Origin of the sequence: Barnesiella sp. B2-R-119 (assembly GCF_023656675.1) — a bacterium.
GTDB classification, from domain to species: Bacteria; Bacteroidota; Bacteroidia; order Bacteroidales; family Barnesiellaceae; genus Barnesiella; species Barnesiella intestinihominis.
In genome coordinates this window covers 461374-519044 of sequence record NZ_JAMOKL010000001.1, presented here as the reverse complement: position 1 = coordinate 519044, position 57671 = coordinate 461374, and the positions used below count along the sequence as shown (strand labels likewise).

At 45.6% G+C, this 57671-nt stretch carries 37 protein-coding genes and 1 pseudogene (2 of these 38 only partly in view); 24 read left to right on the top strand and 14 right to left on the bottom strand.

From position 1 onward, the window contains the following. The 4 genes in view from mreC to rodA are tightly spaced (each overlapping or abutting the next) and all read left to right on the top strand, a layout consistent with a single transcriptional unit that may run on beyond the window. Positions 1 to 660, top strand: partial view of a rod shape-determining protein MreC gene (gene mreC, locus NBH06_RS01880; protein ID WP_195632963.1) — the 3' portion only. It extends 186 nt beyond the left edge of the window; only the last 660 of its 846 coding nucleotides appear in the window; its start codon lies off the left edge, out of view; it ends in the stop codon at positions 658 to 660. Beyond that, positions 653 to 1171, top strand: a complete 519-nt coding sequence (gene mreD / locus NBH06_RS01875; protein ID WP_021891042.1) for a rod shape-determining protein MreD — start codon at positions 653 to 655, stop codon at positions 1169 to 1171. Before mreC ends, mreD begins: the two co-directional genes overlap by 8 nt. Beyond that, entirely contained in the window at positions 1155 to 3017 is a 1863-nt protein-coding gene (gene mrdA / locus NBH06_RS01870) for a penicillin-binding protein 2 (RefSeq protein WP_195330410.1), read from the top strand. Before mreD ends, mrdA begins: the two co-directional genes overlap by 17 nt. Beyond that, entirely contained in the window at positions 2998 to 4449 is a 1452-nt protein-coding gene (gene rodA, locus NBH06_RS01865) for a rod shape-determining protein RodA (protein ID WP_250792514.1), read from the top strand. Before mrdA ends, rodA begins: the two co-directional genes overlap by 20 nt. A gap of 597 nt (positions 4450 to 5046) precedes the next feature. On the opposite strand, the gene NBH06_RS01860 is transcribed toward rodA, so the two are convergent. The 9 genes from NBH06_RS01860 to NBH06_RS01820 form a co-directional block, all read right to left on the bottom strand. Beyond that, positions 5047 to 6246 carry a PDZ domain-containing protein gene (locus NBH06_RS01860; protein WP_250792512.1) on the bottom strand — a complete coding sequence of 400 codons (1200 nt, stop codon included), beginning with the start codon at positions 6244 to 6246 and terminating at the stop codon, positions 5047 to 5049. Positions 6247 to 6371: 125 nt separating this feature from the next. Then, positions 6372 to 6845: an energy transducer TonB gene (locus NBH06_RS01855; RefSeq protein ID WP_008861037.1), complete on the bottom strand. Its 474-nt coding sequence runs from the start codon at positions 6843 to 6845 to the stop codon at positions 6372 to 6374. 26 nt (positions 6846 to 6871) lie between these two features. Next, entirely contained in the window at positions 6872 to 8140 is a 1269-nt protein-coding gene (locus NBH06_RS01850) for a M56 family metallopeptidase (RefSeq protein WP_250792510.1), read from the bottom strand. A 20-nt stretch (positions 8141 to 8160) separates the two neighbouring features. Beyond that, positions 8161 to 8523, bottom strand: a complete 363-nt coding sequence (locus NBH06_RS01845; protein ID WP_008861035.1) for a BlaI/MecI/CopY family transcriptional regulator — start codon at positions 8521 to 8523, stop codon at positions 8161 to 8163. 244 nt (positions 8524 to 8767) lie between these two features. After that, a complete protein-coding gene (locus NBH06_RS01840) occupies positions 8768 to 9397 on the bottom strand; it encodes a hypothetical protein (protein WP_250792509.1) in 630 nt (209 codons plus the stop codon). Positions 9398 to 10082: 685 nt separating this feature from the next. After that, positions 10083 to 10430 (bottom strand): hypothetical protein, encoded by a 348-nt coding sequence (locus NBH06_RS01835; RefSeq protein ID WP_008861033.1) that lies wholly within the window; start codon positions 10428 to 10430, stop codon positions 10083 to 10085. Positions 10431 to 10452: 22 nt separating this feature from the next. Further along, positions 10453 to 10764, bottom strand: a complete 312-nt coding sequence (locus NBH06_RS01830) for an FtsB family cell division protein (RefSeq protein ID WP_021891534.1) — start codon at positions 10762 to 10764, stop codon at positions 10453 to 10455. A gap of 177 nt (positions 10765 to 10941) precedes the next feature. Continuing rightward, entirely contained in the window at positions 10942 to 11988 is a 1047-nt protein-coding gene (locus NBH06_RS01825) for a linear amide C-N hydrolase (protein WP_371417644.1), read from the bottom strand. Positions 11989 to 12410: 422 nt separating this feature from the next. Beyond that, positions 12411 to 15305 (bottom strand): M16 family metallopeptidase, encoded by a 2895-nt coding sequence (locus NBH06_RS01820; protein WP_250792507.1) that lies wholly within the window; start codon positions 15303 to 15305, stop codon positions 12411 to 12413. Between the two features lie 127 nt (positions 15306 to 15432). On the opposite strand from NBH06_RS01820, the gene NBH06_RS01815 reads away from it, so the two are divergent. Then, positions 15433 to 16116, top strand: a complete 684-nt coding sequence (locus NBH06_RS01815) for a hypothetical protein (protein ID WP_250792505.1) — start codon at positions 15433 to 15435, stop codon at positions 16114 to 16116. Between the two features lie 1178 nt (positions 16117 to 17294). On the opposite strand, the gene bamG is transcribed toward NBH06_RS01815, so the two are convergent. Then, complete coding sequence (bamG, locus tag NBH06_RS01810; protein WP_118687585.1) at positions 17295 to 18542, bottom strand: BamG family beta-barrel-assembly machinery protein; 1248 nt, start codon at positions 18540 to 18542, stop codon at positions 17295 to 17297. Continuing rightward, a complete protein-coding gene (locus tag NBH06_RS01805) occupies positions 18529 to 19257 on the bottom strand; it encodes a type III pantothenate kinase (protein ID WP_195242216.1) in 729 nt (242 codons plus the stop codon). The genes bamG and NBH06_RS01805 overlap by 14 nt, the downstream gene beginning before the upstream one ends. A 1266-nt stretch (positions 19258 to 20523) precedes the next feature. Between NBH06_RS01805 and NBH06_RS01800 the strand changes: the two genes are divergently transcribed. The 19 genes and pseudogenes from NBH06_RS01800 to recA all read left to right on the top strand — a co-directional run bounded on the left by NBH06_RS01800 (position 20524) and on the right by recA (position 49512). Further along, positions 20524 to 23508, top strand: coding sequence for a SusC/RagA family TonB-linked outer membrane protein (locus tag NBH06_RS01800; protein ID WP_250792502.1), 2985 nt, complete (start codon positions 20524 to 20526; stop codon positions 23506 to 23508). 23 nt (positions 23509 to 23531) lie between these two features. After that, positions 23532 to 25001, top strand: a complete 1470-nt coding sequence (locus tag NBH06_RS01795; RefSeq protein WP_250792499.1) for a RagB/SusD family nutrient uptake outer membrane protein — start codon at positions 23532 to 23534, stop codon at positions 24999 to 25001. 19 nt (positions 25002 to 25020) lie between these two features. After that, complete coding sequence (locus tag NBH06_RS01790) at positions 25021 to 25884, top strand: hypothetical protein (protein ID WP_250792497.1); 864 nt, start codon at positions 25021 to 25023, stop codon at positions 25882 to 25884. A gap of 15 nt (positions 25885 to 25899) precedes the next feature. Next, positions 25900 to 27318, top strand: coding sequence for a hypothetical protein (locus tag NBH06_RS01785; RefSeq protein ID WP_250792495.1), 1419 nt, complete (start codon positions 25900 to 25902; stop codon positions 27316 to 27318). Positions 27319 to 29773: 2455 nt separating this feature from the next. After that, a complete protein-coding gene (locus NBH06_RS01780; protein ID WP_250792493.1) occupies positions 29774 to 31423 on the top strand; it encodes a T9SS type A sorting domain-containing protein in 1650 nt (549 codons plus the stop codon). Between the two features lie 433 nt (positions 31424 to 31856). Beyond that, a complete protein-coding gene (lptC, locus tag NBH06_RS01775) occupies positions 31857 to 32507 on the top strand; it encodes an LPS export ABC transporter periplasmic protein LptC (RefSeq protein ID WP_008861018.1) in 651 nt (216 codons plus the stop codon). After that, positions 32504 to 33763, top strand: coding sequence for a hemolysin family protein (locus NBH06_RS01770; protein ID WP_021892009.1), 1260 nt, complete (start codon positions 32504 to 32506; stop codon positions 33761 to 33763). Before lptC ends, NBH06_RS01770 begins: the two co-directional genes overlap by 4 nt. 117 nt (positions 33764 to 33880) lie before the next feature. Then, complete coding sequence (locus NBH06_RS01765) at positions 33881 to 35977, top strand: SurA N-terminal domain-containing protein (RefSeq protein ID WP_250792491.1); 2097 nt, start codon at positions 33881 to 33883, stop codon at positions 35975 to 35977. A gap of 95 nt (positions 35978 to 36072) precedes the next feature. After that, complete coding sequence (gene rlmN / locus NBH06_RS01760; protein WP_250792489.1) at positions 36073 to 37098, top strand: dual-specificity RNA methyltransferase RlmN; 1026 nt, start codon at positions 36073 to 36075, stop codon at positions 37096 to 37098. A 123-nt stretch (positions 37099 to 37221) separates the two neighbouring features. Continuing rightward, positions 37222 to 38322, top strand: coding sequence for a 4-hydroxythreonine-4-phosphate dehydrogenase PdxA (gene pdxA, locus NBH06_RS01755; protein WP_250792487.1), 1101 nt, complete (start codon positions 37222 to 37224; stop codon positions 38320 to 38322). 92 nt (positions 38323 to 38414) lie between these two features. Then, positions 38415 to 39611: a saccharopine dehydrogenase family protein gene (locus NBH06_RS01750; protein ID WP_021892013.1), complete on the top strand. Its 1197-nt coding sequence runs from the start codon at positions 38415 to 38417 to the stop codon at positions 39609 to 39611. A 1394-nt stretch (positions 39612 to 41005) separates the two neighbouring features. Then, entirely contained in the window at positions 41006 to 41620 is a 615-nt protein-coding gene (locus NBH06_RS01745; RefSeq protein ID WP_155012206.1) for a TetR/AcrR family transcriptional regulator, read from the top strand. A 6-nt stretch (positions 41621 to 41626) separates the two neighbouring features. Further along, positions 41627 to 42907 carry a TolC family protein gene (locus NBH06_RS01740; protein ID WP_195492241.1) on the top strand — a complete coding sequence of 427 codons (1281 nt, stop codon included), beginning with the start codon at positions 41627 to 41629 and terminating at the stop codon, positions 42905 to 42907. A 12-nt stretch (positions 42908 to 42919) separates the two neighbouring features. Then, complete coding sequence (locus NBH06_RS01735; protein WP_008861010.1) at positions 42920 to 43813, top strand: HlyD family secretion protein; 894 nt, start codon at positions 42920 to 42922, stop codon at positions 43811 to 43813. 21 nt (positions 43814 to 43834) lie between these two features. Further along, a pseudogene (locus NBH06_RS13675) lies at positions 43835 to 45485 on the top strand (ATP-binding cassette domain-containing protein). Positions 45486 to 45487: 2 nt separating this feature from the next. Further along, positions 45488 to 46582, top strand: coding sequence for an ABC transporter permease (locus NBH06_RS01720; protein ID WP_195330355.1), 1095 nt, complete (start codon positions 45488 to 45490; stop codon positions 46580 to 46582). A 2-nt stretch (positions 46583 to 46584) separates the two neighbouring features. After that, entirely contained in the window at positions 46585 to 47688 is a 1104-nt protein-coding gene (locus NBH06_RS01715) for an ABC transporter permease (protein WP_008861006.1), read from the top strand. Positions 47689 to 48012: 324 nt separating this feature from the next. Continuing rightward, positions 48013 to 48468 (top strand): thioredoxin-dependent thiol peroxidase, encoded by a 456-nt coding sequence (gene bcp / locus NBH06_RS01710; protein WP_008861004.1) that lies wholly within the window; start codon positions 48013 to 48015, stop codon positions 48466 to 48468. Positions 48469 to 48480: 12 nt separating this feature from the next. Then, positions 48481 to 49512 carry a recombinase RecA gene (gene recA, locus NBH06_RS01705; RefSeq protein ID WP_008861003.1) on the top strand — a complete coding sequence of 344 codons (1032 nt, stop codon included), beginning with the start codon at positions 48481 to 48483 and terminating at the stop codon, positions 49510 to 49512. A gap of 1072 nt (positions 49513 to 50584) precedes the next feature. On the opposite strand, the gene NBH06_RS01700 is transcribed toward recA, so the two are convergent. The 3 genes from NBH06_RS01700 to NBH06_RS01690 form a co-directional block, all read right to left on the bottom strand. After that, entirely contained in the window at positions 50585 to 51973 is a 1389-nt protein-coding gene (locus tag NBH06_RS01700; RefSeq protein WP_008861232.1) for a DUF5723 family protein, read from the bottom strand. Positions 51974 to 51993: 20 nt separating this feature from the next. Further along, positions 51994 to 53745, bottom strand: a complete 1752-nt coding sequence (locus tag NBH06_RS01695; protein ID WP_008861231.1) for a hypothetical protein — start codon at positions 53743 to 53745, stop codon at positions 51994 to 51996. Positions 53746 to 54684: 939 nt separating this feature from the next. Next, positions 54685 to 57671 carry the 3' portion of an alpha-2-macroglobulin family protein gene (locus NBH06_RS01690; protein ID WP_250792485.1) on the bottom strand. Its footprint extends 2839 nt past the window's final position, so only the last 2987 of its 5826 coding nucleotides appear in the window; its start codon lies beyond the right edge, outside the window; its stop codon occupies positions 54685 to 54687.

Here is a 57671-nt window from a genome sequence, read left to right as displayed (position 1 = left end):
TTGAGAGAAGTAAACAGGAATTTGCAATTACGAAACGGGGAGTTGGAGATGGAGGTAATAAATCTGAAAGAACAGTTGAATCGTTATAGGTCTTCTGTGGGAAAAGATACGATTCCTTTCGATTCCGTACTTCATGATTATGATTTTGCAGTGGCTCGTGTCGTGAATAACAGTGTAGCGCAAATAAACAATTATATAACGATTGACAAAGGGCGAGCCGAAGGCATAGAGCCGGAGATGGGAGTGGTCGATCAGAACGGTGTCGTGGGTATTATCAATGTTGTGGGCGAACATCATTCCGTGGCCATATCGGTTCTTAACCCTAAGTTGCGTCTCAGTTGCAAGGTAAAAGGCAGCGACTATTTCGGGTCTTTGGTTTGGGATGCGGTGAGTCCTCGTTACGCCGTATTAGAGGAGATGCCTCGGCATGTGGAGTTTGCTCCGGGAGATACGATTGTCACGAGCGGCTATTCGTCTGTGTTTCCAGAAGGAATTATGGTGGGTATAATCAGCGATTATAAAAAGCAGCGTGACGATAATTTCTATACATTGCGTGTGGAGCTAAGTTCCGATTTTAGTGGCTTAGGGTATGTGCGCATTATATCGAACCGACAAAAGGAAGAACAGGATAAACTTGAAAAGGAGGCTCGATATGAATAGTTGGTTACGATATTTTTTCTTGTTTATTGTAGTCGTATTCTTGCAGGTTACGATAGGGAATAATATACATTTATTGGGAGTTGCCATTCCTTTTCTTTATATTTATTTTATAATCAGGTTACCTCTATCGCTCTCGGTTAATTGGACTTTAACGCTTGCTTTTATTCTTGGGTTGGTAATCGACATATTCAGCAATACGCCGGGTATGAATGCTTTGGCTTGTACCGTCGTTGCCTTTTTGAGAAAACCGATATTGAATCTTTATACGCCGAGGGGTGAGGATTATAGCGAATCGGAGCCCTCTATACGCAATTTCGGAATGTCTTTGTTTGTGCGCTACGTGCTTACATTTTCACTTTGTTTCTGTACCCTCCTTTTCGTAATAGAGTCTTTTAGCTTTTTCGATATAGGAAGATTAATTGTTCGTATTTTAGCCAGTACTATATTGACATTTCTTGTGATATTGGGAATGGATAGTTTAACGAAATCGGGACGTGAGAAAAGACTATAAATTAGAGAGGCGTAAATATGTGATAGGCGGCATCGTGTTGGTGATTGCTTGCATATATGTCGTGCGGTTGTTTTCTTTACAAGTGTTGAACGACGACTATAAGCAACACGCCGATGGAAACGCTTTCTTGAAAAAAACACAATATCCTTCTCGTGGCCTTATTTATGACCGCAATGGAAAGTTATTGGTTTTTAATCAACCGGCATACGATGTAATGATGATTGTACGAGAGGTTCGCCCTTTCGATACACTTGATTTTTGCCGGACTGTGGGGATTACGAAGGAACAATTTGATAAGCGCATGGCGGATATGAAAAATCGGAGGTTGAATCCCGGTTATTCGTCATACACACCTCAGACTTTTATGACTCAGTTGTCTGCGCAAGATTATGGACGGTTACAAGAAAAACTATATCGTTTCCCCGGTTTTTTCATTCAAAACCGTATGCTCAGGGAGTATGCTTACCCTGTGGCTGCGAATGTATTGGGGAATATTCGGGAAGTGTCTCCCGGAGATATAGAGAAAGACAGTTATTATACTCGGGGAGATTACACCGGAGATTTGGGGATAGAGCGCTCTTACGAAAATATTTTACGTGGAGAAAAGGGGGTGGAGATTTTACTGCGCGATGCCCATGGCCGTGTTAAAGGAAGATATGAAGACGGGCGTTATGATGTAGCACCTGTTTCGGGGAAAAATCTGAATTTGTCGTTGGATATCGAGTTGCAGTCCTATGGTGAGAAATTAATGCAGAACAAGATTGGGGCTATCGTTGCTATCGAGCCGTCTACGGGAGAGATATTGGCGATGGTTTCGAGTCCCACTTACGATCCCTCCATGCTGGTTGGCAGGGAGAGAGGTAGAAATTATTTGAAACTGAATAGAGACCGGTACAAACCTTTGTTCGATAGAGCTTTGATGGCCGCATACCCGCCGGGATCGACATTTAAGCCTACACAGGGACTTATTTTCCTGAACGAAGGGATCATCACCGAGCATACACTTTATCCCTGTTATCATGGGTTTGTGTCGGGACGGTTAAAAGTCGGCTGTCATGGGCATGCATCACCCTTATCGTTGCTTCCGGCTTTGCAAACTTCGTGTAATGCGTTTTTCTGTTACGGATTGCGTTCGATGGTCGATAATCGGAAAAAATATCAATCGCCGGCGAAGGCGTTCAATGTTTGGAAAGATTATTTGGTATCGATGGGGTATGGATATCGTTTAGGGGTGGATTTACCGGGTGAGAGTCGAGGCTTTATTCCCAATAGTAATTATTACAACAAGGTATATGGCGAGAATCGATGGAGCGCATTGACGATTATATCTGTCGCGATTGGACAAGGAGAGGTCTTGGCGACCCCGTTGCAGATAGCCAATTTGTCGGCAACGATTGCCAATAGGGGGTATTTTTACACTCCGCATTTGGTTCGGGAGATACAGGATACGGTTATCTCCCCGGAGTTTACTACACCTAAGTATACTATGGTCGATTCTCACTATTACGATTATGTCGTAGAGGGTATGCGCATGGCTGTAACCGGCGGGACTTGCCGTATAGGTGCTATACCGGGTATAGAGGTGTGCGGAAAGACGGGAACGGCACAGAATCCTCATGGAAAAGACCACTCGGCTTTTATGGGATTCGCTCCGATGGACAACCCCAAAATAGCTATTGCCGTTTATGTGGAGAATGCAGGATTCGGAGCTACGTATGGTGTACCTATCGGAAGTCTGATGATGGAGATGTATCTGAACCGGAAGATTGCACCGGAGCGGAAATACTTGGAAGAGCGTATGTTGCAATCTAACACAATCATATACAGTGGGGTCAAAAAGCATTAATATATGGCGGTCTATCGACTGGATGACGGTAATTCTTTATCTGATTCTCGTTCTTTGCGGTTGGATAAGCATTTATGCCGCCAGTTACGATTTCGATAATGCCAGTATATTCGACTTTGCCGAGCGGTCGGGAAAACAGTTGATATGGATAGGTTTGTCGCTCGTATTGGCTTTTATGATTTTAATGGTGGATTTCCGGGTTTATGAAACTTATGCTTATCTATTCTACGGGATTATCATACTTTTGCTTATCGCCACCATATTTTTAGCCCCCGATATAAAAGGGTCCCGTTCGTGGTTGGTGTTGGGGCCTATCAGTTTACAACCGGCCGAGTTCGCTAAGTTTGCCACGGCTCTTGCTTTGGCCCGGTCTTTCGGGACGTATGGGTTTTCTTTGAAAAACAGACGGGATTTATTCCGTGCGGTTTTTATCATATTGTTGCCTATTGTTTTGATTATCGCTCAAAAGGAGACCGGTTCGGCGTTGGTTTTCGCATCGTTGATATTTGTTCTGTATCGGGAAGGATTATCGGGATTGTTCCTTTTCTATGGCCTTTGCGCCGTGGTCTATTTTGTGGTTGCCGTCAAATATTCGAGTGTATTATGGGGGGAGATTCCTGCCGGAGAAGTGTTGGTTTTCGTACTTATTCTTTTGGTGGTGGTCGGAATGTTGTTATTCTATCAGAGAAACAGTCGTGCGGCTCGTTATTTGATGCTTGGTTATTTGGCGGTAGGAGCGGTATGTGGCATTTTGATGTATTTCGATGTACCGGTTAATCTCTTGTATGTTTGTATGGGGACTACGGCCGCCGTCGTCGTTTATCTGGTGCTTCTTTACTTCTCGACTCGTTCGTTGAGGATTCTTACTATTTTGGCAACGGTCGTCGTATCGGTCGTTTTCCTGTTTTCTGTGGATTATGCTTTCAATGAAGTGTTGGAGTCTCATCAGCAGAAACGGATTAAAGTGACACTGGGTATGGAGGAGGACTTGCGCGGTGCGGGATATAATGTGAACCAGTCGAAAATCGCTATCGGTTCGGGGGGCTTTTGGGGAAAAGGTTTTCTGAATGGGACTCAAACGAAATTGAAATATGTGCCGGAGCAAGATACCGACTTTATCTTTTGTACCATTGGAGAGGAGGAGGGCTTTTGGGGAGCCGTGGGTGTGATTGTCCTTTTCGTCACGCTCATATTCAGACTTCTAGCTATCGGAGAACGGCAGCATTCTGCTTTTGGAAGGGTATATGCTTATTGTGTGGTCTCGATATTGTTTTTTCATTTGGCTGTGAATATCGGTATGGTCATAGGATTGTGTCCTGTTATCGGTATACCTTTGCCTTTTTTCAGTTATGGGGGGTCGTCGCTGTGGGGATTTACCATTTTGTTGTTCGTTTTGTTGCGGATAGATGCTTCGCGAGCCGAAAGGCATTAAACCTGCTCCCTCTATATCGCAGTGTGATACCCCGCCATGCTACGGGACAGGTAGGGGGAGAGGGTGATACTTGATTTTGTTACTGTCACTGTCGATATTTTTCTAACCCCTCCGTCCTTCGGACACCTCCCCTATATTTTGCAGTGCAAAACACAGAGGAGGAGTTTAAGAGTAACCCTCCGTTCATTGCAGATTCAATAATCTCGTTCTACTGTTTCTGTTTTAACCCCCTCGCCCTACGGGCACTCCCCCTATATTCCCTTACGGAAACACAGGGGGAGAGGGTGAGATGTATTCCGCTTTCGCCCTTGCTCCGATTTTATGAGCCTTGCTTCACCATGCTACGGGGCACGGCAGGGGGAGAGGGTGATACTTGATTTTGTTATTGCCACTGTCGATATTTTTCTAACCCCTCCGTCCTTCGGACACCTCCCCTATATTTTGCAGTGCAAAACACAGAGGAGGAGTTTAAGAGTAACCCTCCGTTCATTGCAGATTTAATAATTTTGTTCTACAGTTCCTCGTTTTGTTCTTGTGCCGTGCGTTTGAATTTCTATATCGAATGAAAAAATAGGCTGTTTTCCGCAACCTTACAGGTCAGATGATTTGATTACGAATGTATAGGACGCAAGTGACTATTTCACCGTTTCTTTTCTTTATCGTGTATTCTGTCTTGCCGTTGAGACCTAACCCTTTTCGCTGTTCCTCCCAAGTTATTTCTTTAACGGGCCGGTCGTTTATAGCTATAATTATGTCTCCGATTTCAATACCGACCTGTTCCGCAATTCCACCTTTATAAAGTCCGTTGATAATCCAACCTTCGCAAATGTCCGTACGGTCGATAACGGCCATATGCGTGACGGAAGATCGGGAATAGGAGCCTTCATTATCGTTTCGTTTTACCCATACGGAGGAATGAACGGGATCTAAGATAATGTCGTAGAGCGACCAAATTTCATTGCCGATGATGCCCACATAGGGCCTGCCCGATGATAATGCTCCTTTCTTATTGAGGGAGCAGTCTATTACAAGATTTTCGAGCGTATCGACCATACAGAATTTTTCGGCTCTTAATTCAAATTCCTCGGAACTTCCTCCTATTCCCCCGGCCTGTGTTTCGAAGTAGGCTTTGCGTACGCCGGCAAGGTTTAACGCAGATGTCGTTTCATTTGAAAGAGTGATCGTGGAGCCACTCCCTAAATCCATTCTAAACCAGCCTTCCACCGTATTTGCGGAATCGATTTGCAGATTGGCTTTCACATCGATGCGGTTGTCTTTGAATCGGGCTTCGAGTTTATGGTAACGGTCAAGCGAGTCGGTCGGGAGCGGTTCTTTTAATTGCTTGATGTAGCTTTCACTGAAATTAATCTCCAAAGGCGTATTTAACAGGTGGGTATTGCCCAGCAAGCCATCGGTGTGCTTTCCAAGAATATCACGCAATTTAATGACCGGGGTTATCTTGTTTTGATAATTTAATTCTCCACAGTGTATTTTAATAGGTTCGATGAAGATGTCGACGGATTGGGGCTCGTTGTTACCTGCACCTCCCATTCTTGCTATTCCTTTTTTCCCGAAAGCATTTTGCAGATTATTCAGTTTCAAATAATCTGCATCGAGGTATAGAAAGTCGGCGCCCGTATCGTAGATAACAGTGACGGGAATGGTGTCGTTCAGCCTTACTTGAAGATATAAATGACTGTCAAAGATAAATGGTATGGTTCCGCCGGGAATACCGGCATGACTTTTCAAGGCGAATAGAGCCAGAAAAAGACCGATAAAGCAAAGTAATTTTTTCATAAGCGGAAAGGGGGTATATTGTGCAAAAGTTATGTACGGTTCGAGGGGAAAACTCGAACGAACGGGGTTTTCCCCTCGAACCGTATCGTATTTTCAGAGATAAATCTATTGTATCGGCATTCTCGTTATTTCAACTTAAAGACTACGGGCAGTGTGTATTTCACATTTACTTTTTGTCCGTCTTGTTCGCCCGGTTTCCAGTCGGGGAGTGCCGAGACGATGTCCAACGCAGCTTGGTCAAGTTCCGAGGTTACGCCTCTAATGACTTCGGGGCTCGATACTTTCCCGGTTTTATCGATAACGAATTGTACGATTACCCGCCCTTCGGTTTGTTCGTCGATAGCTTTTTGCGGGTATTTGAGATTTTCGGCGATAAAAGAGAGTAACGCTTTGGTTCCACCGGGAAATTCGGGCATGACTTCGGCTGCATCGTATGTTTTGCCAAGTGTGTCGGGGACTTCGATTGCGACCGGGGTTGCCGTTTCGTTTTCCGATGCAGATTGTTCCGGCAGACTCGCTTTGTCCGAGGTATTGGAGCTACAAGCTCCGAGCAAACCCATTAAGATGATAATCATCGAGGATAATAATGTCTTTTTCATGTGTCTAAATTTTTTAAGTGAATATATCAGGTTAATTTGAAAACGATGGGAAGGGTGAACCGTACACTTACGGGTTGTCCGTCTTGCTGTCCCGGTTTCCAACGGGGTAGTTTGTTAATAACATCTATGGCGGCTTGGTCGAGATTTTTGTTTATGCCTTTGAGAATTGTGGGATCGGATATTTCTCCATTGCTGTTTATGACAAATCGTATGATTACCCGTCCTTCGGTTTGTCCGTCGATAGCTTTTTGCGGGTATTCGAGGTTGTCTTTGATAAAAGAGAGCAACGCTTCGGTTCCGCCGGGAAATTCGGGCATGATTTCCGCGACTTCGAGGGGAGTTTCCGATGTTTCGGAAGCGGTTGTCGAGCTATCTTTCGTTTGAACTTCCGAGGGTTTGGGGAATACTTTTTCAATTTCGGATTGAAGCGGTTGTTGGTCTGTACAGCATTGGTTGGCAGTTACGATAGCCAAGAAAAGGGGTAGTATCAGCAGATATTTGAATACAGATGTCGTTTGTGATCGCTTCCGGTTAATCATGCGAATGCGGGTTTTCAAAAAAGAGTAATTGAACGGTATTGCGGAAGGGAGTTCGTTATTCGATCGTGAAATGTCGAGTAACAGGTATTGGTATGTCTTTTTTTCTTGTTCGTCGGGAATCGCAGCCTTGTCGGCCATATATTCGAGATTCAGTCTGATTTCTTTCAGCAATAACCAGCTTAACGGATTTATCCAACATAATGCTGCCATACTTTCGCCTAATAGGACATCTATGGTATGTAATTGTCGTATGTGTGTATTTTCGTGTCGGAGTATTCTTGTGAGCGTGTTTTTATTTTGCAAAATGGAATGAGGAAGAAGTATCCATCGGAAGAAGGAACAGGGTTGTATGTTTTCGTCGCAGACGATTATATGGCTCTTCCCGATGATACGGAGCTTTCCATTTGCCCGCAGTTTTATTATCGAAGCTATTCTCAAAAACATGCGTAACAAGAATAGCGAGCATATTCCTCCGTATAGATAAGCTATCAACGGGTATATGTCAAAGGCTTTCTGAGGGACTGTTTCTCCCATGCTGTAAAGTACTTCGGGAAGTGTAATTTGCAGATGGGCCGGAATAATAGGGTCGATGTCGGGAATGTTGTACCACGGGTAGGTCGTGGAGAATAACACGATACTGATGAGTATGAGCCTTCTTAACCCGAAAAATGTATTTTGCGAGAATAGAACTTTATAGCATAAATATAATAGACTTAGTGCTATGTTTATTTGTAGTAGATATAGTAAGAAAGCCATGTTTTCAGTTTTTTTATGGGTTAGCTTTTACCTCGTTCAATCATTTCGATGATTTGCCGCAAATCTTCTTCCGAGAGTTTTTGTTCGTGGGCGAAGAATGTGACCATCTCTTTATAGGAATTTGAAAAATAGCTTTTTACGATTCCCGATAAGAATTTTTTCTTATACTCGGTTTGGGTTATTCGTGGAATATATAAATAGGTATTGCCTATTTTCTCGCTTGACAGAAATCCTTTTTTCTCCAAATTTTTGACAATCGAAGCGACTGTCGTGTAAGGCGGTTGCGGTTCGGGCAGCTGTTCTAGGAAATCTTTGATAATGCCTCTTTTCTTTTTCCAGATGACGAGCATTATTTCTTCTTCTTGATGTGTCAGTTTTTCCATGCGTTATTACGATTGTTTCGCAAATCTACGAAGTTTTCGTAGATTTGAAATAGAGTGTGTCGAATATTTGAAAGTATGTTTTATTTTTTTAACTTATTAGGCTGGTGAGAGAGCCGATCGGATTTTATTGAAGGGGTTTATAAAACTTTTCTCTCCTATTTACATCGGATCGGTGGCGAAAGGTAGTTCCCATTGTTTTACTCATCGGAACGGATTGAGTGGGTTCACCCTCCACCCGTCGGATTTATTCCCGTCTGTTGCAATCGAAGGAGGATCGATGGAATCCGGGGGCAGGTTCGCCAATGGGATTACCGGCGGGAGCGCCGCACCAGATGCTCCCGGATAGGGGCGATAAGGGCTGCGGGGTGTGTGCCGGGATTCCGGACCCGGCTGTCGTGTAGTCTTCTTGCAGGTCCTTATCGGTTTCGTGAGCGGAGGCCGGTTGCACGGATTCTTTTTCTTCGGCTTCGTGCGTTTCGGTTTTCCTTCTGAGAGCTTCCCGACGGCAGGCTTCGAAACGTTCGCGCTCTTCCCGTTCCTCGTGTGTGTCGAAGATTTCTTCGTGGTCGACGAGGTACTGAGTGGACTCGATGTCGTATAGTCCGGCTTTTCGGAAGAGTTGGTTGCGTTTTTGATAGTGCCAAGCGAGAGTTCCTTCGGCCAGCATTTTCTTCTTGTCGTTTCGGGGTCGTTTTCGTTCTTGGGAATGTCTTTCGAGCTTGTCGATACAACGAATGACGGCGAGCATGGTCAGCCTGTCCCGGCGGGGGTCGAGTTCGAGGAGAATCTTGTAGTATTTGATGAGCGCTACTTGTCGGTAGTTCTCGATTTCACCTCTCAGGTCTATGGTTGTTTCGAATCTTGTATCTATCATCGCTCGTTTGATTTTTTTGCGAAGGTAGGATAGGGGGATAGTGGAATTATGGCATGATTATACTTTCTATTCGTTTATTTTTCTCAATAGCGAGAAGAATGAACCCGGAATTATCACCTCTTTTTTATTAACCTCTTTTTTTCAACCCCCTCCGTCCTTTGGACACTCCCTCTATATCGTTGCACGACACAGGGGGAGAGGAGGTTTACCTCTATTACTTTCACTACGGGTGTTTTTAACCCCTCTCCTCGTCGCTACGCTCCTCAGTTCTCCCCTATATTTTCTTGCACCACACCCCGCAATGCTTCGGGGCACGGCAGGGGGAGAAGGTTGAATACTAATGATTTTCTTTCCCCTCCAAAGATAGTCTCGGATGCACGAGATGCACTTCGTTTGTTCATTCTTCTCAGCAGCGAGAAGAACGAACCAAGAAGCGCCGCCGCGGTTATCGGGCTTTTGGCTCGTCGCTACGGTCGCCGTCGGGGTCTGCGGAACTCGCTTCGCTCGGACAGTCCTCGCCCTTTTCCCTCCGTCTCCCTTGCGTCTTCGCCGCCCGATAAAGGCGGAATCAGGGGGTTCTTCCTTGTATTCTAACCCCCTCGCCCTTTGGGCATTCCCCCTATATTCCCTTACGGAAACACCCCGTAAGGCTACGGGGCACGGCAGGGGAGAGGGTGGGAGTAGCTTATTTTTCTTCTTTCTTGGATACTCGCGGAATGAGAATCGATGTATATAATTGTAGGACAGCAGCGACAGTAAGCAACATAATCCAATCGGGGTCTTCTTTGAACATGAAATATGAAGAGGCTACCAAAAAGAGAGAGGAGAATGTTTCGATGTGGTAGAGTCTTTTTAACCGGAAATTTTTCCCTTTGTAACGGAATGTGAGTCTGCAAACGGCCATGCCTGCGGCTCCGAAAGCATAAATGTATGGAACCCACGGCATTTTGAGCATGAACAAGGGCATAGCCGCCCCTATAATGACGGCAATGGAGGATACCATGAATAGTATATTGCGTGTTTGCTGGTTCATATTTATCGTATGTGTTATAGTGTTATTTTTTATTTTCGATGAGATAGATGTCTTCGTTGGGTTTACTCATAAGATATTGTTCGCGCGCGACTTGTTCAATGATATTTTTGTCGGTTTTCAATTCTTCTATTCTACGGTTGTAGTATTCGGTCGTATCGTTTTGTGCCGCTATTTGTTTACGCAGGTCGTTGATTTCGGCATCGTATTTTATGCGTTGTATACAGCTGTTTTCATCGATGAAGATGATGAAAATAATGAATATGGCAAGAAATAATTTCCCGACGGAGATCCGGTTACGAATGAATGAGAATACTTTGTTTTTGTCCAGTTTCATCGGAACAAGATTGAAGTCACAGATTTTCGGGTAAAAGTACGAAAAATTTTTCTTCGGACAAATGGAGCGTCGTGTTTAGTGTTTGATTCGTCCCGTAAATTTCGGAAGTCTGTCTTAAAGTGTTTGTACAATTTATTATGCTGTGTTTCATGTCTATGATGTGGAATGCCCGGTGAATTACATCACCGGGGTTTGAAACAGAAAATCGAAAGGTTTGCTGTCTCGTAAATCTTTTATAGCATCGCCTGCATAAATTTCTCCGTTCGATAGCGGGAGTTTTTTCACTTTTGCCGACGGACTGAAATCTATTTTCTTCAAGTCGAGCCAAAATAAATTGGGGGTGAGTGTCGATTCGAAGTAATATACTTTGTTCTTTTGATCGGAGATTGACCTCCAACGGGTAGAGGAGATGTGCGGTTTGTCGGGTGTATTTATACCTAAGGGAACCGATACATTGCGCATGACACTCAATACACTGGGTACTGCGATTTTGGCATCGGACGTTTGGGGTATTGCTTTTATGTAGAAAGAAGCCCGTACAAAACGGTCGCTCGCCCGGTTTGTTCCCGGTAACATTACCAGTCCTCCGATTTCTTCCCAATAGCGGTTAATGGCTAATTGTTCTTCATACCGAGGCGAGTTTGTCATCACTCTATATTCTTTTCCTTCGTGGATATTCAGTTTCCCGTCGAGATATTCCAAGATTGCCGTATTTCCGGTTTCGTCGGTAATTGCTAAGTGCAGGGTAGATTCGGGCCCATTGTTCGGCATGCGTGGAGCGTCTATGCGGAAGGTTTCTTTTTTCAGTTCTTCGACAGCTTCGTGCACAGTTGCAAAATTGTCGAGTACATATTGGGTCCATATACTGATTCCCATTACCGGACGGGTATCGCCCGGCAGTGAATAGACGGACTCGGGCAAAAATAGCAGGCTTGCCACCAATCCTTTTTCGTTTATTCCGTCACAGGTTCCTATGTCGTATCCTGTCGCAATTACACTTCCGTATTTAGAGGTCCAATTCACGGTTTCGCCCTTGTTGTATCCGGCTCGTTTCATTCCACGAGGAAAAACGTAGATGTTCGACATAATGTCTTCTTTCCAGTCCATCGTACGGCCTGTTATTACCATTTGTTCGGGGCCGATATACACGGCGCGTGTACAGGCTTCCATAGGCTCTATGTTCCCGGTTGAAACGGCTGCCAACGCTAAAAATGCTCCTGTCATACTTTTTTTCATTATGTTCATATTTACTTTCATTATAGAGGTTGTTTTTTTAAGAACAATCGATGGGCGATTATTATCGGTTTAAAAGGAACATTAAACAGATTTTTAGGTTTATTTAAGAAGCTGTTTTAAATTTATTGGGAAATAATATTATCATTTCAAGCAGGTATGTTCCAGCCATGTTGAGCTCCGGTCTGGCATCTTGAATCCCTTGATTTTTGTCAATAGCCCGCTATTGACAAAAATCTCGGACTCCAATCTGCTTCAACATAGGGCTCAATCTGTCTCGGAATAAATTTAAAACAGTTTCTAAGAATAGCGAGTGGGATTGGCGGGTGCGTTATGGCTAAAAAGCGAGGGTCTCGAATGGCATTTCGAGACCCTCGCTTTTTAAGATTTTATTTTCTTTACTCGTTGGCTTATCAGAAGCTATCGGAGAATAGTTTCGATTCGGAAACTTTGACTACTTTTCCGTATTTTTCGAGAGCCTTAGTATCGAAATCTTTCGGATTTCCTACGATGGCGATAACAACCGGTTTTCCCTTGATGTTTTCGTTGTAGAAATCGATGATGTCCTCGAATTTGAGCGTTTCGATCTTTTTCATTTTGTCGATGGCCGGATCTTGTGTATAGCCCATTCGTTTCCATGCCTCATATACGGCACTTGCAGAACGGAATCCCGGTTTCGCACTGAGGATAGATTCTTTGATATTGGTTTTTACTACGTCGAAACGTTCGGGTGTGGACGGCATATCTTTCAACAAATTCATGTAAATTTCGATAGCGTCGAGCGTTTTGTCTCCCTGAGTACCGACAAATCCTTGAAATAGCGTGTTTCGACCGGCAACGGAGGGAGTCCCCACGATACCGTAGGAGGTATATGCCATAGCTCGTTTTTCGCGAATTTCATCTACGACGAGGCTTCCGAATCCGGCTCCAAAGTAGCTTGAAAAGGCTTCGATGAATATATCGTCTTTTACATCGAATGGTTTTCCTTCTATAAAGAAGTATATTTTACTTTGAGTCGCTTTGCTGTTGGGCAGGAAGAAAATCGTATTTTCGGTATATTGTTGTCGAGGACGTAACTCGGGAGAGGTAGAGGGCATTTCTTGCGCTTTCAACGGCAAGTTTTGGCTCAATACTTGATATACATCGTCGAACGGCGCTGTGCCTACGTAATAGATTTCACATTCGTAATTCGTGGCGGCTTGGAATTGGGTCGTCAGATCTGTAATCGAAAGGTCTATTAAATCACGAGTGGGGATGCGTTGCAGATAGTCTGAACTATCCTTGTATAGTACATAAGACGTGAGGGCACTTTCCAATGTCCCGATACTGCTTTTTTCCATCTGGCGAGAACCGAACGCGCTACCGATGAGGCTTTGCAACTGCTTGTCGTCGAGTTTGGGGAAAAGGATTTGTTTGGAAAGAAGCTGGCAGGCTTTTACCAAATCTTTTTCGTATCCGCTCATCATGACATACATGTAGTTGTCGTCCACAGCGTATGTGCAATTTGCATTTAATTCGCCCATAGCCCGTTTGAATGCCAACGGTTCGATATCGGGCAGCATACCTGCGTTGTTCATCAGGGCGACGGCATATTCGAGTTTAGGCATCTTTTTCGTTCCGATGCCGTATTTCAAAGTCATCGTGAATACGTCGTTCTCGGGGTTGAGATTGTAGAACAGTTTGCTGCGAGTGTTGATTTGCTTTTGTTGGATAGAGTTGAAGTCGCAGTATTTTACTTCGGGCATGTTGACCGGTATACTTTCTACCCATTTAGCATATTCCGATTTGGCTCCTTTTTTCGTCTCGATGGGTTTGTAATCGGGCTTTTTCAGTTTTTGTCCTTTGCTGTCGAGGTTTTTCGCTTCTTGAATGTTCAAAGCGAGGTAATTGTCGTTAAAGTATTTCTTTGCTACGGCTTTCACCTCGTCGATGGTGACGGCTTTGACTTTTTCTTTGAAGTTGACGATGTCCGACGGATCGGCTCCCGTATTGAAAAGAGAGGCTAAGATATAAGCCTTCATTTCGTTCGATTCCATTTGCAGGTCGTATTCGCGTATCAGGTTTTGTTTGATAGCTTCGAGGGTCGCTTCGTCGAACTCCCCGTTTTGCAGTTGGCGCAAAGAGGATAATACGATTTTTTCTACCGATTTGTGACTGTCCCAACGATTTTGGTTCGCATCGAAAGAGGGAATGGCATTGATCATGAGAATCCCAGCATCTCGCATGGCATTTTGAGATGCGCCTACGCTCATGATGTCGCCGTCGAGTTGCAGTTTGTCGAGGATACCGGTTTTTTGTGAATTGGAGAGAAGTTGGCAACAGATTTCCAATGCGATTTCTTCTTTGTCGTTCGAAGGAACTCCATTGTAAATGAGGGCCAGCATAGGATAATAGAAAATTTTCGCGCTCTTTTCCGTGCGACCTTTGAATTGGCGGACGGGTTTCTTTTCCCGATGTATCTCGGCTCGGCGGGGAACTCTTTCGAATTTATCGCGAATCATCGGTATAGCCTCTTTGGCGTCGATGTTACCTACCAGAATGATAGACATATTCTGAGGGCCATACCATGTATTATAGAAATCGATCAGTTTACTTAATTGGGGATTTTTCAAGTGTTCGGGGAGACCGATAATGGGACGGGCGTATGGGTGATCTCCGAATGCTTGTTCATAGATGAACTCTCTCATTCTCGATCCGCGGTCGTCGTTATACATGTTGTACTCTTCGTATACGGCTTCCAATTCGGTCTGGAAGCCCCGGAATACGGGGTCTATAAGACGTTCGGAATAGATTTCGAGCCATTTTTCGAGTTGCGAAGGCGGGAAAGAATTGTGGTATTCCGTTTGGTCGTAGCCTGTGCTGGCGTTTAGTCCTTGTCCTCCCATGTGGTCTACCAAAAGGGAAAATTCATTTCCTGCGGCATATTGGGCTGCTTCACGGGTCAGGTCGTTAATTTCCTTGTCTACGGCTTCGCGGGCAGCGGGGTCGCTTAATGCTGCTCGTTCGTCATACTTGGCGATAATTTTTTCATAGATGGGTTTCTCTTTTTCCCAATCCAGTGCATCGATGGTTTGGGTCCCTTTGAACATGACATGCTCCAAGTAATGAGCCAGTCCGGTGTATTGTTCGGGATCGTCGACCGAGCCTACTTTGAAAGCGATCATACCGAATACATCGGGTTTACTTTTGTCTTCCCAAATGTAAACCGTTGCTCCATTACGTAGAGTCATTACGCTAAGTTGTTGGGCTTTACCCGGAGTAAAAGACAGACATAGCGCGATAAAGCACAATAGATGTTTGATTTTCATATTGTTAAGTATTTGTGTGATTGTGTTTGCAAAATATTCTTATTCTTAGGAGCAAAAATAACATAAAATTACTAACTTGTAGTCGTTTTTGACAAATTTAATTTTGAATGTTTATAAATTTATTCTTATGAAAAGATTGTTATTTGCCGGATTGCTGGGGGTGATTACCTCTCTTGGGCTTCGGGCGGGAGAGCCTACAACTATGTGGCCGTATTTATTCGATGATTTTATGGAGGCTTCTATTTATTCCAAATCGGGGAATAAAGGGGAGGCGAAAGTAAACATTCATTTATTGCGTAACGATTTGCATTATTTGAATGGTTCGCAGATATACTGTCCCGATAATCAAAACGATATCGGTCGGGTTGTTTTTGCCGACAGTACCGAATTCGTACGTTGCGAGAGTTTTTTTATCGAGGTATTGGGCGAGACACCGCAAGCGATTCTCGGTCGTAGGACGACGGGCGATTTCGACCGTTTGCTACAAGGGACGGGGGCTTATGGTACATCGTCGTCTACTTCGGCAGTCGATAATTTGTCGAGTTTGCAACTCGGCGGCATCTCCAATCTCAATTACGATATGATTCGCGTGGAGCGTGAAAACGGGCAGACATTACCAGTGTCTACTCGGTTCTGTTTCATTGTCGGTGGTGAAATTGTCAATGCCAATAAAAAATCTGTTTCGAAGCTCTTGCCCGAATCAAGCAGAAAAGAGTTCAATGTATTTCTTAAAGCGAATAAGATCAAGTGGAGTAAGGTCGATCATTTGCAAAAGGTTCTTGGATATATTTCTCCTCTTTTAGGGAAATAGTTGTAAGATTCCATAAGAGTTTTTGATTGTAGGGTTTAACCCCCTCGCCCTGCGGGCACTCCCCCTATATTCCCTAACGGAAACACCCCGTAATGCCACGGGACACGGCAGGGGAGAGGGTGATACCTGATTTGTTACTGCCGATGTTTTCTAACCCCTCCGTCCTACGGACACCTCCCCTATATTTTGCTGCGCAAAACACAGAGGAGGAGTTTTAAAATATCTTTCCGATAGTGAAACGTGAATCCTTGCTGTTTTAAGAGCCGACTTTCTTATTTTTCAGAATATAGGGAGGAGGGGATTCTTTTTCTTTTGTGGTCTAGTATTTTTATGTGGCGAGCAGGAGCTATTTAACCTTCTCCCCTGTGTTTCCGTAGGGAAATATAGGGGAGAGACCGAAGGAACGGCAGTTTCTGAGGAGAGGGGTTGAAAAAGATCGTTTATTTGTTCATTCTTCTCAACAGCGAGAAGAACGAACCAAGAAGCGCCGCCGCAGTTATCGGGCCTTTTGGCTTGTCGCTACGGTCGCCGTCGGGGGCTGCGGAACTCGCTCCGCTCAAACAGTCCTCGCCCTTTTCCCTCCGTCTCCCTTGCGTCTTCGCCGCCCGATAAAGGCGGAATCGGGGATTGTTACTGTCGCTGTTTTTTTTAACCCCTCCGTCCTTCGGACACCTCCCCTATATTTTGCGATGCAAAACACCCCGCAATGCTACGGGACACGGCAGGGGAGGAGGATAATAGTTTTTTGTATTTCAGTTTTTGGGGTAGTCCAGATGAACAGGGGGAGAGATTAGATGAAAATTCGGGCAGCCTAAAAAGGTGAGAAGGAGGTGAAAACAATTTTACGAAGGAAGAGCCGTATCATTACTCTATAAGAGTTTTGATACGGCTCTTTGGGGTTTAGCGGTTACGATCTGTGACTTTTCAGAACGGTCATTTAGAAGCTGTTTTAAATTTATTGAGAAATAATGTTATCATTGCAAGCAGGTATGTTCCGGCCATGTTGAGCCCCTGTCTGGCATCTTGAATTCCTTGATTTTTGTCAATAGCCCGCTATTGACTGCATATCTCAGACTCCAATCTGCTTCAACATAGGTCTCAATCTGTCTCGGAATAAATTTAAAACAGCTTCTTAGTTTTGACGCAATCGCTTCGTCGTTTTTATGGGTAATAGAATTTTATTCGAACTTGCGTTGCCAGAACCACATCTCGTTAAAAGTGAGGCTTACCGATATTCTGAAATGGTCTTCGGTAATGAGTTTAACGGGGGTGCATTGGCGATTGATGTACTCGAACGATACGTTGACTACCGATTTGTCTGTGGCAAGGGGAAAACCGAAACCGCAAGTGGCTCCGATTTCGTCCATATCGTTCCCGTTTATTTTCAGATAAGAGCGATTGTAGAAGATACCTGCCCGGTAGTTGACGTGTTCGAAATAGTTTCCTCCCATGTTTTTCGGACGGAATTCGGCTCCTAACGCTATTTTTAATCGGTTATTGAATTGTCCTTTGGAAGATTGTAATTGTCCGGCGGTGAGATTCGTAAATTTGGCGTCGGCCCAATTCTGGTAGGTTACGTCGGCCGCTATGGTAAGGCGTTTGTCGTAGTTGTAACTGATACCGCCGCCGTATGTCGAGGCCAATGAATAATTATTTTTCATTTTCAGGGTATCGGCGGTGGTCGCCGTGTTGGAGCTTACATCGTAGGTACTGCGGTATGCTCTACCCAATAGGGCTTTCCCGGGGGAATAAACCGCACCGAGCGTGATGGTATGCTTTTTGTTCCATTCTATGGCGTATTGGGCGCCGAACGATAAATGGTAGTCGCGTACTTTGAGCATGGTTTCGAAAACGACGCTGCTGCCGCCGTTACCCGGTATTCCGGTGTTGGTATTGGAGAGGTTCCCGAAGAGGTAGCTGATGTTGGCTCCTATCGAGAATCCTTTGAAGGGTCTACCGCTTACTCCCACATAGGCTTGTGAGATGTTGCCATCGCCCGACCGGCTATCCGAGCCGTTGTCTATGCCGGTTATGAAAGAGTAGCCTACATTGGAATAGGGCAGGAGCCCCACGCTACCGGCCATGTATCGTCCCAATGGAAACTGCATGACGATGTAGTCGAGCGACCCGCTTTGGCTGTTTTCTTTTAGCGAGCCTTCTCTGGTGATCGTATTTTGATAGGTGAGTCCTATATCGAAAAGAAAAGTGAGCGAATCCATGCTTGCATAGGAAGCCGGGTTCATTACATTGATTTGCCGATTGTTGTGCAAGGCATATCCTACGCCACCCATAGCTCGTTGAGCGCCTATGGCGTTGTCACCCAAAATACCATATCCGAATCTGGAATAGGGTGAGCTTGTCCCGTTTTGGGCAAAGGCGACGAGCCCTATCGACAAGCAGATAAAGAGAATTTTATATTTTAGCATTTTCTTGTAAGATTCTGTTTAAGCCGGTTAGTACCAAGTTTTCGTCCACAAAGATGCGACTTTTTATTTTTGCAGCCAATTTTAAGGCATCTCCCCCTGTTAAAAAAATGAAAAGGTCGGGATAAACCTTGTTTAACCGGGCTATATATCCTTCTATTTCATAAGCGACGCCGAGCACAGCTCCTGCCCGCATGGCGGTTTCGGTGCTGAATCCTATTTCGGGTGTCTCTCCTGCATCATCGATGAGGGGGAGTTTTCCCGTGTGTTCGTGCATGGCCCGTAATCTCAATCGGATGCCCGGTGCTATGTTTCCGCCGGCAAACGTGCCGTCGGCGGTGAGTAGATCGTAGGTGACGCATGTGCCTGCATCGACGATGAGCACTGCTTTGTCGGGGCATTGCATGGCGGCTCCCACTACTGCGGCGATTCTGTCCAGACCTAATGTTTCGGGGGTGGCATATCCTATTTTAATGGGGAGTTCCGATGAATGGTCGAATTTTAAAAAGTAGGGTAGTCGCTGTCGCAGTATCGCTATGGCTTGGGGATCGTACTCGGTGACTGTCGAGAATATGGCGGCATCGACTTCGTGAACGTTCAAGAAGTCAATAACGGTCGTTGAGTCCCATTTCGGGTAGAAATAGACATTTTGCAATCGTCCTGCCCGAAAGAGTGCCATTTTGGTTATCGAGTTTCCTTGATCGATGATAAGATTCACAGCTTAAAATTTTAGACAAAAGTACAAAAGAGAATGTGTATGCATGCATGAACGGTTCTTTTTTTTCTCAGATTTATACTAATGGGGCGATTTTGTCTATTTTCTTTTATTTTTCAACTCCCTTTTTATACGCTTGTGTTTTCGGAATGGGGCTGTTTTTTTCTGCTCGTGAGGCTGGGTAGGGGGATACAAAGGACTTTCTTTCCCAGCCAAAGAAAGTCCTTGTTACACTAATTTACGTTATTTGTTCATTCTTCTCAGCAGCGAGAAGAACGAACCAAGAAGCGCCGCCGCAGTTATCGGGCTTTTGGCTTGTCGCTACGGTCGCCGTCGGGGTCTGCGGAACTCGCTCCGCTCAAACATTCCTCGCCCTTTTCCCTCCGTCTCGTCTTCCTTGCGGCTTCGCCGCCCGATAAAGGCGGAATCGGGGATTGTTGCTTTTGCTTGTATTCTAACCCCCTCTGTTTTTTTCAACCCCTCCGTCCTTCGGCCACCTCCCCTATATTTTGCTGTGCAAAACACCCCGTAATGCTACGGGGCACGGCAAGGGGAGAGTGTGAGATTTGATTTTGTTGCTGCCGATGTTTTTTCAACCCCCTCCGTTTTTTCAACCCCCTCGCCCTATGGGCACTCCCCCTATATTCCCTACGGAAACACAGGGGGAGAGGATTGAAAAGCAGTCTTTCTCCCATGCTGTTTGTGATACCCTGTAATGTTACGGGGCACGGCAGAGGAGGAGGGGAGAAGTATCGAATGTTAATTGAATAAACGAATTGAGTTAAAATTTTGATAAGATTAGCGCTATTTGGCGATAATACGATTATAGTAGGTTCTGTTTTATATTTTATTAACATAGAATATTCCTTGTTTCTCATATTATTTTATAATTAAATTAAGAATTATCTATTATATTGTTTCTTAATAAGTTAGTCTTGTTGTGAAAAATGTATATTTATGAATCTCCGAAAAAAGAGAATGGGCTTTATCAAAAAGAAAGCCCGAAAGGTATGTTTTCTTTCAATTTGATTTTTATATTGATGTTTTTTTGTTATCTTTGCATGCTGAATACTTCTATGAGAAGTTGATTTGAGCATAGAGATTCGCTATTTTTATTAAGTTTTATATATATAATAAGGTTAAAAAAGGAAAGAAAAGTTTTAGTGTTAGTAGTGTGTAATGAAAAAAAACTCGACAAAGATTGTCGAGAGTGTGTAATGTGAAAAAAGAAGAAGGAATAATCGTTTATTTAAATTTAATTTCAGTCGTATGAGAAAATTAACATTGTTATTGTGCGCTCTGTTGGCTGGCATTTCGTTAGCGGTGGCTCAAACGAGTATCTCCGGTACGGTGTTGTCGGCAGAGAATGACGAGCCGGTTATCGGTGCGTCTATCTTGGTGAAGGGCGCGAATGCTTCTACTATTACCGATACGGACGGTAAGTTTACAATCAAGATCCCTGCCGGGGCATCGAGAACTTTGGTTATTTCCTACATCGGTATGGAAAAACAAGAGGTTTTTGCGCGTAATGGTATGGTCGTTAAATTGAATTCTGCCGATCATACTCTCGACGATGTCGTGGTGGTAGGTTACCAGACGATACGGAAGGAGGCCAAAACCGGTTCTATCGCGACGGTCGATGGCGACGACTTGGCTTCTATCCCAGAGACTTCGGTCGATAAGATGCTTTCCGGTAAAATGGCCGGTGTGTCGGTTTCGTCGAGCAACGGGCAACCGGGATCTGTGGCTACGATTCGGGTGCGCGGAACCAGTTCTATCGGCGCCGGTAACAACCCTTTGTATGTGGTCGACGGTATTCCCGTGGAAAGCGGTGATGTAGGCGGACTTTCCAACAGTATGAACGCTATTGCCTTGATCAACGCCAGCGATATCGCTTCGGTGACGGTGTTGAAGGATGCCGCAGCCGCTTCTATCTATGGTTCTCGTGCTGCCAACGGTGTGATTTTGATTACCACCAAGTCGGGAGAAGCCGGGAAATCCAAGATTACCGCCCGTGCCCGCTACGGTGTGTCCACGCTTGCCAATGACAATGACTTCGGCATGGCCAACCTCGAAGAGTATGTGCAATATCAACGCGATGCCCGTATCAATGCCGGGTATAATCCCGATGATCCCTCGTCGGAGTATTATTTTCCGCAGGCTATGGCCGGCAGACGCGCGACCAACTGGATGAAAGAGTTGACGCGTAACGGCAGCTTGCAAGAGTATGAGCTGATCGCTTCGGGCGGTGCGGGCAAGACTACTTACTATACTTCATTGTCTTATAATAAAACGAACGGTATCGTGCCGACCGTAGGTTTCGAGAAGATGCAGATTCGCGCGAACCTCGATACCGAGTTGAACAAATGGTTGAAAATGGGAACTCGTCTGCATGGCGGTTATATGAAGGTTTCCGATGTGCAAAATAGTTTGTTGGGCGATAGCGGTTTGGCTCCTACGAACCCCTTCTATTCGGGTATGGCTTTGGCGCCGACCATGAATGCTTACAACGAGGACGGAAGCTACAACTTCGATTTGCCTTTCGTGTTCAACGTGAACCCGATCGCCGCTATTCGCGAACAAGACAAATACGACAAGCAGTATAAATTTAACGGAACCGTTTATTTGGAATGGAAACCGATCAAACAACTGACGTTCCGTACCAACAACTCTATCGAGTATGCCACGACTACCAGCCGCGCTTACAGTCCGGCTTTCGTGAACACGGCTTCTTATGGTGCTTCTTTGAACACGGCCGAGAGCCAATATCGCATATTGACTACTTCGAATACGATCGCTTATGACGACCTGTTCAACGACGACCATTCGTTGAATGTGTTGATCGGTCAGGAAGCCAATACGTATGAATCTTCTTTCTTGCAAGGTATATCTTATCATGTGAATCAACAACGTCCTTACCACTCTGTGGGTGTTTCGGTAGAAGACCAACGAGTGGGTGACGGTCTTACCGAAATGGCGATGGTTTCTTTCTTCGGTGTAGCCGAATACAATTACAAAGGCCGTTATTATGTAAAAGGTTCTATTCGTACGGACGGTAGCTCCAAGTTCGGTCCCGACAGACGTTGGGGTACTTTCTGGGCTGCCAGCGCTTCGTGGAATATTCACAACGAAGATTTCATGCAGGATATCAAATCGGTACTTAATCAATTGAAATTGCGTTACAGCTATGGTGTGAACGGTAACGACAATATTGCAGCCTATGCACACTACGGTTTGTACTCCGACATCGTGTACAACGGTATTACCGGTCAGTTGCCTTCTCAGTTGCAGAACCGCAAATTGACTTGGGAGACCAACAAAACTCACAATATCGGTATCGACTTCCGTCTGTTCGACCGTTTGAACGGTTCTATCGACTGGTACACCCGTCGTACCGAAGATATGTTGATCGCGTCTCCTCTGCCCTATACGACCGGTTTTGCTTCGCAGGCCCAGAACGTGGGTAAGATTCGCAACAGCGGTGTGGAGGTTCAGTTGGATGCCGAGATTTTCAATACCAACGACTTCAAATGGACGGCCGGCGTGAACTTTGCGGCCAACCGTTCGAAAGTGCTCGAACTTGCTCCGGGTCAGGATTTTATAGGAACGACTTTGCGTTATGTCAAGGGCGAACAGCTTTATACCTATTGGTTGTATGACTATGCGGGGGTGAATCCTCAGAACGGTAACGCGTTGTGGCGTAACGAAGAGGGACTGTTGACCGAGAATTACGGAGAGGCTCGCCGTATCAATGCCGGTTCTCCCGAACCTCTGTGGACGGGCGGTTTCAATACCGAGCTTTCTTGGAGAGGCATATCGCTGGGCATTCAGCTCGAAGCCCGCTATGGTAACAAGGTGTTGAACCAAGACCGTTCGTTGTTCGAAGCAGACGGCTCTTACGGCGATTCGAACATTTGGAAAGGCGCCATGAATTATTGGAAGAAACCGGGCGACACCAATGTATTGCCGAAACCGGTTTACAACAATTCGAGCAACAGCTCTGCTATTTCTACCCGTTATCTCGAAGATGGCAGCTACTTGCGTATCAAGGATATTACGCTGGCATACAGCTTGCCTTCGAAATGGACCAAAAAGGCATTGATGAGCGGTGTTCGCATCTATGCCAGCGCATTGAACCTCTATACGTTCCACAACATGAACTACTGGGATCCCGAACATGGAACCTCGGGTGCTACCATCATCAGTTACCCGATGACCCGTTCGATGATCGTGGGTGTGGATATTACTTTCTAATCAATTAAAAAAGAATTGTTACAATGAAAAAAATAATTTTATCGATAGCAGTTTTAGCGTTGGCTCTTTCTTCCTGCGAGGACTTCCTGACGAAGGAGCCGCCTATGGATCAGTCAGACGAATTGGCTCTGTCGACCTTCGAAGGGATCGACGGAGCGACGGCGGGTAACTATCGGGCAGTCATCTCGTGGTATGGGGCATCGTTCCCGTTGACATTCGATGTGATGTGCGGCAACGGTATGGTAGGCCCGGTCAATACAGGACGTATGCGTATGGAACCGGCATGGAACTATACTTCGACCAGCACGATGGGTCTTTGGTCGAGCGCATATAGCGCGATACTGGGCTGTAATAAAGCACTCACGGCGATTAACGAAGGAAAATTCTCGCGCAACGGGGTAAGCGACGAGCAAATCAACAACATCAAAGCCGAGAATCTTTTCTTGCGTGCTTTGGCTTACTTCGATTTGGTACGAGTTTACGCCCAACCCTACGGTTATATCAAGGCAAACGGTATTACCGGAGTAGAAGCGATGGGTGTGCCCATCGTCTTGAAGGACGACCTTTCGGCCCGTCCCTCTCGTAACACGGTAGCGGAAGTGTATGAAAACCTCATTATACCCGACTTGGTGGAAGCCGAACGCCTGATGAGCGACAGCTATGTGCGCGCAGGGGTGAAAGATGTCGTGGCTACGGTAACGAAACCGGTTATTCAAGCCTTGATGGCACGGGTATATCTGCACCATGAAGATTGGCAGTTGGCCGCCGATTATGCGACGAAAGTGATCAAGAACGGGCGTTTCCGTCTGCTTTCGGGCGACCGCTTCGTATCGATGTGGGACGGCTCGGTAGACGTAGCCCCCCAATCGGGCAGCGAAATCATATTTGAAGTTTACGTATCTCAGAGCGACGGTAGCCGCAGTGACCTCGGAGACTACTTGACAGCACCCGAAGTTGCAGGCGGAGCCGGTTACGGCGACGTTCGAGTATCGAACGACCTTATCGATTTGTATGACGCAACCGATGTGCGCTTGACCGGATTGACGAAAACCAACAGTAAGTATTCGGGTTATCGCTGGTCGACCAAGTATCCCGGTAAAAACGGACAGTTGGCCTACAATAACGTGCCGGTATTGCGTATCTCGGAAATGTATCTGATACGTTCGGAGGCTATTTACCGTGGAGCTACGGTATCGGGCGTAACCGCTATCGACGATTTGAATCGCGTAGCCACGAACCGTAATGCCGAGGCTTACGCTTCGGTAACGCTCGACAACCTGTTCGAGGAAAGCCGCAAAGAGTTCTTGTTCGAGGGCCATATATTCTTCGATATGAAACGTTTGCAGAAGTCGTTGGTTCGGACCGATTACGACTTGGATCCGCGCACGAAAAATATCGATTTCCCGAGCTATCGTTGGGCATTGCCAATTCCCGAGAACGATATTTTGTATAACGACAATATGGATCAGAATCCCGGTTATCAAAGCAAATAAATTTTAATAGAAGACAATTATGAAAATAAGTAAATTTATATATGCGGCTGTTGTAGGAGGGGTGTTAGCTTCGTGCCAATCGGTGGATACTCCTATGTTCAGCGATAAAGATGCATTCGTGGCTTTTGACAGTAAGTCCACTTCCATAGCCGAGAATGCCGGTAGCGAGGTTAAAATACCCGTTTCGTTGGTCGCTTCCAAAGGGCTCGACGTGTCGGTGGGTTTTGAAATCGATACGACTGCCTATGCCGGTAAAAACGCTGCGAAAGAGGGCGTGAATTACCGTTTGAAAAATACGTCGAATACTTTGTCGTTTACCGATGGCGGCGAGATGGTCGCTTACCTGTCGATCGAACCTATCGATAATGGTACATATGATGGCGATGTGTGTTTCGATATCAAACTTTCTGCCCCCGAAGGCTGTAATTTAGGCGCGAACTACACGACTACCGTCACCATCAGCGATGACGACCACCCGCTGGCTGCTGCCGGAATCTTGGGTAAATATAATGCATCGGGTCTGGATCCGTTCGGTACGTCTCAAATGCAAAATTGGACTTGCGAAGTCGTGAAAGACGCAGACTATGTAGATCGAGTTTGGTTTACGCAGATCGTTCCGTCGGCGAGTGGCGCGACTTATAAATCGGTAATGGGTACGGTAAGTGCCGATTTCAGGTCGATAACGATTAACGCCGGTCAGGATTTGGGTACTGCTGGTTCTTATACTTTGACCCTCGATTTTAATGGCGCAAGCTCGGCAACGGCTCAGGTTTCTAATGGAACCATTTCCATAAATACCTATGTGATCGCGGGGATTGTGGAACAACCGGGCTATGCTGCAAGCGGTGCACAAACCGTCACTATGAAAAAAGTTGAAGAATAATAAAATTATAGAGCAATGAAAAAATATATTATAGGATTATTCTCTGCAATCTGCCTCATGGGGGCAGGTTGCACCGAATTCGAAGACTTTACGCCGGTGGATATGGGCGAAGGTCCTGCCGTAACGGTGACGGCTGAGAAAACAGCCGTGGATGCTTTCAAGGTAACCATTACTCCGGCAGAGGGAACCGTATATTATTCTTATATTGTGACCGACGAGGCGATGACTGTCGATCCCGACCAGTTGTTGCAAGCGAAATACGAAGGTTCTGCATTGGTGAAAGCTGCCGAAAAACCCAGCGTGAGCGGTACGCTTTCTAACCAGAATTTAGGGGCTACGTACTATGTATATGCCGTGGCATCCAATGAAAAAGGCGTTTGCGGGGCTGTGGCTTCGGCATCTGTCGAATTGCCCGACGAAGAGGCTCCTTATTTGGTGAACGTTCCCGACGGTAATTTATATAAAGCTACGAACGGCGGACGCAGTGTCGTTTTGACTTTCAACGAGACCGTTGTTCGAGGAAGCGGTGCTATCACCTACGATGTGACGAAGGGTAACCTTACCTCTTATGCCAACGGTACGATCGAGAGTGTCGCTATCAATAATGAGTCTGTTACGATTACTTTGCCTGAAAGTGTAGTGTTCGACGAGAACGAAGCCGTATCGTATGTATTCCTCGATTTTGCCGAGGGCGCTTTCGCTGATGCCGGCGGAAATGTGTCTGCTGCATTGGTTGGTGGTGTCGATGAAGAAACTCAAACCGTTGCAGCTCCTTATTGGGAGTATACCGCTGCACAAGAAAGTGATTTTACAGGTACATTCGGATTCTTGTTCTATCAATATGATCTTCAAACACAACAACCCGGAAGTACACCTATGGGATTCGATACTGAGTTTTCATTAAAACATGCAAATAATCCTGATACTCTTGTAATAGACCATTTCTATTTTAAGGATGGGTATCCCAATCAACTGGAAGCCGAAGTGACCGATAATGGTTTTAGAATTGCTGATTTACAAATTATGGGAGTTATGCAGGTAGAAACTAAAGTCGGAATGGTTAACGCTATTTTCACTTTCGCAGGACTTCCAGAGAGTGAAACCGATAATTTTGAATATGTAAACTTCGCTGAAAAAGCACAAGGCGACGAGGTTGTGTATGCGCAAGATCGTTGGTGTGGACTTTATTGCTTTAATGCCGATGCCGACCCCAGTGACAGCAATTTTAGCTTAGGGTGGTATGATTTGTGGAATGCATCTCTCTTCTTTAAAGGATCTGTTCAAGCCGCAGCCGCAAATACTAATATCCCGTCGTCGATAAAGTTGTTGAAAAACGAGATGAAATTGTCGGAAATGAAACCGTTGTCTGCAACAGAAAAACTTCATATGCAGTCCCTTATCAGACAAAATCTTAAAATGAAAAGTATTCGTTGATCCTTTTAAGGATAGAGTTATTGAGCAGCCGGTCTTTTAGAGATCGGCTGCTTTGTTATTGTCAGTACCGAGTCTGTCGTTGTGGAGTATATAGTGATAAATGATTTTTATCTGTCTTGTATTTAGGTCGATAGAAGATTGTAAAGATGTAACATAAATTTATCCTTATTTGCTAATTCCTCTTTTACACGTCGATTCCTTTTTTTCTTATTCTTTTCTAACCCCTCCGTCCTTCGGCCACCTCCCCTATATTTTGCTGCGCAAGACTCCCCGTAATGCTACGGGGCACGGCAGAGACGGGATTTTGAGGCACTCTTTTATTATGTGATTTTTGCCAGTAAGATAAGAAGTATTCAACCTTCTCCTCTGTGTCGCGTAGCGGTATAGGGGAGAGACCGAAGGAACGGAAGTTCCAGAGGAGAGGGGCTGAGGAATATTACAAGGTCATTTTTATTGTAGGGGTTAAAAAAGAATACTCAGAATTCTTTTGATTGTCTGGCTTAACCCCTCCGTCACTACGTGCCACCTCCCCTATATTTTGCTGTGCAAAACACAGAGGAGGTGGGTGAGATGTATTTCCCTTTCGCTTCTGCTCCGATTTTATACGTGACACCCCGTAATGCTGCGGGGCACGGCAGAGATGGGATTTTGAGGCACTCTTTTATTATGTGATTTTTGCCAGTAAGATAAGAAGTATTTACCCTTCTCCCCTGTGTCGCGTAGCGGTATAGGGGAGAGACCGAAGGAACGAAGTTCCAGAGGAGAGGGGTTGAAAGATCGTTTATTTATTCATTCTTCTCAGCAGCGAGAAGGACGAACCAAGAAGCGCCGCCGCAGTTGTCGAGCTTATGGGCTTGTCGCTACGGTCTCGCCGTCGGGGACTGCGGAACTCGCTCTGCTCGGACAGTCCTCGCCCTTTTCCCTCCGTCTCCCTTGCGTCTTCGCCGCCCGATAAAGGCGGAATCGGGGATTGTGCTTTTGCTTGTATTAACCCCCTCGCCCTGCGGGCACTCCCCCTATATTTGCTGCGCAAAACACCCCGCAATGCTACGGGGCACGGCAGAGGAGTATTGAAAGCGGCGTTTCAGTTTCGGTATAAGGATAGCATTGTGCACTTCTCCCCTGTGTTTCCGTAGGGAAATATAGGGGAGAGACCGAAAGAACGAAGTTCCAGAGGAGAGGGGTTGAAAAGATAGCATAAGAATTTTTTGATTGTCTGGTTTTAACCCCTCCGTCACTACGTGCCACCTCCCCTATATTTTGCTGCGCAAAACACAGAGGAGGAGGGTGAGATGTATTCCCCTTTCGCTTCTGCTTCGATTTTATATACGACACCTCGTAAGGCTGCTGGGCACGGCAGGGGAGGAGTTTTAAAATATCCTTTCGATAGTGGAACGTGAATCCTTATTTTAAGAGTTGACTTTCCTATTTTTTTTCAGAATATAGGAGGAAGGGAGATTCTTTTTCTTTCATGGTCTAGCATTTTTTATGTGGTGAGCGGGAACTATTCAACCTTCTCCCCTGTGTCGCGTAGCGGTATAGGGGAGAGACCGAAGGAACGAAGTTCCGGAGGAGAGGGGTTGAAAAGATAGCATAAGAATTTTTTGATTGTCTGGTTTAACCCCTCCGTCACTGCGTGCCACCTCCCCTATATTTTGCGTTGCAAAACACCCTGTAATGCTACGGGACACGGCAGGGGAGAGTTTGATACTTGATTTTGTTGCTGTCTCTGTTTATTAACCCCCTCGCCCTTCGGGCACTCCCCCTATCGCTGTGCGACACCCCGCAATGCTGCGGGACACGGCAGGGGAGAGGATTGGTACTTGATTTTGTTGCTGTCGCTGTATTTTAACCCCTCCGTCACTGCGTGCCACCTCCCCTATATTTTGCTGCGCAAAACACAGGGGAGGAGGGTTGAGAAGTAGCCTTTTCTTCCTATTGTTTTGTAGCGTCCCGCAATGCTGCTAGGCACGGCAGGGGGAGAGGATTGGTACTTGATTTTGTTGCTGTCGCTGTATTTTAACCCCCTCGCCCTATGGGCACTCCCCCTATATTCCTTGTAGGAACACAGGGGGAGAGGATTGATACTTGATTTTGTTGCTGCCGATGTTTTATTAACCCCTCCGTCCTTCGGCCACCTCCCCTATATTTTGCGTTGCAAAACACCCCGTAATGCTGCGGGTCACGGCAAGGGGAGAGGATTGAAAATGGGATTTCTCTGTTTTAACTCTCTTGCCCTGTTGGGCGTTTCCCTATATATTGTTAAGGAAATATTGGGGGAGTGGGGGTAATTCTGCTTTTGTTATGAGGGTATTGCCGTGTAAAGAAAATAAATACTTCATTTTGTCGGATAAAAAACATAGAAAATGTTAAATTGTTGCAGAATATATTCGGATTGCCTATTTTTGTCAGTCAATATAAAAATATATTTGTAAAACGAAACCCAAAACCGATTATGAAATATAGATTATTGTTATTAGTGGCAGTGCTTTTCTCATGGATAGGTGGGAATTATGCGGCGGTAGTGCCCGAAAGCACGGCGGTAGAGACGGCCAATATGCTGTTGAGTCAACGGGGCGGCGTTCTGTTTAAAGGCGGTAAAGCCCAAGTGGAAACCATATTTCAAGGAAATGAGCCGATGTATTATGTCATTCGGTTTGAAAAAGGAGGGTGGGCCTTGATTTCGGCCGAAGATACCGTAGATCCCTTATTGGGATATTCGTTCGATAGCGAGTATGTTTCGGAAGGTCAACCGGAATGGATAAAAGGTTGGTTGAAAGAATATACCGACCAAATAAAAATAGCTCGTCAAACCCCGGCTCTCCAACGTCATTATCGTTGGGCGGGTGACTTGGTGACGCGGGCTGCGAGCGATAGAATAGACCCGGTTGTCAAGGTCAATTGGAATCAACCTGCACCGTATAACAAATATTGTCCTATGATGCAGGAAGGACAGGCTTTGGTGGGCTGTGTGGCCGTGGCTATGGGACAGGCTTTGTCGGTGGTGCGTTATCCGCTGCGAGGCCAGGGGACGAAATCATACACAGCTCCGGGGATAGGTCTTTTGTCGGTCAATTTCGACAATGAGCCCGATTATGATTGGGATGCTATTTTGTCGGGAGCCAACAATTATGACGAAGTGGCTAGGCTGCTCTATCATTGCGGTGTTTTGATCGATATGAATTATGGTGTAGATGGTTCCGGAGCCATTACAGAAAATATACCTCAATATTTTCAGCGGTATTATGGATTTCCCGAAACTTGTGTGGCTTATGCCCGAGACCGTTATCCCGGTGGTGACGAGGCATGGCACGAACTTATCCAGAGCGAGTTGAAACGGGGGCGTGCGGTGATTTATGCCGGAAACGAAGGCAATCAGGCCGGGCACTGTTTCAATTTGGCCGGTTGGGACGGATTTACCAACTATTATGTGAATTGGGGTTGGGGTGGAGTCAATAACGGTTGGTTTACCTTGGATAATTTGGGAGATAATATACAAGGTTCTTATCCCGATAATCATCGGGCTGTCGTGGGAGTAGCTCCGAAATCGGAAACCCCGTATGACATACGTCTGAGCACGACTCGCGTGAAAATAGGAACTCCGGCGGGAGTCGCAGTCGCCGATGTCACGGTATTGAGCGACATGCCTGATGCCGAATATGAATTCGAACTGAAAGGAATGATGCAATTCGGCGGTACTTATGCCGAACCGAGTTACGAAGTCCGTGACGGTAAACTTTATACGACAAAGTTGATCGAGGATAAAGCCGTTCACAAAACTGTTTATATCAAGGCGATTCATAAAGAAAGCCGTAATTCTTATGAAAAGAAATTCGATTTGCAGCTTTCGACTTCGGGTATCGACGAAGTGCTTGCCGAAGATGTTAAAATTTATCCGGTTCCTGCCACCGATGTACTTACGATAGAAGTACCTTATGCCGAAGGCAAATATGCTATCTATAACGTGGCGGGTATGGCGTTGCAGAGCGGTGAGATTAACGATAACGTGACGACTGTCGATGTCTCGAATCTTTCGAAAGGCAGCTATATGTTGCAATATTCTACGTCGCAGGGAGTCGTGGTAAAATCGTTTATCGTGAAATAATTTGTATGATTAGCCATAGTGTGGAAACGCCTCGGGGAACCGGGGCGTTTTTTTTATACCTTGCGTCTTCGCCGCCCGATAAAGGCGGGTATTTTCCCGTGCTTTTGATTTCTTTCTCAACTCCTCTATCTTTTTAACCCCCTCGCCCTACGGGCACTCCCCCTATATTTTGCTGCGCAAAACACCCCGCAATGCTACGGGACACGGCAGAGGAGGAGGGTGAGATGTATTTCCCTTTCGCTTCTCTCCGATTCTATATGTGACACCCCGCAATACTACGGGGCACGGCAGGGGAGAGGTTAAAATATCCTTCCGATAGTGGAATGTGAATCCTCTGCTGTTTTAAGGATTGGCTTTGCCAAGAGGATAATTTCGTGGGATTATTTGCAGAGCCGTGTAACTATTTATAATTTTGTGACATAGTTTATCTGGAATGGCAAAAAAAGAAAATACCGATAGGTGGTTTATCAGTATCTCTCGTTTGTGGGTGGTAGCGTTTGTCGCTTTTCCTTTGTTGTGGAGTGCGTGTTCGGGGCCTAAGAACGAAGTGGTGAAGGGATTCGAAGATGCCGCGGAAGTTCCTACGTTGCGTACGCTCGATGTCATGACTCTTATTTCGGATTCGGGTGTGACGAGGTATCGTATCAATGCTCCCGAATGGTTGATGTATGAGAACGCCCAAGAGCCATACTGGTATTTCCCTCGGGGATTGCATGTGGAGAAGTTCGATTCTGTTTTCGCTACCGAGGCACTTATTCAGGGCGATACGGCTATTTATTTTAAGAACAAACAGTTGTGGCGGCTCGACCGGAATGTACGTATAGAGAATACGAAAGAAGAGGTTTTTCTTACGTCTCAAATCTTTTGGGATCAGCGTAAACGGGAGATTTATTCCGATTCGTTCATTCATATAGAAACTCCGGACGAAGTCATCGAGGGGTATGGGTTTACGTCTAACGAACAGATGACCCGGTATAAAATCCGTCGTACCAGCGGTATATTCCCTATCAAGCGGGATTCTGTTCCTCCCGATTCGGCGAAGGTCGATAGTGTTGCCGTTCCTAAACAAGCGATAAAGCCATGAATTGGATTTTGATTATTATCATAGCGTTGCTTTTCTCGGCCTTTTTTTCGGGTATGGAGATTGCTTTCGTGTCGTCGAATAAAGTGCGGGTTGAACTGGATATGAAACAGCAGGGCATGATGTCGAAGATATTGGGGCTGTTTTATGGAAACGAGGAGCAGTTTATCTCGACCATGCTGGTGGGCAATAATATAGCTTTGGTTATTTACGGTATGGGCATGGCGGCTCTTTTGGAGCCGGTCATAGCTTTGGTGTGGAATCAGGAGGCTTTTGTCGTTTTGATGCAGACGTTGTTGTCCACTTTGTTAATTTTGTTCGTGGGTGAATTTTTGCCCAAGACGATTTTCCGTGTTAACCCGAATGCGACAATGCGTTTTTTCTCTCCTTTCGTGTGGTTGCTTTATGTCGTTTTATATCCGATTTCGAAGTTTACGTCTGTCGTTTCCAAATGCGTGATGAGACTGGGGGGAGTGAAGATCGCACATCAACCTTATGGAGCCCTGATGAGCAAGATAGAACTCGACTCGTTTATCCAGAAAAGTATAGAAGAATCTGATTCGGGCGAACCGGTGGAGCCGGAGATGAAAATATTCCAAAATGCTCTCGACTTTTCGAATATTCATTTACGGGATTGCATGATACCCCGTACCGAACTCGTGGCTGTGGATATCGACGAGGTTACGGTGGAGGAGTTGTTACAAACGTTCATCAGTACCGGCATATCCAAAGTGGTGGTTTATCGCGAGAATATCGATAATATTCTGGGATATATCCATGCATCGGAGATGTTTCGTCGGCACGAAGATTGGAAAAAGAGTATTCGCCCGGCTGTTTTCGCTCCCGAGAGCATGTTGGCCAATAAGTTGATGCGCACTTTGATGCAACAGAAGAAAAGTTTGGCTATTGTGGTCGATGAGTTCGGGGGAACTGCCGGACTGGTAACTCTCGAAGATTTGGTCGAGGAAATATTCGGAGACATCGAGGACGAACATGATACTCAAAATCTTGTCGCCCGTAAAGTGAGCGACGACGAATTCGAGTTTTCGGGACGTATGGAAATCGAGCGAATCAACGAGGAGTTCGGATTGGATATTCCCGAATCGGACGATTATCTCACGATCGCCGGGTATATCTTGTATCATTATCAGACATTGCCGAGGCTCGGAGAGACCGTGGAAATAGGGAATTACCGGTTTACTATTTTACAACGAAAAGCTACGAAAATAGAACTTGTACGCATGAAAATAGAGAAATAAGAGATTTTTTTGTACTTTCGCTGCCGATATAAATCCAAATTTTTGTATCTTCGTGCCCTTAGTAAAAGAGGATAAAAAATAATAAAATATAAAACTAAAATTCATTCAAAGTAACAAATGGCTACGTTAAACAAAATCAGAAGTAAAGCCGGCCTGCTCGTGGTGATTATAGGGGTCGCCTTGCTCGCTTTTATCGTAGGGGACTTCCTGAATTCGGGACATACCTTCTACGCCATGAATCAAAACAAAGTCGCTGTCGTGAACGGGACGAATATCGGAGTCGAAGAATTTCAAGAACGTGTAAAGGTACGTACAGATGAATTACAACAAATGTATGGACAACGCGGAATGACTTTGCCCGAAGGGTATGTTTCCCGTATCAATCAAGAGGTTTATGACCAGATGGTGAATGAAATATTGTTGAGCGAGGAACTTGAAGAACTGGGAATCGTTGTCAGCAAAGAAGAACTTGCCGACTTGCTAAGCGGTGACAATATATCTCCGCAAGTGCGCCAGTATTTTACGAATCCTCAAACCGGAGAGTTCGACCGTCAAGGCTTGCTTAATTTTATGCAGGTGGTTCTCGATCCGGAATCTCATGGATACAATACACCGGAGTTGCTCGCGCAAATAGAGCCTCAACGCCAAATGTGGCTCAGACTCGAACAGGAGGTTAAACAAAATCGTGCCGTTCAGAAATTTGCCAATTTATTGAATCGTGCGATTATGCCGAATAAGCTGGATCTTGAAAATTCGTTCGAAGATAATAAAACTTCGGCCAATATAGCTTATGCTTTACAACCGTATACATCGATTGCCGATTCGATGATCGCTGTAAGCGACAGTGAGCTTAAAGCCGAATACAACAAGATGAAGTCGTTTTATAAAACGCCCGAACGTCGTTCGATCAAATACATCACGGTAAATATCGTACCCAGTGAGGCCGATTATGCCAAAGCTAAGGAAAAAGCAGAAATGAACGAATCGGTATTCGCTACGACGGACGATGTGGTAGCTTTTATCGCCAATAATTCCGATGAGTCTTATGACGATTCTTTCGTGGCTATTTCGTCGATGCCCGAAAAAATGAAAAAATTTGCACAAACGGCCAGTGTAAATGAATCGTCTCCGATGGAATTCGAAAACGATACTTATACGATGTATCGTTTGATGGATACGAAGGTCGCCCCGGATTCGATCAAAGTTCGTTTGCTTTCGTTTCAACCCCGTTCGACGGAGATCGATAGCGTTTTGAACGTGTTGAATCATGGAGGAAGTTTCGCCGAACTTGCCCCGAAATACAACGGGAATGATGAAATTTGGTTAATGGAGAATATGGCTTCCAGTGTGGGAAGACCTTTCATCAACAAAGTATTTAGCGAGAATGGAAACGGTTATTTCAAGGCCGAGAGCTTGGGCGGGGAACACATTGTACAAATATTGTCGCGTACGGCTCCGGTGAAAAAAGCCAAAGTAGCGGCTTATGTTTTGGCTGTCAATCCCAGTACAGAAACTCATACCGCTCTTTATAACCAGTTGTCTTCTTATAGTGCAGCCAATAATAATGCAGAGAAATTCAATACGGGGTCAAAAGAGGCCGGATATACGGTTAACAGCTATGAATGCAGTGCCGAAGATTATTCATTACCCGGAATCAATGATGCCCGTCAAGCCATTCGTTGGGCGTTTAATGCCGACAAAGGCGAGGTTTCGGAAATCTTTACGCTCGATAACTCGTTCGTGGTTGCTGCTCTTGACAACATTACAAAAGAAGGATATGCTCCTCTGGAACAAGTGAAAGATATATTGGCTATGCAGATTCGTAACGATAAGAAAGCCGAGAAGATTATCGGTGACTTGAAATCGAAGAATCTCAATTCTTTGGCCGGATATGCCGAGGCTATGAAGGCACAAGTGGATAGCGCCAAGTTCGTGTCTTTCTCTTCCCCGTCTATCGCAGGTGTCGGTTACGAACCGGAGTTGAGCGGTTTGGCTCCCGTTTCGGAGAATGGAAAGCTCGTAGGTCCAGTGAAGGGATCGAGAGGGGTGTATGTGTTTACGGTTACGGACAAAACCGTTTCGGAACAACCGTTCGATGCCCAGACAGAAACTCAGAAGATTCAGCAGAATTACGGCTATCTCATCAATAGTCGCTTGATGGAAGTTCTTCGGGATAAAGCGGAAATAGAAAATACGATGATTCGTTTCTTCTAATAAACGGATTTTTTGATAAACACAGAGTGCGTATATCGTGGCTGTCGGCTCGATACACGCACTTTGCATTTGTGTTGTAGAATCTCTCGATAGTCATGGAAAAGGAACATTTGTTGGGAAAAACGTTAGAGGAGTTACAGACGGTAGCCGAGGAGAACGGACTGCCTCGTTTCGCGGCGAAACAGATAGCTTCGTGGCTTTATGAAAAGCGTATAGATCATATTGCGGGCATGTCGAACCTTTCGTTGAAGCATCGGGAGTTATTGTCGCAGCGCTATGATATAGGCCGGGAGGCTCCGGTTCAGTCTCTTCGTTCTACCGATGGAACGATAAAATATCTTTTTCGGGTAGGAGGCGATGATTTTGTGGAAACGGTTTATATTCCCGATCGCGACAGGTCTACTTTGTGTGTGTCGTCGCAGGTGGGCTGCAAGATGAATTGTAGTTTTTGCATGACCGGAAAACAGGGTTTTAAGCGTAGCTTGTCTTCTGCCGAAATAATTAATCAGATTCTTTCGGTGGAGTATAGCGATAAACTGACGAATCTGGTATTTATGGGTATGGGGGAACCGTTTGATAATCTCGACGAGGTGATGAGGGCTCTGTCTGTTCTTACATCGGAATGGGGTTTTGCATGGAGCCCGAAGAGAATCACCGTGTCTACGATAGGCCATTTGAACGGCATACGTCGTTTTCTCGATGAGAGCCGATGCCATTTGGCCGTGAGTCTTCACTCTCCTTTCCCGGAGGAGCGTTTGCGAATTATGCCTGTGGAGAAAGCATTCCCGATGACCGATGTCTTGGATTTATTGCGTCGGCGCGACTTTTCTCACCAACGTAGGCTTTCTTTCGAATATATTTTGTTTAACGGGTACAATGATAGTTTGGATCATGCCGATGAATTGGCTCGTTTGTTGAAAGGTATGGATTGCCGGGTGAACCTGATACGGTTTCACGCTATCCCGGGGGTAACTCTTAAAAGTACCGATATGCAATCGATGGAGGCTTTTCGGGATCGATTGAATAACCGTGGGGTAGTGGCGACTATACGGGCTTCGAGAGGAGAAGATATATTTGCGGCTTGCGGTATGTTGTCTACGGCCGAGAAAAACAAGAAATAGAATCGGGGTTTTAAATAGTTCTTATATCCGGCAGGGTATATCGTGGATTTTTGTTACCTTAGTGAGCTCAAATTAGGTCGGTGATCGTATGCCGAGAAAATTAAGTTATAAAGATTTGGAGTTATGGAACATAAAATAAAAGTGGGGATTACCCAGGGTGACATCAATGGAGTAGGGTATGAGGTTATACTCAAAACATTGTCCGACCCACATATCGTGGAGCTTTGTACACCTGTCGTCTATGGTTCGGCTAAGGTTGCCGCCTATCACCGGAAGGCTCTCGATATTCCGGCTGTTAATTTTAATATTATTAGCGATGCATCGGCAGCCGATGAAAATAAAGTGAATTTGATTACTTGTGTCGACGACGATGTGAAAGTGGAAATAGGAAAGGCTACGGCAATAGGAGGGGAGGCTGCTTATGCCGCTCTTGAACGAGCTGCTGCCGATATGGAAGCCGGTTCGATAGACGTATTGTTGACGGCTCCCATAAACAAACATGCCATACAGTCCGATAAGTTTGATTTTCCCGGACATACCGAGTTTCTTGAACGTCGCTTGGGGAACGGACAAAAGGCGTTGATGATATTGTTGAACGATACTTTACGGGTCGCTTTGGTTTCGGGGCATGTGCCTGTTTCGAAAGTCTCGTCTGTTGTTACGAAGGAAACCATTCTTGAAAAGTTGCAAATTTTTGAACAGTCGTTGAGGCAGGATTTTTGTGTGGTAAAGCCTCGGATTGCCGTGTTGGCGTTAAACCCTCATGCCGGAGACGACGGTCTTTTGGGAACAGAAGAGATTGAAATCATAAAGCCGGCCATTCAAGAGGCCAATGCCAAAGGAATGCTTTGTTTTGGCCCTTATCCGGCCGATGGCTTTTTCGGGACCGGACATTATCGTCAATTCGACGGTGTGTTGGCTATGTATCACGATCAAGGATTGGCGCCTTTCAAGGCGATAGCGATGGAAGACGGGGTGAATTATACGGCCGGATTACCGGTAGTTCGTACTTCTCCCGATCATGGTACGGCATACGACATAGCCGGACAGAACCGAGCCGACGAGCAGTCGTTCCGTCACGCTCTTTATTTGGCGATAGATGTATTCCGTAATCGTTCTTTTTATAAAGAAATAACAGCGTCTCCGTTAAGGAAGCAGTATTTCGATAAAAGCGGGGATAAGGAGGTGCTCGACCTGACGTCCGATACCGATAAAGGTGAATGAGTCGTTTTCTTGGAAGAAGAAAAAAGGGTTTGTGTCGAACATCGTTTTTGAGTGTGGAAATGAATAACGAATAAAAAAAACAGAGATATAAAATGGGAAAAGTACTTATTATCGGAGCCGGAGGAGTAGGAACGGTGGTGGCGCATAAAATAGCGCAGAATCCCGATGTGTTTACCGAAATCGTTTTGGCAAGTCGCACGCAGTCCAAGTGCGATGCCATAGCCGATGCCATTGGCGGCAATCGTATCGTGACCGACCGTGTCGATGCCGACAAGGTTGAGGATTTAGTGGCATTGTTCAAAAAGCATAAGCCCGATATCGTTGTCAATGTGGCTTTGCCTTATCAGGACTTGACGATTATGGATGCCTGTTTGCATTGCGGTGTCAATTATCTCGATACGGCCAACTATGAGCCTCTCGACGAAGCTAAATACGAATATAAATGGCAGTGGGCTTATCGGGAACGTTTTGAGCAAGCCGGGTTGACGGCTATTCTCGGTTGCGGATTCGATCCGGGTGTGAGCGGGGTTTATACGGCCTATGCGGCGAAACATTATTTCAAAGAGATGCAATATCTCGATATTGTCGATTGCAATGCCGGTAATCATGGTATGGCATTCGCTACCAATTTCAATCCCGAAATCAATATCCGGGAAGTAACCCAAAAAGGTAAGTATTACGAGAACGGAAAATGGATCGAGACAGAGCCGCACGAGATTCATCGTCCTCTCACTTATCCTAATATAGGCCCCAAAGAATCCTATTTGATTTATCACGAGGAGTTGGAATCGCTGGTTAAAAATTATCCTACTATTAAGCGTGCTCGTTTTTGGATGACTTTCGGACAAGAGTATCTCACTCATTTGCGTGTGATTCAGAATATCGGTATGGCGCGTATCGATCCTATTATGTACAACGGGGTAGAGATCGTACCTATCCAGTTCCTTAAAGCCGTTTTGCCCAACCCGGGAGACCTCGGTAAGAATTACACGGGAGAGACCTCTATCGGTTGTCGCATTCGGGGTATTGGAAAAGATGGAAAGGAACTTACTTATTATGTGTATAATAATTGCAGCCATCATGCTGCCTATCTCGAAACCGGAGCACAGGGTGTGAGCTATACCACGGGCGTTCCTGCTATGATCGGAGCCATGATGTTTCTCACCGGCAAGTGGAAAAAACCGGGCGTTTATAACGTAGAGGAATTCGATCCCGATCCTTTCATGGAACAGCTCAACAAACAAGGTCTGCCGTGGCACGAAGTGTTCAATGGGGATATAGAGTTGTAATTATAGTAAATAAAGACTTTTTTGGATAGGGCTGTCTGTACAACGGATAGTCCTATTTTTTGAGAAAAAGGTTTGTGTTTTGTTTAGGCATACCAACCTTTGCTCTTTTTATCTAAGTCGGTTGCATATTATCTACGGTTCAGTCGATAATTAGAGGGGATTGTCCTTGTATATTCCAGCCCCTCACCGAAGAAACGGCCGAAAGTATTAACCTCCTCCTCTGCGCACGAATGTGCGATAGGGGAGGTGGCACGAAGTGACGGAGGGGTTGAAAGGCTGTTCAAAATGTCTCCTTTAATCTTTTTCCTCTACTCATCGCAGATTCAATCTTTTCGTTTTTCTGTTTCTGTTTTAACCCCCTCGCCCTGAGGGCACTCCCCCTATATCGTTGCGCCACACCCCGCAATGCTGCGGGATACGGCAGGGGGAGAGGTTGCGATTTGATTTTATTGCTGTTGCTGTCGCAGTTTTTTAACCCCTCCGTTCTTCGGACACCTCCCCTATATTTTGCTGTGCACAACACAGGGGAGGAGGATTGCAACGCAGTCTTTTTCCCTATATTGTTTTGTAGCGCCCCGCAATGCTACGGGACGCGGCAGGGGAGAGGTTGCGATTTGATTTTATTGCTGTTGCTGTCGCAGTTTTTTAACCCCTCCGTTCTTCGGACACCTCCCCTATATTTTGCTGTGCACAACACAGGGGAGGAGGATTGCAACGCAGTCTTTTTCCCTATATTTTTTGTAGCGCCCCGCAATGCTGCGGGACACGGCAGGGGGAGAGATTGCGATTTGATTTTGTTGCTGTTACTGTCGCTGTTTTTTAACCCCTCCGTTCTTCGGACACCTCCCCTATATTTTACGTTGCAAAACACAGGGGAGGAGGATTGAAAAGCAGCCTTTTTCCCTATATTGTTTTGTAGCGCCCCGTAATGCTACGGGGCACAGCAGGGGAGAGGGTAAATGCTAAATATTTCATTTTATCTAACGTTATCCTCAAAAATTTCTAAGCTATTAATCTTAACCCCTCTCCTCAGAAATGGGTGTTTCTTCGGGGGCTCCCCTGTGTTGCGTCAGCAATATAAGGGAGACGTGTAATCGCTAAAATTCAAGTCTGTCCCCACGAATTTTCTACTGAATCTTATTTACTTCCAGATGCTTCGTGGAAATTAATCGCTCTATTCTTGGGATTGCCTGTCGTTATTTCGGTTACAGGGGATTGCCTATGTTGTTGATAAACCCGCTATTTCTTTCGTTTTTCCTATTGGATTAGCGGACGATAGTGTTAAATAAATACAAAAAGAAAGAAGAGTGATGTTATTCTGAAATGATATCTTATATATTTGTATTAACAAAATTGTTAGACTAAATTATTAAACTATATTGTTAATACAAAATATGAAAACGAAAGATACCGAATCGGAGATTTTGAAAGCGGCCGAGCAAGAGTTTATGTTGAAGGGATTCGATGGGGCAAAGACTACTTCGATCGCGCATGCAGCTGGCGTGACACACGCTATGTTGCATTATTATTTCAGAACGAAGGAACAGTTGTTCGAGCGTATTCTTACAGAAAAAGTACAATTGATGAGCGAGTCGGTTCTGGCTGCTTTCGGTCAACCGGGATTGCCTCTCTTGGAGCGGCTGAAAGATGGAGTTACCTGTCATTTTGATTTCATTGCCGCTAATCCGCAATTACCTCGTTTTATCGTAAACGAGGTTTTTAGCCGTCCTGAACGATATAAACTTATGAGCGATAAAATCGTGAAAGTGGCAGATTGTTTGATGAAGGGTATTCAGCAGGAGTTGGACGAGTTGCATGCGCAGGGAAAGGTAGAATGGGTCGATGTCCGAATGTTATTGTTGGATATTATTTCTCTCAATGTTTTTCCGTTTATTGCCTATCCGATTATAGAGCCTATATTGGGAGATATTGCTGCCGATCGGAATCGCTTTTTTGAATTGCGTAAGGCTGAGAATATTGAAATGATTATGCGTCGTATAAAAAAATAATGAACTATGAAGCGAGTTGTTATTTTGTGTGTATGGCTGTTCTCGGTAGTTGCCGGGTATGCTCAACTTTCGCTTGACGAATGCCGGCGACTTGCCCGGGAAAATTATCCAGAAATTCGTCAGTACGATTTGGTTCACCAAACCGAACAGTATAATCTCTCTAATGCTGCAAGGGCATGGATACCGCAGCTTGCTTTTTCCGCTCAGGCTACTTGGCAGACCGATGCGCCTAACTTCCCGAAGGAACTGACCGGTATGCTGGCTCAGCAAGGTCTGGAAATTCCGGGATTGAGAAAAGACCAATATAAAGTGGCGTTGGAATTGAACCAAACGATTTGGGACGGGGGCAAGTCGGTTGCCGACAAGCGTATAGCCAGAGCAGAGGCCGCCGAACAGAAAACGATGACAGATGTCGATCTTTACGAACTGGAAGGCCGGGTGGACGATCTCTATTTCGGAATCCTTTTGCTCGACGAGCGTATAGCTCAAACGAATTTGACTCTGAATCTTCTACGGAGTAATTTGGAAAAAGTCCGGGCGTTGCAGAGGAACGGGGTAGCGATGCAGTCCGATGCCGATGTTTTGGAGGCCGAGTTGCTTTCGGTAGGACAGCAGCTCATTCAGTTCGAGTCTTCTTGCGATAGTTATCGTCGTATGTTAGGCATATTCATCGGACAAAAGGTGGGCGATCGAAAGTTGCAGCGTCCCAGTGCCGTACAGCCCCTGTCGGGAGAATCGGCACGTCCCGAGTTGGCTATGTTCGCAGCGAAGATAGACAGGCTTACGGCGCAAGAAAAGATGGTAAAATCGTCGTCTATGCCCCGCTTGGGATTTTTTGCTCAGGGATATTATGGTTATCCGGGATTGGACTATATGCAGAGTATGATGAATAACGATTGGAGTTGGAATGCTATGCTCGGCGTGAAATTGTCTTGGAATTTCGGGGCTTATTATACACAGAAAAATAATTTAAATAAATTGCGTACTTCTCGGCAGCAGGTCGAAGTTCAGCGAGATGTATTCCTTTTTAATATGAATTTGCAGGCGGCTCAGGAGAATGGGGATATCGCGCGTTTACGCAAGGCGATTGCCGATGACGACCGTATTGTGGCTCTTCGTCGGTCGGTACGCAAGGCGGCCGAGTCTAAATTGCGGAACGGAATTATAGATACCCATGACTTGTTGTCGAAGATTACCGACGAATCCACGGCCTCTATGGCTCGCAGCATGCGTGAAATAGAATTGCTGAAAGCAATTTATGAATATAAACATACCATTAATCGATAAATACAGCGTAAAATGAAAAGGATAGCAGTTTATAGCGCCATGACTGTCGTGCTGGCAGCTTGTGGCAACGGTGGAGATTTTGATGCGACAGGAACGTTCGAGGCAACTGAGGTCCTCGTGTCGGCCGAAGCAGCAGGCCGTATTCTCAGCTTCGATGTCGAGGAAGGCGATACTCTTTCGGCAGGGAAACAGGTAGGAGCGATAGATACCGTGCAACTCTATTTACAGAAGTTGCAATTGGAGCGTCAGCGGGCTTCGGTGCATAGCAACCGTCCCGACATTTCCAAGCAAGCAGCGGCTTTGAGGGGACAAATCGCCCAACAGGAGACAGAACGTCGCCGAGTGGAAAATTTGTTGAAAGACGGGGCGGCCACAACGAAGCAGTTGGACGATATTAATGCGTCTCTGCGGGTTTTGAACGGGCAGTTGGATGCTTTGCTCTCGACCTTGAAAAACAATACGTCGTCGATCGATGAAAATGCATCGGCTATTGATTTGCAAATAGCTCAGGTCGAAGACCGTCTTTCCAAATGTCGTATCGTTTCTCCTATCGACGGTTCGGTATTGGTGAAGTATAGCGAGGCCGGGGAGTTGGCTGCGACCGGTAAGCCTTTGATGAAGGTCGCCGATATGGACCGATTGTATTTGCGGGCTTATTTCACATCGGATCAGTTGTCCGATTTGAGCGTGGGGCAGGAGGTTACCGTCGTGGCCGATTTCGGGGGAGATAAGCAGAGAGAATATCCGGGTCGCATTACATGGATTGCATCGGAGAGCGAGTTCACACCCAAGTCGATTCAGACCCGTGATACCCGAGCCAACCTCGTTTATGCGGTGAAAATCGCGGTCGAGAACGACGGCCTGTTAAAAATAGGTCTTTACGGAGAGGTGCGTCTTCATCAATAACAACTTAAAACAAATAGAGAGATGGCTGTACGGAATGCCATAGAAATACGAGGATTGACCAAGCGGTACGGTTCGCTCACGGCGATCGAAAATATAACGTTCGAGGTGAGGCGGGGGGAGTTGTTCGGTTTGATAGGTCCCGATGGAGCCGGCAAGACCACGCTTTTCCGTCTGCTTGCGACGTTGCTGAATCCCGACGATGGAGTCGCGACAGTAGATGGATTCGATATTGTCGGGCAATATAAAGAAATCCGAAAACGGGTGGGATATATGCCGGGGCGTTTTTCGCTTTATCCCGATTTGTCGGTCGAGGAAAATCTTGAATTTTTCGCAGCCCTGTTCGGGGTAGGCGTGAAAGATAATTATGATTTGATCGCTCCTATTTACACTCAAATAGAACCATTTCGAAAACGGCGTGCGGGGAAATTGTCGGGTGGTATGAAGCAGAAATTGGCTTTGTGCTGTGCTTTGATTCACCGTCCGTCGGTGTTATTTCTCGATGAGCCTACGACCGGGGTCGATGCCGTTTCCCGGAGTGAATTTTGGGATATGTTGTCGGAGTTGAAAAGCAAAGGTATTTCGATTCTTGTTTCTACGCCTTATATGGACGAGGCTTGTCGTTGCGACCGTATAGCTTTGTGCAATAACGGAAAAATTCTGGGAATAGATACTCCTGCCGGTATTACGGCGCGGTTCGATGAGCCTTTGTATGCGTTATCGGGAGACGATATGTACGGATTACTTGTCGAGGCTCGTAGGATAAAAGGCGTGAAGGAATGTTACCCGTTCGGTGAGTCTCATCATTTAGTTGCCGATAGTATGTTCGATTCCGATGAGTTCGCGGCTTATTTGAACGGACAAGGTTTTCATAATGTTTCGATTCGTCCGGTCGAACCCGGAATCGAAGATGTTTTTATAAAATTGATGCAGCATGAATGATATAATTATATCGGTTAGGGATTTGTGTAAATGTTTCGGCGATTTTGTCGCGGTCGACCATATAACGTTCGATGTGAAACGAGGGGAGATATTCGGTTTTTTAGGTGCTAATGGAGCCGGCAAGACCACAGCCATGCGTATGCTTTGCGGGTTGAGTTATCCGACATCGGGTCGCGGAATGGTTGCCGGGTACGATGTGATGACGCAGGGAGAGGAGATAAAGAAGCATATCGGTTATATGAGTCAAAAATTTTCGTTGTACGATGACTTGACCGTTCGCGAGAATATCCGTCTGTATGCCGGAATTTATGGGCTGGGCCGTTACCAAATGCTTCGCCGGACGGTGGAGATGTTGAATCGATTGCATTTCCGATCGGAAATTGATACGTTGGTAGGTTCTCTTCCCTTAGGCTGGAAACAGAAGTTGGCTTTTTCCATTGCGACTTTGCATCGCCCGGAGGTGGTTTTTCTCGACGAACCCACGGGAGGAGTGGACCCGGTTACCCGTCGTCAATTTTGGGAGATGATTTATGAAGCTGCTTCCGGGGGAACGACTGTTTTTGTAACTACGCACTATATGGATGAAGCGGAATATTGTTCGAGGGTATCTATCATGGTCGATGGAAAAGTAAAGGCTTTGGGTTCTCCGGCCGAATTGAAGAAACAATATGCTGTCGGGTCGATGGACGAAGTTTTTAGGATTTTGGCTCGCAGCGCTAAACGGGGAGAATAGATATGGGAGGATTTTTGTCATTTGTCAAAAAGGAGGCTTTGCATATTTTACGGGATAAACGCACGATGTTGATCGTGCTGTTGCTCCCTATCGTGCAGATTCTTTTGTTCGGTTTCGCTATATCGACCGAAATGAATAATATCGATTTTGCCGTAGTGGCTCCCAATCGTACGGAAACTATTCGACAGCAAATCGAGCGTATGGAAGCCAATCCGTATTTTATATTCAAAGGATATATTTCTCAGGCCGAGATCGACGATGTTTTGCGGAAAGGCGATGTTACCGCGGTGGTGGTTTTTTCTGAGGATTATGATCGGTTGGTGACGAATGCCGGGATTGAGGGAGTCTCAGAGGCGGCGGTGCAGTTTATTCTCGATGCGTCGAACCCCAATAATGCAGGTACAGGTTTAGGATATTTGCAAAGTTCTTTTCAGTCGGGAATTTCCGTCGCGTCGGTCGCTCCGGCGACACGGGTGTTGTACAACCCGCAGATGAAGAGTTCTTACAATTTCGTGCCGGGAATCATGGGATTGATTTTTATTTTGATTTGTGCCATGATGACTTCTGTATCTATCGTGAGGGAAAAAGAGACCGGTACGATGGAGGTCCTGTTGGTGTCGCCGGTGCGACCGATATGGATCATTTTTGCCAAGATGATTCCTTATTTTTTGCTTTCGTGCGTGAATCTTGTCGTTATTCTGGTATTGGCACGATATGTCCTCGGAGTACCGATGTCGGGTTCGATGGTTGGTTTAGTAGGGCTTTCTTTACTCTATTTGGTGCTTTCGCTGGCATTAGGGTTGTTTATTTCTACAATGGCTAATACGCAGGTTACGGCAATGCTCATTTCGGGTATGGTACTGATGTTGCCTATTATAATGTTGTCGGGAATGTTGTTTCCGGTGGAGAATATGCCCGGCATTTTACAGGCATTGTCGTGTATCGTGCCGGCTCGTTGGTATATCGATGCCGTGCGGAAACTGATGATAGGAGGCATGCCATTCGCCGAAGTATGGCAGCAAGCCTGTATTCTCTTTGCCATGACGGCTGTTCTGGTGGGTGTCGCCCTTAAAAAGTTTAACGATAAACTCGAATAACGATGAAAACATTGTTTGTTTTATTAGATAAAGAGATACGACAATTTTTTCGGAATGCGTTCTTGCCGAAGTTGGTGATTGTTTTCCCTGTAATGGTGATATTGATTATTCCGTGGGTAACGACGATGGATGTGCGGCATATAGGCGTTTCGGTAGTCGATAATGACCATTCGGAGACTTCCCGGCGGATTATCCAGAAAATAGAGGCTTCGGACTATTTTAATTTGAGAGGCGTTACCGAAAGTTATGACGACTCGTTCGCTTTGTTGGAAGGGGGTGAGGCCGATGTGATACTGACTATCCCGAACGATTTCGAACTTTCGTTAATTGGTGATTCGCCCAAGCGGATAGGGATAGACGTGAATGGTATAAACGCTATGAAAGGTGGACTTGGCTCACAGTATATGGTACAGCTCGTCATGCAGACTTTCGGCGAATTACAGCGAGAGAAATCGGTCGTTGTATCTCCCGATTTGTTTACGGTACAGAATCGGTATAATCCTACTCTCGATTATAAACATTTCATGATACCGGCATTGATGATTATGTTGTTGGTAATGATTTGCGGTTTTTTACCGGCTTTGAATCTCGTAAGCGAGAAAGAAATAGGTACTATCGAGCAAATCAATGTTACTCCGGTTAGTCGTTTATCGTTTACATTGGCTAAATTGATACCCTATTGGATTATCGGTTTTCTTGTATTGACCGTCGCCATGGTGTTGGCATGGTTGGTTTATGGGCTTTCACCCGAAGGTTCTCCCGGCTCCATTTATCTGGCGGCTTTGCTTTTTGTGTTTACGATGTCGGGTATGGGGGTGACAATCGCTAATAACTCGTCGACCATGCAGCAGACCATGTTTGTCATGTTTTTTTTCGTGATGATTTTTATTTTGATGAGCGGATTGTTCACTCCGATAGAATCTATGCCGACATGGGCGCAATGGATTACATACATTTTGCCTCCTCGTTATTTTGTCGAGGTGATGCGTTCGGTTTATCTGAAAGGAACGATGTTTATCGAATTATGGCCTAATTACGTAGCATTAGCCGTCTTTGCCGTTTTGTTCAATAGTATGGCGGCATTGACGTATAAAAAGCAGGCTTGATTTTTGCATTACTACTAAATTTTTTGTTAAAGTTTTATTAACTTCGATGTGTATATAATCTGCTCATATCCGACTCTATATTTGTATCGCTTAAAGATAAAGCGGAAAGAGAATGGAAATGAGTTTACCGGATTATAACGGGACACGGCCGATTTTCATGCCTTCGTCAGAGAAAAAATAGGTAATTGTCTATTTGGTTTTGATGGAAGGAGAGAAAAAGTGGTATATTTGTGTAATGAACAAAGGCAAGTGTGTGCGGTATAGATAGGACGGTTTTGTCGCTATTTTCTTGTACACTATTTTTGTAAACTAATAGAATATAGTATGGCATTGAAACGAGGAGATAAAGCGCCCGAGATATTGGGTGTAGATCAGGCAGGTAAGGAGATTCGGCTAAGTGATTTTGCCGGAAGTAAATTGATACTTTATTTTTATCCGAAAGACAATACGCCCGGGTGTACAGCCGAAGCATGCAGCTTGCGGGATCATTACGCCGAATTACAAGCATCGGGCTATGCCGTGATAGGCGTGAGCAAGGACGGCGAGGCATCTCATCGCAAGTTTATCGAGAAGCAGTCTTTGCCGTTTTCTCTTATAGCCGATACCGAGTGTAAATTGAACGAGGCCTTCGGTGTGTGGCGGGAGAAAAAGATGGCCGGTCGTACTTATATGGGAACGGTGCGGACTACTTTTATAATAGATGAGAACGGTGTGATTACCGATATTATAGAAAAGGTGGATACAAAGAATCATGCTTCACAAATTTTGAAAAATAAATAAAAATATATCGTTATGGAAGAACAACAAGAAACTGCCGGCAAACGAGTGCCGGTTTCGTCTGAGAAATTAAAGGCTTTACAAGCGGCCATGGACAAGATAGAAAAGAGTTATGGCCGAGGTGCTATTATGAAACTGGGAGACGACTCGGTAGAGGAAGTCGCTGTGATACCCACCGGTTCCATCGCTTTGAATGCGGCGTTGGGAGTAGGAGGTTATCCGAGAGGCCGTGTCATCGAGATTTACGGACCGGAGTCGTCCGGTAAAACGACTTTGGCCATACATGCCATTGCAGAGGCTCAAAAAGCGGGTGGTATTGCGGCTATTATCGATGCCGAGCATGCGTTCGATCGCTTTTATGCCGAAAAGTTGGGGGTCGATGTGGAGAATCTGTGGATTTCGCAGCCCGACAGTGGAGAGCAGGCGTTGGAGATTGCAGACCAGTTGATTCGTTCATCGGCTGTCGATATAGTCGTTATCGACTCGGTTGCCGCTTTAACTCCTAAGGCTGAGTTGGAAGGAGATATGGGTGACTCGAAAATGGGTTTGCAAGCCCGGTTGATGTCACAGGCGTTGCGTAAACTCACGGCGACGATCAGTAAGACAAACACAACCTGTATTTTTATCAACCAGTTGCGCGATAAAATCGGGGTCATGTTTGGAAATCCCGAAACAACGACGGGAGGTAATGCATTGAAATTCTATGCTTCCGTGCGTCTCGATATACGTCGGGTCAGTCAGTTAAAAGATGGTGATGAGGTTATCGGTAACCAGACTCGGGTGAAAGTGGTGAAGAATAAAGTCGCACCTCCTTTCCGCAAAGCCGAGTTTGATATCATGTTTGGCGAAGGGATTTCCCGTGCAGGAGAGATTATCGATTTGGGAGTCGATAAAGGCATTATCAAGAAGAGCGGCTCTTGGTTCAGTTACGGGGATACTAAACTTGGGCAAGGTCGTGATGCCGCCAAGAAATGTATAGAGGATAATCCCGAATTGGCCGATGAATTGGAAGCCGCTATAATGGAGGCCTTGAAACCTGTAAAATAAATATATTGGGTAGCCTAAAAGAAAAGAGCCGAATTTTTTCGGCTCTTTTCTTTTTATAAATGTCGGGTTAAGATAGATTGGAGTTTTCGGCACAATAGGAAATCAGAGGGGATTGTGCTATCCAATCTTTTAACCCCTCTCCTCAGAAACTGTTGTTTCTTCGGTGTCTTCCCTATATTGCTGGCGCAACACGGGGAGAAGTTTAAAATCTATCTTTATGCAGAAATGAGAAATACCATTTTTGATCTTCTCCCTCTGCTCATCGCAGATGAGATAGGCGGAGTGCCCATAGGGCGAGGGGGTTAAATATACGAAATTCTATCCAATCTTTTAACCTCTCTCCTCAGGAACAGTAGTTGCCAGAGGAGAGGAATTGAAATATCGTTTATTTGTGCTTGTTCATTCTTCTCAACAGCGAGAAGAACGAACCAAGAAGCGCCGCCGCAGTTATCGGGCTTTTTGGCTCGTCGTCTCGGTCGCTGTCGGGGTCTGCGGAACTCGCTCCGATCAAACAGTCCTCGCCCTTTTTCTTCCGTCTCCCTTGCGTCTTCGCTGCCCGATAAAGGTGGAATTAATTAGTCCTTTTTCCGGTTTTATTCAACTTTCTTTTTCAATCCCTCCGTCACTTCGTGCCACCTCCCCTATCGCACATACGTGCGCAGAGGAGGAGATTAATGCCTTTCTATTGAATTGTCTTTGCTTTTTGCGCCTTGTTTCAATTTTAGTGCAACACCTCGTGATGATAGGACACGGCAGGGGGAGAAGTGAAAATCTATCTTTATGCCGAAATGAGAAGTACCACTTTCAATTCTCTCCCCTCCTTATCTCATTTGTGATGAGCTGTGGGAGAGGGAGATGTCTCATTCTGTTTTCGTTATTGAGGGGTTGGAAGTAAAGATAATTCTTACTGATTTCTTATTGTGTCGAGGTGGTGGGGCTGTTGCGGTGTTATGAAAAAAGCGAGGCCGCCCTAAAAGTTTTATGGACGATCTCGCTTCGCTGCTCCGCATGAGCGGTTGTCTTGTTGTGGACAACCGTTTGAAATTTTTTCAAACGGTTGTGTTTTACGTTTTTATATTTCGTGTTTTTTCCCGAATGTGAAATTTATGCCGAAACAGAAATTGGCTCGGGCATGATTGATGGGAATGAACTGTTTGGAATATTTGGTGGCAAAATAGTCTGTGCCGAAAAACAGGTTGAAGCCCGGTGCGCATACGTTGAGAATGGCTCCCACGGAGCTACCCATATTGGAGACGGAGCCGTTGAGGGTGATGTGGAGCGCCGATAACGGGCGGAAGTTCACGGCGGCCATACCTTCGGCATAGGTGCGATGTCCGCCGAAGCGAGTCGTGGAAAGTAGTCCGAAAGAGATGTGATTGTCCAGAATGCTATATTCTGCGCCAATACGCATGGTCGTGCGTAATGAATTGGTAACGGATTGGCTATCGGATTTATAGAATTTTGCCAGCGCTTCCAAATCGTCTCCTAACTCGTCGGCTTTATCGTCGAACGGGTTGTTTCCTTCTTCGTCGTCTTCGGCTCCGATATTGTCGAATCCTGTGTATCGGAATTCTTTGGTGGGATCGGTTTCTCCACGAGTGAGGTTGTTCCATTGCATGAATCCGATGTCGGTAAGGGCCGCAGATAAGGTGAGGTTATCGATCAGCTCGTAAGTCGCCCCTAAATCGAATCCCAGTCCGAAGCCTGCTACACCGAAATCTCCGGTGTCGTAGTCGGTGATTTCTCCGGTCTCGGGATCGGTCTCTAATTTCAGGAGGGAAGAGGCTTGTATATGTCCGGCTTGTTTGATGAACCATTCGTCTTGGGACATGGATATATCCATGCGATCTATCCTTGCTTCGGCATGTGCCGCACCTACCAGCACTTTTACTTTGGCTCCGACACCCAATTTGTCGTTAATGTCCCGAGCGTGTCCTAATGCGAGTTCCACGTAATTGTCGGTCGAAACCGTGATGTTACTCATGTCGTAACGGGTAATCCCGGTTTCTTTTTGTCCGGTTTTGAGAAATTGGAATATTTCTTTGGGCATATATGCTCCCGAATAACTTTTGAGGGCGAGGTTGAACGTGTTTTGTCCACCCCATGCCCAGAATCCAAAAGAGATGATGTCTAATCCCAAATCGAGTTCGACGGTATTGTTGGGAGTGAGTTTGCCGAGAAAGTCGTCGGCGGGGACACTGGGGTGGAGGAATGTGACCAATTCGTTGCCTCTCGGATAGAGGAATGTCCCAAGTCCTAAATTGGAGTTCACTCCTAAATAGAAATTGCCGAGTGCAGGAAAACTGACGTATCCGTTGGGCGTTTTCAGGGCTGGATTAAGCTGGTTGCGTTTCGTCATCTTTTCCATGAAATAGGAAGAGTTGAGCGTTTGAGCCGACAATCCCATTGTCAAAGCGATGCCTATGCATACGCTCAGTATGTATTTTATATTGTGTTTCATTGCTTTCTGGTTTTAATCTATTACAAATCGTCTAAATCCATTTGTGCTCCATCGGGAAGTTTCGCCGACATGCGCACAACGATGAATTGGTCGGGGCGGAGGGTGACATCGTTATTGCCATCACTGTTGACTCCTTCGATTTTTATCGATAGTTTGTCGAGTTCTTGAAGGGCTTTATCTCGCTCTTCTTTGATGGTGATTTTTACGGCTGTGGATTGTATCGTGCCGTTTCCATTCGGAGCCGCTTCGATTTTTACGGATTCGGGTAACGTAATGCCTGATATAATTTCCCCGGCTTCGTTGCGAGGTTCGACAGAAAGCGTGAGATCCACGGGAATGGCGTTGTCGACAACGGCAGAGATTTCGAGGTGTTTGACTTTATCGGTGATATCGGCCAAGTCGCTGCTGAGGTCTTCTATCGTGTCGTTATAGAAAATTCGAAGGTTTTCAAATTCTAACGGAACGTTTATGTTGTAATCGATGTTTATGTTGTAATCGTTTTTCCCTAATGAGATGGCTTGGTCGTCGTTTTCACTTTCCACTTCTACTTCGGTTACTTCTATGTCGATCTTGTCGGGAATCGTGTGGAGCAGGGCCGTGAGGGAGCCCGATGTAATTTCGGGAGAGTTCTTGGTGATCGTGAAGTCGCTTTTTTGTCCTCCGGCTATTTTTAATGCCAGACTCACCACGTTGTCATTTACCACGTCTCCGTTTTCGTTCAACGGTGAAATTCGGAATTTCGTGGATATAGGCGCTTCGATAGGGTTCTGTACAGAGAGGCCGAGAGAAAGATCTTTTACTTCCAATGCTGTTCCTTCTTCTTTGAGGAAATCGGGTAGGTCGGATAGGGATACCGATGTATTTATGTCTACATTGGGCACTATGGTTCCTGCGACTTTATCCACCCGTATTTGCGGAGTCGGCAAAGTGAGATTGGGTTGGATATTGATTGTCGTGTTTTCGAGATCGTCGGCTCCTACGGTTTGTTTGTCGGCATAAATTTTTCCATTGATTGCAATTTCGTCGGTCAGAATCAAAGTCCCGTTTTCTACTATGGGATTTGAGAATCCATAGACGGTAATGGGAATGGATATTTTACCGCTACCTTGACTTAGTTCGACTGTCTTGGAGATGAAAATGGAAGATCCGTCGCGAACGATTTCGTTACTAGCTTCTATGTCGAAATCGAGTACCTGAGGAAATTTCAATTCGACACCTACTAAGTAAAGTCGAGGTAAGAAAACGGGCATTCCCGATATTGTAATGTCGAGTGTCGTGTGAAGTGTTTGTCCGTTATTATCGGTGACTTTTATACTTTTTACCGCTTTTACCTCTGTCGGTATTTCGGTGTTGATGTTGAAGTTCTCTGTCGTGTGTATATCTGCTTCGAATTCCACTTCTATATCCGGGACTTCCAATCCGGGTATATCGGGTATTTCACCGGTCTGGGTTTCGAAACGTCTTGTATAAGGCTTAAAGTCGGGAGCGAAGTCGTCTATCACGACGGGATCGATAGCGTCGATATTTTCGGAAATATTATCCGCTTTGTTAATTACGTATTTTCCGTCGATGACATGGAGAACGTCCCCTTCTTCAATCATACGGCTGAGCCGTATCGTGTCGGTTTTGCCGATGGGCAAACTCAGATTACCTCCTACACTGATTTCCAAATTGATGTCTTTGTTTAAGTCATAATCGTTATCGATACACGAGAAAAGACCTAACAGTAACCCGGAAATCAAGCTACTTGTAGCAAATTTTGTAAATTTCATAAAGTGTATTAAATCGATAGTTTATTATATTTTAACATATTAACCCCTTTCTTTCCGTCGCAAATGTATCGCTTTTTTCTCAATATTCTATATATTTTTACAGAAAATAGTTATTATATTCTATTTATAGAATATTCGTAAATTTTTGATAGCCCTTTCACTGTCTGGTTTTTACTCTTTTCCTCTGTGCTGCGTTAGCGGTATGGGGAGGGGTGGAAAGGGGGCATAAGATTTTTGACTTGTAAGGTTTAATTCTGTCACTACCGTTGCCGGTATTTTCTAACCCCTCCGTCCTTGCGGCCACCTCCCCTATATTTTGCAGGACAAAACACCCCGTAATACTACGGGACACGGCAAGGGAGGAGTTTAAAAGTAGCCCTCTATTCATTGCAGATAGGCAGTGGAGTGTCACCACCTCTATATTTTGCTGGGTAAAACACCCCGCAATGCTACGGGGCACGGCAAGGGAGGAGTTTTAAGTATCTCCGATAATGGGGACTGAAATACCACGTAAGGCTACGGGACACGGCAGGGGGAGAGAATAAAAATGTCACTGCGAATGTTCTTTTTCCTCCCTACCTGTGGCAAGAGTTAAAAGACTATTCCCACTAAGAAGCTGTTTTAAATTTATAGAGAAATAATATTATCATTGCAAGCAGGTATGTTCCGGCCATATTGAGCCCCAGTCTCGCATCTAGAATCCCTTGATTTTTGTCAATAGCCCGCTATTGACTGCCTATCTCGGACTCCAATCAGCTTCAACATAGGTCTCAATCTGTCTCGGAATAAATTTAAAACAGCTTCTAATTCTCGACTGGTTTCCATGTGCCTTTTCGACACTTTGTCTCATATCGCGTGTTCAGGCGTTGAAACGGCTTAAAAAAACAGGGCTGTTTCAACAGTAGAATGAAACAGCCCTGCGCGGAACAAGCAAAAGGATTATTTGATTATGATCGTTTGTGCTGGTGTTCTCGCAATTATTTGCGGAGCATACAGACATTGTATCGTGGATAGTCCTTGTGTATATTCTCCGGGTCGGTCGACATCGAGCTCATAGGAGATAACATAGGTTCCTTTCGGTAAGAAGTCGAAATAGAACCGGGTTTCGGTATTTTTTACTTCTTCGTAATAACAGATACGTTCCCTGCATTTATATCCCGAAAGTTGTTCTGTCGGTTCGAAACAAGCCGCTCTCGAATCGGTGAGGCATACGAATTGCATATCTCGTCTGACGGAGATGGTGAGCCGTATGGCTATGCGATCGCCTGTTTTGAGCGTGACGCGGTTGATCGGTACATAGGTCGCCGATTGCGCTCCTTGTTGTCTTACCACGATTTGCCGTGAGAGCGCGAGGTCTTCGACCGATGCGGAAGTTACGTTTTTGACATCGTCGTAGTATTGCCAGTACATTGCGCCCCACGAGGGTTGTTCATGATCGGTGGAAATAACGGCTTTGGCAGCAGCCGCAGAGATTTCGTTACTGGACAATGTGTATTCCGTCAGTCCCAAAAAGGGTTCTTCGAGATTGTTTTTCATTTCCTGTCCTCCCCAAACGATTGATGTTTTACTCTCGTCGGGAGCGAGCCAGTCTGTTCCGCCTTCAAGTAAAGCGTATATGGCTTCGAGCGTAGAGGGTACGGCTCCCCAGTCGTTGGTTTGTTTTTGGGAGAGCAGCCATTGCCGCATGGCATCCAGTTCGGAGGTTACGGGTTCGATTTCGGCGAATGCGTTGAATAGGGCGCTCTGTTCTTGTACGGCACTGTTGTTGTAGTAATAATGCGAGCGATTGTTGGGCCAGTACATGCCTTTGGCTGGCTGGCTGACGGCATATTGCCGCAGGGACTTCAAGATGTCTTTTGCGTCTTCGACAAAGCCATATCTATAAAGGGCCATGGCGGCATAGGCTTTTTCTATCGTAGAGAAGTTGACCCAATATCTTAGTTTTTCGACCATCTTTTTATGCAGGTCGAGGGTTTCCCCGGCCAAAGGTATATCTCTGTATGAAGAGCGTACATAGAGGTAGCAGATATCCTCATAAGAGAGGTTTTTATCCGGGTTCTTTATTCTCTGATTTACAATCGTTTTGTCGAGGTATGCGACGGCAGAAATTTGCATTTCTTTTATTTGACTTTCATCAAGAGGAATACCTAATTTTCGTAGTCTCGAAAAACCTTCCAATGTATTTATAGAAACTAAGAAATTAGTTTTCATACCACTAAACCAGCTCCAACCGCCTTCGGTCGTTTGCAGATTGTGGAGTTTGAGTATCGCCTCTCGGGTGAGTCGTTCTGCCCGGTTTTTGTCGAAGAGCGTGGACAACTGTTGCATTTGTTCGGTTTGGTTGTCTGCCTCCAATACCCACGGGGTGGCCGAGAGCAATACCTGTTTCAGTTCTTCGTTTTGAGCCAGCAGCGACGAGAGATTCTTTCCTCCCGTGGCTTTCCATGATTCGAAGGCTTGTGCAATGCGGGGGTTGGAGTTCGCGAGCATTACTGCCACGCTGTTGGAGAAGAGCGAAGCCATTGCCGAAATCGCATCGTCGCCGGTTAAATCGGCCAACGGCGGCAGGGCTTGTACCGCATACCACGCCGGATTGTCACAATATTGCAGAACCATGCGATAGTTTTCTACCGTCGGTGATTTCATTTTTTTGTCCATGCCGGACCATGAGATCGAGGTCGAGTGTTTGCCTCCGGGGATATAGAACGGCTTACTGTCGGTTACCAGCACTTTTGCGGGCAATACGGGCAGTATCTGTTGTTCTCCATCGCTGTGTTGCAGGGTGGATGCTTTTGTGCGGAAGCCTAATACTTCGATTCCTTCGGGAACGGAGAAGCTGTAATCGATCGTGCGGCTTTCTCCGGCATCGACGATGAAGGCGAATTTTCGAGAGTCGGAGACTTTCTCGGTATAAGGATCGAACAATTCGAAAAGAATGGTTCCTTCCTGCACCTTGTCCGTGCGGTTTTGTATGGCTGTCGATACAGTGACTTCGTCTCCTTGTCTGACAAATCGCGGCAGATTGGGCGATACCATAAGCGGTTTACTCGATATGGTTTGTGCTTCGTATCGTCCCGTGAAAAGGTCGCTTGTGTATGCCAGCGCATAGAATTGCCAAGTCGCATTTTCATTGGGTACAGTGAAGGAAACGGAGACGTTGCCGAGAGAGTCGGACATCAGGGTGGGATAGAAGAATGCCGTACCGACCTCACTTGTGCGATAGGAGTCGGCAGCAGATTCTTCTGTCTCGGCGATATCGGCGATAGAAATAGCCTTATTTTCGACAGCAACTCCTTTTTGGGCAGAATTTAGTTCCGTTACGACACATTCTTCCAATACCGGTTGTTCTCCAATTACTTCACGGAAATCTGCAATATCGTATTCCTCGCTTTGTGCCATACCTCGTATCGCCAGAGGTCTTGCTTTACCGTACCACAGCAATCCGAAGTTGAGAAACTCGGTGGAGCTTTCGATCGGGCAATAGGAGGACTCGGCAAAGTCGTAGATACGAATCGAGTAGTTGTGGGTATATTCTGTTCGGGGAGTGGTGGAGATACGCAGTGAGGGGATCGGAGCCGGCACATTGAAATTCCAGCGATGGGTGCGAATGGCCTGCATGGAAGCGTCGAACATCTCGGTCATGAATCGTGCGCTCACGGGATTCCCTTTGGTATCGGTTATCGAGAAGGTCCAGTTTTCAAGGCTGCCGGGTAGCAATTTATCCCGGAAAGAGGAGGTCTTGATGTCGAGTTTTTTATCGGGAGCGGCCGCGCGTATGGTCGCTTGGGCGGTCGTCATTTCCCCTTCTTTGATCGTGAGCAGACTGATCGTCGCCAATCCGCCGAAAGAATCGTCGAATTTGAAATCGATTGTTTTACAGCGATTGTCGAGCTTTATCATTTTGGTTTCGATCAAGCTGTCGGGTG

What these genes read in the sequence shown, in the direction of transcription:
- bcp (WP_008861004.1), top strand. Translation starts at nt 48,013, where the DNA reads ATGGCATTGAAACGAGGAGATAAAGCGCCCGAGATATTGGGTGTAGAT.
- NBH06_RS01860 (WP_250792512.1), bottom strand. Translation starts at nt 6,246, where the DNA reads ATGAAAAAATTACTTTGCTTTATCGGTCTTTTTCTGGCTCTATTCGCC.
- NBH06_RS01825 (WP_371417644.1), bottom strand. Translation starts at nt 11,988, where the DNA reads ATGACAGGAGCATTTTTAGCGTTGGCAGCCGTTTCAACCGGGAACATA.
- NBH06_RS01700 (WP_008861232.1), bottom strand. Translation starts at nt 51,973, where the DNA reads ATGAAACACAATATAAAATACATACTGAGCGTATGCATAGGCATCGCT.
- lptC (WP_008861018.1), top strand. Translation starts at nt 31,857, where the DNA reads ATGGCAAAAAAAGAAAATACCGATAGGTGGTTTATCAGTATCTCTCGT.
- NBH06_RS01815 (WP_250792505.1), top strand. Translation starts at nt 15,433, where the DNA reads ATGAAAAGATTGTTATTTGCCGGATTGCTGGGGGTGATTACCTCTCTT.
- NBH06_RS01835 (WP_008861033.1), bottom strand. Translation starts at nt 10,430, where the DNA reads ATGAACCAGCAAACACGCAATATACTATTCATGGTATCCTCCATTGCC.
- NBH06_RS01740 (WP_195492241.1), top strand. Translation starts at nt 41,627, where the DNA reads ATGAAGCGAGTTGTTATTTTGTGTGTATGGCTGTTCTCGGTAGTTGCC.
- bamG (WP_118687585.1), bottom strand. Translation starts at nt 18,542, where the DNA reads ATGCTAAAATATAAAATTCTCTTTATCTGCTTGTCGATAGGGCTCGTC.
- rlmN (WP_250792489.1), top strand. Translation starts at nt 36,073, where the DNA reads ATGGAAAAGGAACATTTGTTGGGAAAAACGTTAGAGGAGTTACAGACG.
- NBH06_RS01695 (WP_008861231.1), bottom strand. Translation starts at nt 53,745, where the DNA reads ATGAAATTTACAAAATTTGCTACAAGTAGCTTGATTTCCGGGTTACTG.
- pdxA (WP_250792487.1), top strand. Translation starts at nt 37,222, where the DNA reads ATGGAACATAAAATAAAAGTGGGGATTACCCAGGGTGACATCAATGGA.
- NBH06_RS01750 (WP_021892013.1), top strand. Translation starts at nt 38,415, where the DNA reads ATGGGAAAAGTACTTATTATCGGAGCCGGAGGAGTAGGAACGGTGGTG.
- NBH06_RS01765 (WP_250792491.1), top strand. Translation starts at nt 33,881, where the DNA reads ATGGCTACGTTAAACAAAATCAGAAGTAAAGCCGGCCTGCTCGTGGTG.
- NBH06_RS01795 (WP_250792499.1), top strand. Translation starts at nt 23,532, where the DNA reads ATGAAAAAAATAATTTTATCGATAGCAGTTTTAGCGTTGGCTCTTTCT.
- NBH06_RS01745 (WP_155012206.1), top strand. Translation starts at nt 41,006, where the DNA reads ATGAAAACGAAAGATACCGAATCGGAGATTTTGAAAGCGGCCGAGCAA.
- NBH06_RS01735 (WP_008861010.1), top strand. Translation starts at nt 42,920, where the DNA reads ATGAAAAGGATAGCAGTTTATAGCGCCATGACTGTCGTGCTGGCAGCT.
- NBH06_RS01800 (WP_250792502.1), top strand. Translation starts at nt 20,524, where the DNA reads ATGAGAAAATTAACATTGTTATTGTGCGCTCTGTTGGCTGGCATTTCG.
- NBH06_RS01840 (WP_250792509.1), bottom strand. Translation starts at nt 9,397, where the DNA reads ATGATAGATACAAGATTCGAAACAACCATAGACCTGAGAGGTGAAATC.
- NBH06_RS01850 (WP_250792510.1), bottom strand. Translation starts at nt 8,140, where the DNA reads ATGGCTTTCTTACTATATCTACTACAAATAAACATAGCACTAAGTCTA.
- NBH06_RS01720 (WP_195330355.1), top strand. Translation starts at nt 45,488, where the DNA reads ATGGGAGGATTTTTGTCATTTGTCAAAAAGGAGGCTTTGCATATTTTA.
- NBH06_RS01780 (WP_250792493.1), top strand. Translation starts at nt 29,774, where the DNA reads ATGAAATATAGATTATTGTTATTAGTGGCAGTGCTTTTCTCATGGATA.
- NBH06_RS01855 (WP_008861037.1), bottom strand. Translation starts at nt 6,845, where the DNA reads ATGAAAAAGACATTATTATCCTCGATGATTATCATCTTAATGGGTTTG.
- NBH06_RS01785 (WP_250792495.1), top strand. Translation starts at nt 25,900, where the DNA reads ATGAAAAAATATATTATAGGATTATTCTCTGCAATCTGCCTCATGGGG.
- recA (WP_008861003.1), top strand. Translation starts at nt 48,481, where the DNA reads ATGGAAGAACAACAAGAAACTGCCGGCAAACGAGTGCCGGTTTCGTCT.
- NBH06_RS01820 (WP_250792507.1), bottom strand. Translation starts at nt 15,305, where the DNA reads ATGAAAATCAAACATCTATTGTGCTTTATCGCGCTATGTCTGTCTTTT.
- NBH06_RS01845 (WP_008861035.1), bottom strand. Translation starts at nt 8,523, where the DNA reads ATGGAAAAACTGACACATCAAGAAGAAGAAATAATGCTCGTCATCTGG.
- NBH06_RS01715 (WP_008861006.1), top strand. Translation starts at nt 46,585, where the DNA reads ATGAAAACATTGTTTGTTTTATTAGATAAAGAGATACGACAATTTTTT.
- NBH06_RS01790 (WP_250792497.1), top strand. Translation starts at nt 25,021, where the DNA reads ATGAAAATAAGTAAATTTATATATGCGGCTGTTGTAGGAGGGGTGTTA.
- NBH06_RS01770 (WP_021892009.1), top strand. Translation starts at nt 32,504, where the DNA reads ATGAATTGGATTTTGATTATTATCATAGCGTTGCTTTTCTCGGCCTTT.
- NBH06_RS01830 (WP_021891534.1), bottom strand. Translation starts at nt 10,764, where the DNA reads ATGAAACTGGACAAAAACAAAGTATTCTCATTCATTCGTAACCGGATC.
- mreD (WP_021891042.1), top strand. Translation starts at nt 653, where the DNA reads ATGAATAGTTGGTTACGATATTTTTTCTTGTTTATTGTAGTCGTATTC.